Source organism: Sphingomonas sp. PAMC 26617, assembly GCF_000242835.1.
Taxonomy (GTDB): Bacteria; Pseudomonadota; Alphaproteobacteria; order Sphingomonadales; family Sphingomonadaceae; genus Sphingomonas.
Window position 1 is genome coordinate 3,766,794 of the sequence record NZ_JH594425.1, and the last position, 57,285, is coordinate 3,824,078.

Below are 57,285 nucleotides of genomic sequence, written 5' to 3' on the forward strand. Positions count from 1 at the left end.
AGCGCCCGGTACGGCCCCACCCCAACCCCTCCCCTGAAGGGGAGGGGCTGAGGGAAGTCCTACCCGTTCTAGTGCCCCTACTTCCCCAGCATATGCTCAACGAACCCGCCGAGAGTCCGGAACCCGGTCAGCGTCAGCCCGCTCTTGTCGTCGGTTACCGCGGACGGCAGCAACGCGCGCTCGAAGCCGAGCTTGCCCGCTTCCTTCAAGCGCAGCGGCGAATGCGCGACCGGGCGAAGCTCGCCCGACAGCGCGATTTCGCCGAACACCACCGCGTCGACCGGCACCGGCCGCTCGCTCAGCGCGGATATCAGTGCCGCGGCGACCGCCATGTCCGCCGCAGGATCCTGCACTTTGTACCCGCCCGCGATGTTGAGATAGACTTCGCACGCCGAGAAACTCAGTCCGCAGCGCGCTTCGAGCACCGCGAGCACCATCGCGAGGCGACCGCTGTCCCAGCCGACCACCGCGCGCCGCGGGGTTGCGCCGCTTGCAAGCCGCACGACCAGCGCCTGGATCTCGACCAGCACGGGCCGGGTTCCTTCCAACGCGGGAAACACCGTCGTCCCCGTCACGCCTTCCTCGCGCTGCGTCAGGAACAGGGCGGACGGGTTGGCGATCTCGGTCAGCCCTTCCGCGACCATCGCGAAGACGCCGATCTCGTCGGTCCCGCCGAAGCGGTTCTTGATCGCGCGGAGGATGCGATACTGGTGGCTGCGCTCGCCCTCGAAGCTGAGCACCGTATCGACCATATGTTCGAGCACGCGCGGGCCCGCGATGCTGCCGTCCTTGGTGACATGCCCGACGAGCACGACCGCGGTGCCGCGTTCCTTGGCGAAGCGGATCAGTTCCTGTGCGGACGCGCGAACCTGGCTGACCGTGCCGGGCGCGCCCTCGATCAGGTCGCTGTGCATCGTCTGGATCGAATCGATCACAAGCAGCGCGGGCGGGGTCGCCTGCGACAGCGTCGTGAGGATGTCGCGCACCGACGTCGCCGCCGCGAGCATCACCGGCGCGCTGCCGAGCCCGAGCCGCCGCGCGCGCAGCCGGACCTGGTCGGCGGCTTCCTCGCCCGAGACATAGGCGACCGGCAGCCCGGCCAGCGCCATCTTCGCCGCCGCCTGTAACAGCAACGTCGACTTGCCGATCCCGGGATCGCCGCCGATCAACGTCGCCGAGCCCTCGACGAACCCGCCGCCCAATGCGCGATCGAGTTCGGCGACGCCCGAGGTCAGGCGTTCGGGGAGTGTGATCTCGGCATCGAGCCCGACGAGCTGGATCGAACGCCCGCCGCCCATCAGGTTATGCTTGGCCTGGAACGGGGTGACGGTCGCCCCCGCCTCCTCGACCATCGTGTTCCATTCGGAACAGTCGCCGCATTGCCCGGCCCAACGGGGCGAGACCGATCCGCAGGATTGGCAGACGTAGCGTTTCTGGGGTTTCGCCATGCCGCAACGCCTAACCGATCTGGAACGAGAGGGGAACAGAAAATTCGGTGGGGGGTGCCGGGCCGGCCTCTGGCTGACCTCGACCCTTGCGATAAATCAATCGGATAGTTGCCCGTGCATTAACGGAAGATTTTCCAAACCGGGCGATTTTGGGAGCGTTCCCACGGAGTTCCTCATGCAGCGTATCCTCTGCATCAGCACCGCCCGCGAGAAGCTCGACGCGATCGAGCTCGACAGCATCCTCAAAGTGTCCCGGCGCAACAATGCCGCGGTCGGCGTGACCGGCCTGCTCGTCGTCGGCGGGCGGCGGTTCCTGCAGGTGCTCGAAGGGCCGGACGATCAGGTCGCTGCCGTTTTCGACCGGATCTCGCGCGACGACCGGCATTTCGCGGTGGTCAAGCTTTCGAAGAAGACGGTCGAGACGCGGTTGTTCGGGGAATGGGCGATGGGCTATCGCACCGTGGCGTCCGCGGCGATGCCCGACGAGGGCAACCTGTCCGCGATCGTCGAGCGCCTGATCGCGCCGATCGATGACATCGTGCTCCGCGCCGAATTCACCGCGTTCGCAGCGCTCCACGCGGCGGCCTGATCGGGTTCGCCCACCCCAACGCCGCCCACCTTACCTTGTCGTTCGAGCAGGAACGGGTATAGCGAGGTCTGGGGAAAAGTCAGATGCAGCAACTTGCCGGGAGTAGCGTCGCGTTGGCAGGGGAACCGCGGATCGCCGCGATCCTCCAGCGCGTCTGCGATCTGACCGGCATGGGGTTCGCCGCGGTCGCGCGGGTGACCGACGAGCGCTGGACCGCGTGCCAGGTGCTCGACCGGATCGACTTCGGGCTCGACCCGGGCGACGAACTCGAGCTCAAGACCACGATCTGCAACGAAATCCGCGACCATCGCAAGGCGGTGGTGTTCGACCGGGCGTCGGGTCACGCCTATTGGCGCAATCATCCGACCCCGGTGCTCTACGGCTTCGAAAGCTATATCGCGCTGCCGATCACGCTGTCCGACGGCCAGTTCTTCGGCACCCTGTGCGCGCTGGATCCCGAACCGCGCACGGTCGAGGTGCCGAGCCTGGTCGCGCTGCTGCGCGACCTCGCCGATCAACTCGCCACGATCCTCGAATCCCCGGTGACGCCCGCTCAGGGCCTGGACGGAATCGCCAGCCCGCGCTGAACCGCGGGCCGCGCCAGACCGCGCGCGAGCCAGGCCCCGACGTTCGGAAAATCGCCGAACCCGACCAGATCCCCCGCACCGTAGAAATCGATTAGCGCGCGCACCCAGCCGAGCATCGAAATGTCCGCGATCGAATAGGCATCGCCGACGAACCAGTCGCGCCCCGCCAGCGCGTGCTCCATCACACCGAGCAGCCGCTTCGCCTCCGCGACGTACCGGTCGCGCGGGCGCTTGTCCTCGAAGTCCTTGCCCGCGAACTTCACGAAGAAGCCGAGCTGCCCGAACATCGGCCCGACCCCGCCCATCTGGAACATCACCCACTGGATCGCCTGCAACCGCAGGACCGGATCGGCGGGCAGGAACTGGCCGGTCTTTTCCGCCAGATACAGCAGGATCGCGCCCGATTCGAACAAAGCGAGCGGTTTGTCGCCCGGGCCATGCGGATCGAGGATCGCGGGGATCTTGCCATTGGGGTTGAGCGCGACGAATTCCGGGCTCTTCTGGTCGTCGCTGGCGAAGTCGATCAGGTGCGGCTCATAGGCCAGCCCCGTCTCCTCGAGCATGATCGACACCTTGACGCCATTGGGGGTCGGCAGGGAATACAGCTGAAGCCATTCCGGGTGCTGCGCGGGCCAGCGCTGCGTGACGGGAAAAGCGGAAAGATCGGTCATGGCGGAGTCCCCTGCTGCACGGTGCGTCGTGGGAGATAGTCATCCCCCCCCGGCTTCGCTATGGCCCCTGCCGATGGAAGCTTCCGATCTCCGCGTGGCCCTGTTCAGCGGCAACTATAATTACACGCGTGATGGTGCGAACCAGACGCTCAATCTTCTGGTAGGGCATCTGCTCAGTCGCGGGGTGAAGGTCCGTATCTATGCGCCGACGAGCCGCACCCCCGCCTTTCCACCGACCGGCGATCTGGTCAGTGCACCGTCGATCAAGATCCCGCTGCGCGGCGAGTACAAGCTGACGCGCGGCATGGGCAACCGCGTCCGCCGCGATCTCGAGGCGTTCGCGCCGAACCTGATCCATCTGTCGGCACCGGACCGGCTCGGGCACAAGGCACTCGAATATGCCGAGAAGCACGATATCGCCTGCGTCGCATCCTACCATACGCGGTTCGAGACCTACATGCCCTATTACGGGCTCGGCTTTCTCGTCCCGATGATGATCCGGGCGCAGACGCGTTTCTACAGCCGCGTCGACGAAGTGCTCGCCCCGAGCCAGATGATGGGCGAGATCCTCCACGACTGGGGCGTGCCGACCCCCGTCACGCGCTGGTCGCGCGGCGTCAACCACGCCCGCTTCAACCCGTCGCGCCGCGATCTCGGCTGGCGCCACAGCCTCGGCATAGCGGACGACGAGATCGCGATCGGGTTCCTCGGGCGACTGGTCAAGGAAAAGGGCCTCGACGTCTTCGCACGCGCGATGCACGCGCTCGACGAGCGCGGCGTCAAGCATCGCACCGTGGTGATCGGCGAAGGACCGGCGCGCGACTGGTTCGCGCAGGAAATCCCCGACGCGGTCTTCGCGGGCTATATGACCGGCGACGATCTTGGCCGCGCGGTCGCGTCGATGGACGTGTTCTTCAACCCGAGCCTGACCGAGACGTTCGGCAACGTGACGCTCGAGGCGATGGCGGCAGGCGTGCCCGTGGTCGCGGCGCGCGCCTCGGGCGCGGTCGGGCTGATCGACGACGGGGTGACCGGACTGATCGTCCCGCCGACCGATATCCAGGGCTATGCCGACGCGCTCCAACGCTATTGCGAGGACGATGCGGTCCGCCACGCGGCCGGCGCGGCGGGGCATGCCAAGGCGGCGGGGTATAAGTGGGATACGATCAACCAGACCGTGCTGGATACCTATTTGCGCGTGATCGAACGCCGCTCGAAGCGGTAGGCGCGTGTTGCGTGCCTGAGGGCCTTGTCGCGCGACCAGTTCCTTTTTTCTGCCGTCATGCTGAACTTGTTTCAGCATCCTCCGTACAACGCAGGCTTGCCCCAGTGGCGCGGTGGACCCTGAAACAAGTTCAGGGTGACGCCGGGTGAGGTAAGCGATCCCTTCCTCTGCCGTCATGCTGAACTTGTTTCAGCATCCACCGTACAACGCAGGCCTGCCCCAGTGGCGCGGTGGACCCTGAAACGAGTTCAGGGTGACGGCGGGTAAGGGAGGCGATCCCTTCCTCCGCCGTCATGCTGAACGTGTTTCAGCATCCACCGTGCAACGCAGGCTTGCCCCAGTGGCGCGGTGGACCTTGAAACGAGTTCAGGGTGACGCCAGGTGTGGTGGAGACCTGCCCCCTTACCGCCAGTCGTACGCGAGCGGTGCCTCCCGGAACGCGAAGCGGTCGACGTGGCGCGCGACCGCCCCTTTCAGGCCGTCCAGCTGTTCCGGCGACGTTGCCGCGATCCGCACGACCAGAGCCTCGGGTTCGGCGTCGAAGGTGACGGTCGCGTCGCCTGGATGATCCGCCCCGCGCGCATCGCGCGGGAACACCACCGTCCCGTGCGTGGCCGTGTACGTCACGGCAAGATTGTGCTCCCAATGCTTGCACGTCTGCTGGAGATACTTGCTCGCCTGCGCGGTGGGCACCCGGGCGATCGCATCGTACGCCATCACAGCCGCTCGATCTTCTGCGCGGCGTCGTCGATCAGCGCGACCGCCTGGTGGATCGTCTCGATCGGAACCGCCTCGTCGCGCAGCTTGTGCATCAGCACCTCGCGCAGATTGCCCATCGCGCGGCGCACCGACGCGCTGTCTGTCCGCGCGCGTTCGGCCCCGACCTCGGCGATCCGCGCGAACAGCGCCGCGACCAGTTCGGCGTTCTCGGCGAGATGCTGCGTTCCCGCCTCGGTCACTTCGAACAGCTTCTTGGCGCCTTCGGCCTGACGCGCCGCGATCAGGTCCATGTCATCGAGCAGCGTCAGCGTCGGATAGACTACCCCCGGGCTCGGCGCATAGGCACCGCCGGTCAGTTCCTCGATCCGGCGGATCAGGTCGTAGCCGTGGCGTGGCTCGTCGGCGATCAGCTTGAGCAGCACCAGCCGCAATTCGCCGCCGTCGAACATCCGCCGACCACGCGAGCCGCGCCCCTCGCCATGCTCGTGTCCGCCGCGACCGCCGAAGCCGCCGCCGCCGCCGAAACCACGCCCGCCGCCTCGCATTGCCTCGTGCGCTGTGTTGTACCCGTGCCGACCGCGTTCGCGGCAACCTTGTTCAAATCCAAACATATCTAATCCCTTATCTCAGATAGCGCTAAGATATATCTTGATATAAACGATGCAAGGTTCGAGTGCAAATTTCCGCGCAGACCCTATCTTCCGGGGATGGCCGACCTTTTCGCTGCATTCGATCCCCCCGAACCCGCCGCCGAATCCCCCGGCGCGTCCGCGCCGCTCGCCGACCGGTTGCGCCCGACGACGCTCAGCGAGGTGGTCGGGCAGGACCACATCACCGGCCCCGAAGGCGCGATCGGGCGGATGGTCGCGGCGGGGCGGTTGTCGTCGATGATCCTGTGGGGCCCGCCCGGGACCGGCAAGACGACGATCGCGCGGTTGCTGGCGGATGCGGTGGGGCTGCGCTTCATGGCGATCTCGGCGGTGTTCTCGGGCGTGGCGGATCTCAAGAAGGCGTTCGCCGAGGCGCGCGAGCATGCGCGAATCGGCAAGCGCACCTTGCTGTTCGTCGACGAGATCCACCGTTTCAATCGCGCGCAGCAGGATGGATTCCTGCCCTATGTCGAGGACGGCACCGTAACGCTGGTTGGCGCGACCACCGAGAACCCGTCGTTCGAGCTCAACGCCGCGGTGCTCAGCCGCGCGCAGGTGCTGATCCTCCACCGGCTCGATCATGCCGCACTCGGTCACTTGCTCGACCGCGCGGAAGCGGTGGAAGGGCGTCCCCTCCCCCTCACCCGCGAAGCGCGCGATGCGATGATCGCGAGCGCGGATGGCGACGGGCGGTTCCTGCTCAACCAATCGGAGACGCTGTTCGCGGTCAATCTGCTCGAACCGCTCGATCCGGCGGGGCTGTCGGCGTTTCTCCAGCGTCGCGTCGCCGTGTACGACAAGGACCGCGAGGGGCATTACAATCTCATTTCCGCGCTCCACAAGGCGGTGCGCGGGTCCGATCCGCAGGCAGCACTCTATTATCTCGCGCGGATGCTCACCGCGGGCGAGGAACCGCTGTACCTCTTGCGGCGGATGATCCGGATGGCGGTCGAGGACATCGGCCTCGCCGATCCGGGCGCGCTGACGCAGTGCCTCGCCGCCAAGGACGCCTATGACTTCCTCGGCTCGCCCGAAGGGGAACTGGTGATCGCGCAGGCGTGTATCTATCTCGCGACCGCGCCCAAATCGAACGCCGCGTACAAGGCGCAGAAGGCAGCATGGAAATCGGCGCGCGAGACGGGCTCGCTGATGCCGCCCGAGAACATCCTCAACGCGCCGACCAAGCTGATGAAGGACATCGGCTATGGCAAGGGCTACGCCTATGACCACGATACCGCGGAGGGTTTCTCGGGGTCGAATTACTGGCCGAGCGAAATGGAGCCGCAGACCTTCTACGTCCCGACCGAGCGTGGGATGGAGAAGAGGATCGCCGAGCGGATGGCATGGTGGGCAAGCCTCAAGACGGGCGATGCCTGAGCGGTGTCTGGCCGGTCCGTGGCAGCCATGACCCCGACGCATTTCTCGCAATTCGCCGCGATCGACTGGTCGGGTGCGAAGGGCGCGCGGCATCCGGGAATCGCACTCGCGCTCTGTTCGGCGGGCGATGCCGCGCCGGTGCTGGTCGAACCGCCGCGCGGGGTGTGGTCGCGTGCCGACATCCTCCACTGGCTCCGCGACCGCGCGGGGGAGCCGTTGCTGGTCGGGTTCGACTTCTCCTTCGCTGCCCCGTTCATCGAACGCGGTGCCTATCTGCCGGGCGAGACCGACGCGACTGATCCGCGCGCACTGTGGGCGTATGTCGACCATCACAGCGCGGACATGGATCTCGGCGCGGCGTCGTTCCTCGAGGCGCGGCGCGGGCGGCACTTTTATCTTGGCGCGGCGGACGGGGTGAAGGCGGACTTCATGCACTATCGCCGCTGCGAAGCGCAGTACAATGCGAACGGCGGGGGCAAACCCTCGACCGTCTACGACGCGATCGGTGCGGCGCAGGTCGCCAAGGCGAGTTTCGCGGGGATGCGGCTGCTCCATCATCTCGCACGTGCTGTCCCGGTCTGGCCGTTCGATTCGCCGCCGCCGCAGGGAGCCTGCGTGGTCGAGATCTACACGACGATCGCGGCGCGGGCTGCGGGAATGCGCAAGGGGCTGAGCAAGCTGCGCGACGGTGCCGCGCTCGACACCGCGCTCGCCACGATGGGAAGCGCGCCGCATGTGCCGCTCGCGCGCTATACCGACCATGCGACCGACGCGATCCTCACCGCCGCCTGGCTCCGCCGCAGCGCCGCGCGCGAGGATCTGTGGCATCCGGATGCGCTTACCGCGCAGATCGCCCGTACCGAGGGCTGGACCTTCGGCGTGACTTGACGCATGGAGCGCAGACGAGGCCACGCGCCTCATGCGCCGGTTTAGCTCAGCTGGTAGAGCAGCGGTTTTGTAAACCGAAGGTCGCGGGTTCGATTCCTGCAACCGGCACCATATTTCCCGACATCTCCAAACGTCTGCCGTCGCGCGCGAAGATCGCCGGCGCGGGGCGTCACCCCGCGAATTCGCCGGGCTGCATCAGGCGCCAGCCCTGGTTCTCGCGGATCATCGGCTGACCACAGCCCTTGCACACGCTGCACCGCACACCATTCTGCCAGCGGACCCGGTAGCCGTTGCGATGATGGTAACCGAACAGACATTTCAAGCGTTGTCGCAGATGCATCGTAAGCCTCGTGAAAAGTGCGAAACATTGCTATACATCATATTAACCATCAGCGTCGACATCACTCTCGGGCTGCCTGAGACAGTCACTCGAGCGTTACGCGGTCGTAATGGGATAGTTTCGCAGCGTTACTCAAGACATCTATGAGATACTTGGGTTTTTTACTTTAGATCAGGGCGTTCGATCTGGGCCTGGTTCCTACCCGAATAATCCGCTGCCGCCATTCCGTCCGATCGCGGGCGGCGTGCTGCGGTGCAGCGCGCTCCGCGGGGGGACCGATCCACGCGCACGATTGCATGATTCGGCAAAGCGCCCGATAGGCGATCGGGTGATCAAGGTTGTCAGCTACAACATGCACAAGGGGATCGGGCTCGACCGGCGGCGCGACCCGCGGCGCATCCTCGACGTGCTGCAGGAAATCGATGGCGATGTCATCGCGTTGCAGGAAGCCGACCTGCGCTATGGCACCAAGGCGGCGATCATCCCGCACCGGCTGCTCGAGGACCATTCGCCGTGGCGTGCGGTCCCGTTGCCGCATGACCGCGCGAGCATGGGGTGGCACGGCAATGCCCTGTTGGCGCGAAAGGGAATCGACGTGCTCGCGGCGAGTACGCTGCATATCCCCACGCTCGAACCGCGTGGCGCGATCCGCGTCGACCTGTCGATCGAGTCGACCCCGATCCGTGTGGTCGGCATGCATCTCGATCTTTCGGGCCTGTGGCGGCGGCGACAGGCACGCGCGATCCTCGCGCATGCCGACGACGGAACGCCCGGCCTGCCCACCGTCATGATGGGCGACCTCAACGAATGGACCCCCAACGGCGGGTGCCTCCACGATTTCCGCCGCGCGTTCGAGATCGTGCCGACCGGCCCGAGCTTCCACGCGCGCCGCGCGATCGGGCGGCTCGACCGGATCATGACGCGCGGGTTCCGCGTGCGCGATTGCGGCGTCCACACCAGCGCGCTCGCGCGCAAGGCGTCCGACCATCTTCCGATCTGGGCGCTGATCGAACCGTTATGAGCCGCGAGAAGGAGCTTCGTCTCGCGCTCGTTTGCTACGGCGGGATCAGCCTCGCGGTCTACATGCACGGCATCACCAAGGAAATCTGGCGGCTCGCGCGCGCCAGCCAGGCGTTTCATGCCGGGGCCGATCCCGCGACCGGGAGCCAGGGCATCTATCACGCGCTGCTCGCCGAGATCGCGGACGAAACGGGCGTGCGGCTGCGCGTGCTGATCGACATCATCGCGGGCGCGAGCGCGGGCGGGATCAACGGGGTGTTCCTCGGCCAGGCGATCAGCACCGGGCAGAGTCTCGAGCCGCTCACCCAATTGTGGCTCGATTCGGCGGACGTCGAGGCGCTGGTCGACCAGAAGCAGGCGCCTGCGCACCGTTTTTCCAAGGCATGGGCGCTGCCGCTCGCATGGCTTGCGGCGCGTGGCACCGACGGGGTCGAGGCGACGGTGGAATCGGGCGCGCGCGACGAAGTCCGCGCCAAGCTGTCGCACTTCATCCGCTCGCGCTGGTTCGAGCCGCCGTTCGGCGGGGAGCGCTTCTCCGGGCTGATCCTCGATGCGCTCGAGGCGATGGCCGCCGCGCCGCGCGCACCGCGCCTGCTCCCGCCCGGGCAACCGCTCGATCTGTACGTCACCGTCACCGACTTCCGTGGGCATCCCGAGCGGCTGACGCTCCACTCCCCGCCCGAAGTCGTCGAGACCGAACACCGCGTCGTCGTCCCCTTCACCGATCACGGCAACCCGCTCGAAACGCTGGCCGACCCCGCCGAGCTGACGTTCGCGGCGCGCGCGACCTCGTGCTTTCCCGGCGCGTTCCCGCCGTTCATGGTCGGCGAGCTCGACCGCGTGCTCGAACAACGCGACACCGCGTGGCCGGGGCGCGCGGCGTTCCTCAAGCGGATCCTGCCGCGCCAATATGCCGCCAACGCCGCCGAGGCCGCGGTGCTGATCGACGGGTCGGTACTCAATAACGCGCCGTTCCGCCCGGCAATCGAGGCGCTGCGCGAGCGCCCGGCGCAGCGGCAGGTCGACCGGCGCTTCGTCTATATCGATCCGCACCCGCGCGGCAGCTTCGGCTTCAGCGCGACCGGCGCGGCCACCCCGGGCTTCTTCCAGACGATCATCGGCGCGATGTCCGAACTGCCGCGCCAGCAGCCGATCCGCGACAATCTCGACGAGATCGCGGAGCGCTCGCGCCGGATCGATCGGATGCGGACGATCGTAGCGGGGATCCGCCCCGAGGTCGAAAAGCAGGTCGAGGCGCTGTTCGGCTATACACTGTTCCTCGATTCGCCGACGCCCGCACGGCTCGCGGCGTGGCGGCAGCGCGCGCAGACCGCGGCAGCGCGCAGCTCGGGCTATGCCTATGCCGCCTACGGGCATCTGAAGGTGGCCGGCGTGGTCGAGGCAATCACCACGCTGCTCCACGCCGCGGGCGGGGATACCGAGCAAAGCCGCTGGGACCGGATCCATGACTGCGTTGCCGCGGCGGTCGCGGCGCTTGGCGTCGACGACATGAAACCGGGGTTTGCCGGCGGCGCGAACACGACGATGATCGGCTTCCTGCGCACCTTCGATCTCGGCTTTCGCCTGCGCCGGTTGCGACTGCTCGCGCGACGCGTGACCGAGCTCGAGGCCAATCATCCGGACAGTGAGCTCGGCGGGATTCGCGATGCGATCTATGCCAGCCTGTCCAACTATCGCGACTGCAAGCGGGCCGAACGGTACGAAGCGCTACGCGACGACGTGCGGCTGCTGCGCGGCGATGCGACCGCGCTGGTCGAGCGGCTCGGGACCTCGATGGGATTGCAAGACCTCGACAATAAGACCGAGGCACGGCTTGCGGCGGCGTTCACCGGGCTGACCCGCGACGTCAGGCGGCCGCTGCTGCTGACCTATCTCGGCTTTCCCTATTATGACGTCGCCACCTTGCCGCTGTTGCAGGGCGAGGGGCTCGACGAATTCGACCCGATAAAGGTCGACCGGATCGCGCCCGACGATTCGACCTCGATCCGCGCGGGTGGCGCAGAGGCGACGCTCAAAGGCATTCAGTTCAACAGCTTCGGCGCGTTCTTCAGCCGCGCCTATCGCGAGAACGACTATCTCTGGGGGCGTCTCCACGGGGCGGAACGGATGATCGACATCGTGCTGTCGACGCTGGAGGCCGACCAGCGGCTCAAGCCCGGGCGCACCGCCGCGATCAAGCGCGCCGCGTTCCTCGCGATTCTCGACGAGGAAGCCGACCGGCTGACCGCGATCCCCGGCCTGTTCGAGACGTTGCGCCGCGAAATCGGCTGACGCTGGTCAAGCCGCGCGGTTTTCGGTAGCCTTGCGCGCATGCAATTCCTCAAGATCCTGTTCTGGTGCCTGCTCGCGTTCGTCGCGGCGGTGTTCACCGTGGCCAATTGGACGAGCGTCTCGATCCGCCTGTGGGGCGGGATGGAGGCGCTGGTGAACCTGCCGCTGCTGCTGCTGGTGACTTTCCTGGCGGGGCTGATCCCGACGCTCGCCTGGCATTCGACGCTGCGCTGGCGGCTGCGCAGCCGGCTGGCGAATGCCGAGCGGACGCTCGCGGACTTGCGCGTCGCCATGGCGCCGCCGGTTGCGGCCCCGGTCATCCGCGCGACGCCCGACGGGGTGCCGATCGCGCCGGCAGTCGGCAGCCCCGTCGTGACGACCGCCCCTCCCGCCAGCGGAGCCATGCTGTGACCAACCGGCTGTATGTTGCCCTCGACACGCCCGATCTCGCCAAGGCGCGCGCCATGGCGACGCGGGTCCGGCATCACGTCGGCGGGATCAAGCTCGGGCTCGAATTCTTCCTCGCCAACGGCCAGCCCGGGGTGCGGCAGATGGCCGAGCTCGGCTTGCCGATCTTCCTCGATCTCAAGCTCCACGACATTCCCAATACGGTCGCCAAGGCGATCATGACGCTCCACGGGATCGAGCCTGCGATCCTGACGGTGCACGCAGCGGGCGGCCGCGCGATGCTCGAGGATGCCAAGGCCGCCGCGCCGACCGGGACCAAGGTAATCGCGGTGACGACGCTGACCAGCCTCGACGCGAACGACCTCGCCTCGATCGGTGTGCCCAGCAGCCCGCACGACCAGGTGCTGCGGCTGACCGAACTTGCGCGCGAATCGGGGATCGACGGCGTCGTCTGCTCGGGCGCGGAAGTCGGTGCCGCGCATGCGCTGTGGCCGAGGGGGTTCTTCGTGGTTCCCGGCGTGCGTCCGGTCGACGGTCCGGTCGGCGACCAGAAGCGCGTCGTCACCCCGCGCGCCGCGCTCGATGCAGGCGCGTCGATCCTCGTCGTCGGACGACCCATCACGCAGGCCGCCAACCCGGATACGGCCGCGCGCGAGATCGAAGCGACGCTCTGAGCCCAACGTCGCCGCCACGCGGTGCGGCGTTGGAGGATGGTTAATCCCTGCATGGTATCGCTTGCGTCTTCCTCGACGAGCCGCAAGGACGTTTCGCATGCCTGTCTCTGCCAAGATCTGCGGGCTTTCCACGCCCGAAACCATCGACACCGCGATTGCCGGAGGCGCGAGCCATGTCGGGCTGGTGTTCTTCCCCCCCTCCCCGCGCCACGTCAGCCGGGACCGTGCGGCGCAGCTCGCCGCGCGTGTGCCGGCGCGGGTCGCGCGGGTCGGCGTGTTCGTGAACCCGGACGACGCCACGCTCGAGTCCGCGATCGAGGCGGCGAAGCTGTCCGTCCTCCAGCTCCACCAGACCACGCCGGAACGCGCCGCCGCGATCAAGGCGCGCACCGGGCTCGAACTGTGGGCGGCGGTCGCGGTGCGGACGCGGGCGGACCTCGACGGCGCGCTGCCGTATCGCGGGGTGGCGGACCGGATCCTCTATGATGCCAAGACACCCCCCGGAGCGGCGCTGCCGGGCGGCATGGGGGTGCGGTTCGACTGGACGTTGCTCGAGGGCTTCCGCCACGCGCTGCCCTGGGCGCTGTCGGGCGGGCTCGACGCGGTCAACGTCGGCGAGGCGGTGGCGATGACGGGGGCGACGCTGGTCGACGTGTCCTCGGGGCTGGAAAGCGCGCCGGGAATCAAGGATCCGGCAAAGATCAGCGCGTTCCTCGCAGCCGTGGCCGCGTGCTGACGCATTCGTTTCAATTTCGGTGATTTCGAAGGTCGGTCCCCAGCGCTGCTGGGGTCCGAACTGTCCGGCAAAAATGGCTCCCTGAGTAGGATTCGAACCTACGGCCGCTCGATTAACAGTCGAGAGCTCTACCGCTGAGCTATCAGGGAACGTTGCGGAGGCGCGCCTATACCAATGGGTTGCGCGGGAATGCAAGCGCCGTGTCGCAGGTTTTTCACATTCTGCAGAAAACGGCGGATTTGCGTGGCTTTGGGGGGGGGGCTGACGCGACGTCGACGCGGGATCGTGACGCGGTGTGGGGAGAATCACTCATAACCGCAAAGCCGGCAGCCGGCGGTGTCGGCGCCACCTCCGCCGTCGAAGCCGTGCGCCGCGCCACCCCGAATTCCGTCATTCCCGCGCAGGCGGGGGTTATGAGGGCTGACCATGCCACGCGACGAGAGACGGTAGTAAAGGATCCCCGCCCCGGGGGGACGACGGTATGTGGAGAGGGTCGTACCCCAACCTGCCTGTGAAGGCCGGACCAGCCCCCCCGGCCCGTCGCTAGAATTTCATCCCGACGACGAGGTTGGCAATGGGGTTCAATCCCCCCCGGTGCTCGCTGAGGGCGCGATAAGAGCGGGGCAGGTCGGCATTGGCGGTGCCGACGAGCGTGCCCATCTCCACCCCGAACATCGCATTCTTGTAGGTGCCGCTGTAGCCGACCGTCGCGGCGGGTGTGCGCCGGTTGAAGCCGGTGCGCACCCCCGTCCCCGTACCCGGCAAGCGGGGCGCGTAGAGCAGCCCCCCGGTCGCCTTTTCGGCATCGCGCACGAAGTTGGCGACCGAGAAGAACTTCATCCCGCCGGACAGATGCAGCCCGCTGCCGTTGATCGGGTAATAGTCGATCATCGAACTGGCGAAGCGCCGCTGCATCGGGCCATCCGGGTCGAGCAACGGATTGAACGACGCGGATGTCGTCAATACCGCGAGCCTGACGCGGAAGTCGGTCGCGACCCGCGCCTCCACGGGCGCGATGCGCGAGAACAACGGCGTCGCAAGCGCCATCGGGTCATGCGTGGGATCCGCGATCGCGCTGCCACTCCAGACCCCTGCCGCCAGACCGATGGCGATCCCGACCGCGTTCCGCATATGCACCCCCGCAGACATTTCGATCCCCGCCGCCCGTTACCTTTGCAACATAGACGGTAACTGGGACGCTAATCCTGACATAATCGGAAACATCTTGCGACGGAGCGAACCATCCAAGCGACGAAATGAAGGCGCATCGTTTCGTCGCGCGTCAGTCTCCGTTCATCTGCAGGACGTTAGGACGATTCGACCAGTACGATTGACCGGAGCCTTGCGCGCGGTGGTTCGTTCTGCGCTTCATGGCCTCGACGGCACGGCTCGCCGCACAGACCAGTTCACTGGAGACCGAAATGCCCAAGTTCCCGCCGACCTTCCGCAAGTCCGCCCTGATCGCGGCGCTTGCGGCTTCTACCCTGCTGACGGCCTGCGCATCCGAATCGACCTATCGCCCCGCGGTCGGTCGCGGGTTCGAGCGGTCGGGCTACAGCGACCGCCAGATCGAGGACAACCGCTTCCAGGTCAGCTTCTCGGGCAACAGCTACACGTCGCGCGACACGGTCGAGAAATACCTGCTGTTCCGCGCCGCCGAGCTGACAGTGCAGCGCGGGTTCGATTACTTCGTGTTCGCCGACCGCAATGTCGACAAGAGCACCCGCACCTATACCACGCCGGGCCTGGGCGGCGGCTTCGGTGGCCTGGGGTATGGCGGCGGCTATGGCTATGGCGGGGGCTTCGGCGGCGGCTATTGGGGCCCGAGCTGGCGCTATCGCGGACGCGGCTTCGGCTGGCGTTCGTGGGACCCGTTCATCGGCGATCCGTTCTTCGACCGCGGGGTCGATATCAACACGATCGACAAATATGAGGCGAATGCCGAGATCGTCGTCGGTCGTGGGCCGAAGCCGAAGGACAACATCCGCGCCTTCGACGCGCGCGAAGTGTTGCGCAACCTCGGGCCGAGCATCGTCACGCCGAAGTAAGCGGGCGGTACAGATTTGAAAAAGCCCCCCTTCCGCAGGCCGGAAGGGGGGCTTTTTTCTGACGTTCGAGGACGTACCTTCCCCACAATCCGTCATTCCCGGGTAGACGAGACCTCCGCAAAAAATAGCCGTCATCCTGAACTCGTTTCAGGATCCAGCCCTCCACGAGTCCTGACGATGCTCGTTGCGCGGTGGATGCTGAAACGAGTTCAGCATGACGGCAGCTCTGAGGCGAGGGGTGACGTTAAAGCGTCCGATTGCCTTAATGCAGAGGTTTCACGGAGGCGGGGATCCCTCGAGACTGACGGGAACCGTCAGCCAGTATGGATCCCCGCCGCCGCGAGGATGACGGATAAGCGCCCCGTCACACCGCCCCGTGGCAATGCTTGTACTTGTTCCCCGACCCGCACGGGCACGGCGCGTTGCGGCTGACGTTGCCCGCCCATTCGGACGGATCCTGCCCGAGCTCCTGCCCCTCTGGCCGCGGGATCGATAGCGGCGGGAGGCGCGTGGTGATCAGCCCGCTGCCCGCGTCCTGATCGTAGGTGTCGTCGTCCCCGGTGAACGGGTCGAAGTGGTTGGTGATGAAGTCGGGCAGCGTCGGCAGCGCCGGCGCGGGCTCGAGGTTGAACTGCGCGAACGCGATCGTGCGGGTCACGTCCTCGCGGATGCTGCCGAGCATCCGCTCGAACAGCGAGAAGGCTTCCTGCTTATACTCGTTGATCGGCGTCTTCTGCGCATAGGCGCGCAAATGGACGACCTGCCGCAATGCGTCGAGCGTCGCGAGATGCTCCTTCCAGTGATGGTCGAGGTTCTGCAGCAGGATCGACTTCTCGACCCGGATCCACGTCTCGGGATCGAGCGACTCCGCCTTTTCGCGGACCAGATCGTCCGCCTGCGCGCGGACGCGTTCCTCGATGATCTCGGGGTCGATCGCTTCTTCCTCGAGCCACGCCTCGACCTGCGGTTCGAGGTTGAGCGTGGTCGCGAGCTGCTCCTTCATCCCGGCGATATCCCACTGCTCGGGATAGGTGCCCGGAGGGCATGCCGCGCCGACGATGCCGTTGACCGTCTCCGCGCGCATGTCCTCGACCACGTCGCCGACGGTCGCGGCATCCATGATGTCGCTGCGCTGCTCGTAGATGACCTTGCGCTGGTCGTTCATCACGTCATCATATTCGACGACCTGCTTGCGGATGTCGTAGTTGCGCGCCTCGACCTTCTTCTGCGCAGTCTCGATCGCCTTGGACAGCCACTTGCTGCCGATCGCCTCGCCGTCGCCGATGTTCGAGCGCATCATCTTGGCGAACAGCGTGTCCGGCCCGAAGATGCGGAGCAGATCGTCGTCGAGGCTGAGGTAGAAGCGCGAGAGACCCGGATCGCCCTGCCGACCCGAACGGCCGCGAAGCTGATTGTCGATCCGCCGGCTCTCGTGCCGCTCGGTGCCGAGCACGAACAGCCCGCCCGCCGCGAGCACTTCGGCCTTCTCGACCGCGATCTCCTGCTTGATCCGTGCGATCGCCGCCTCGCGCTCCGGCCCCTCGGGCATCGTCGACAGCTCGTCGTTGACGCGGAATTCCAGGTTGCCGCCGAGCTGAATGTCGGTGCCGCGGCCCGCCATGTTGGTCGCGATCGTCACGACGCTCTTGCGCCCCGCCTGCGCGACGATGTGCGCCTCGCGCTCATGCTGGCGCGCGTTGAGGACCTCGTGCTTGACGCCTTCCTGCACCAGGAACTCGCTCAGCAATTCGGACTTCTCGATCGACACGGTGCCGACCAGCACCGGCTGGCCGAGATCGGCATGATGCTTGATCTTCTTGGCGATCGCGCGGAATTTGTCGGCGGTGTCCTTGTAGAACTCGTCTTCCTCATCGACGCGCTGGACCGGCACGTGCGTCGGGATCGTCACCACGTTCATCTTGTAGATGTCGTAGAATTCCGCCGCCTCGGTCGCCGCGGTGCCGGTCATGCCCGCCAGCTTGGGGTACATGCGGAAATAGTTCTGGAAGGTGATCGACGCCATCGTCTGGTTCTCGGGCTCGATCTCGACGCCTTCCTTGGCCTCGATCGCCTGATGAAGCCCGTCCGACCAACGGCGGCCGTCCATCATGCGGCCGGTGAATTCATCGATGATGATGACCTTGCCGTCCTTGACGATGTAGTCGATGTCCGCCTTGAACATCATGTTCGCGCGGAGCGCCTGGTTGGTGTGGTGCACCACCTGCGTGTTCTCGAAATCATACAGGTTCGCGCCCTCGAGCAGCCCGGCGGTCTCAAGCAGCCGCTCGACCTTCTCGGTGCCGTCCTCGGTCAGGATGATCGACTTCTGCTTTTCGTCCTTCTCGTAATCCTCGGGCGCCAGTTCGCGGACGATCAGGTCGACCGAGCGGTACAGGTCGGACTTGTCGTCGGTCGGGCCGGAGATGATCAACGGCGTACGCGCCTCGTCGATCAGCACCGAATCGACCTCGTCGACGATCGCCATCGCGAACGGGCGCTGGACCATCGATTCGCGCTCATACTTCATGTTGTCGCGCAGGTAGTCGAACCCGAATTCGTTGTTCGTGCCGTAGGTGATGTCCGCGGCATAGGCGTCCGCACGCTGCTGGTCGGACAAATTGGGGACGATCACGCCGACCGTCATCCCCAGAAAATTGTACACCTGCGCCATCCAGCCCGCGTCGCGCGCCGCCAGATAATCGTTGGCCGTGATGACGTGGACGCCCTTGCCCGGCAGCGCGTTGAGATAGGTCGCGAGCGTCGCGACGAGCGTCTTGCCCTCGCCGGTGCGCATCTCGGCGATCTCGCCGCGGTGGAGCACGATCCCGCCGATCATCTGCACGTCGTAATGCCGCTGCCCGAGCGCGCGCTTGGCGGCTTCGCGGACCGTGGCGAACGCCTCGGGGAGCAGCGCGTCGAGATCCTCGCCGGCTTCCAGACGCTCGCGGAAGCGCGCGGTCTGGGCGGAGAGGTCTTCGTCCGACATGGCGGAGATGGTGGGTTCGAACCCGTTGATCTTCGCGACGACCGCGCCGAGCGACTTGACGTAGCGGTCGTTAGACGAGCCGAAGAGCGATTTGGCAATGCCGCCGAACATGGGGAATTCCTGTATTTCTAAAGGGATTGGCGGCGCGCTACACGCGGCCACCGAAAGATATGGTTAAGAAGGGCAGCGCGGCAGGCGCCACCGGATCAAGCCCGCGGGCGATCCAGGTAGAGACGTGCCGTTGCGATCACCGGCAGGGTGAGGTGGCTGAGCGCAAAGACCGGCGTTTCCCCGAAGCCACCGGCAAGGTGCCGATGCCCCGCGATCCGCAGCACCCGCGCCGGAAGCGCAACCTGCGCGCGTGCCGCCGCGATCGACTGACATTCGACCTGCATGTCCGGCGCGCGGACGCCCGTCACCACGCCGGTCAGCGCGGAGAGGATCGCAGAAAAGAACAGCAGCCATTCCATGGGTATTCGGGCATGTAATGACTGCGGCGCGCTTCGTCTATCGGCAAACACCGCTCGTCGTGGGCGGCTCTCCGTGCGGAGAGGGCCCTTCGACTTCAACCAGGGCGAACGGAGAGGATGGTTTCGACGAGCCACCCGCGCTCGAGTCATTGAAAGAAGGAACTGCTCTGAATTCCGTTCGTGCTGAGCGAAGTCGAAGCACCGCCCCAAGCGAGACGCCCGAAACCGCGACCTGCGCTGGGGGGAAGAGCAGCAGGTGGCGCCGCTTGAGACGCGATAGCGATCTGCTAAAGCCCTCGCATGACCCGCTCCCCGCTCGCTCGCCCCTTCCCCGCCCTGCCCGCGATCGCCGGCGTCACGCCGCGTGTCGCGCGCGCCGGATACAAGGCGTGGGAGCGCACCGACCTCACCTTCGTCACGCTCGACCCCGGCACGACCGTCGCGGGCGTGCTGACGCAAAGCAAATGCCCCTCCCCCGAAGTCGAATGGTGCCGCTCGGCGCTGATCCTCGGCGAGGCGCGCGCGCTCGTCGTCAATGCAGGCAACGCCAACGCCTTCACCGGCGCACGCGGGCGCGCCGCGGTCGAGGCGATCGCCGCCAAGGTCGCAGGCGCGCTCGCCTGCCGCCCGTCCGACGTCTTCGTCTCCTCGACCGGGGTGATCGGCGTGCCGCTGCCGATCGACAAGGCCGAGGCCGGGCTCGACGCCGCCTTCGCCGCGCTGCCGTGCTCGTGGGAAGACGCGACCAACACGATCGGCACGACCGATACCTTCGCCAAGGGCGCAACCACCACCGCCGTGGTCGACGGGCGCACAGTGACGCTGGTCGGGATCATCAAGGGCTCGGGGATGATCGCGCCCGACATGGCGACGATGCTCGGCTATATCTTCACCGACGCCGCGGTCTCCGCCGAATTCCTCCAGGTGACGCTGAGCGAAGCCAATCGCGCGAGCTTCTCGTGCATCACGGTCGACAGCGACACCTCGACCAGCGACAGCGTGCTCGCCTTCGCGACCGGCACGGCGGGCAACGTGCCCCTGACCGGCCCGGACGATGCCGGCGCAGATTCGTTCCGCGCGGCGCTCGGCGACCTGTGCCGCCAGCTTGCGCATCTCGTCGTGCGCGACGGCGAGGGTGCGACCAAGTTCATCGAAGTCGCGGTGACGGGTGCCGAGAGCGACCGCAGCGCGCAGCGGATCGCGATGAGCATCGCCAATTCGCCGCTGGTGAAGACCGCGATCGCGGGCGAGGATGCCAATTGGGGGCGCGTCGTGATGGCTGTGGGCAAAGCCGGGGAGCCCGCCGAGCGCGACCTGCTCGCAATCCGTTTCGGCGACACGCAGGTGGCGCGCGAGGGGCTTGCGGTGACGGGGTATGACGAGACGCCGGTCGCAGCGCATCTCAAAGGGCAGGATATCGAGATCGGGGTCGATCTGGGACTCGGCGACGGGGCGGCGACGGTCTGGACGTGCGACCTGACGCACGGGTATATCTCGATCAACGCGGATTATCGGAGCTGAGCTAAGTTACCGCGAGCGCTTCTCAAAACTGGAGATTCCCAAGTTGCTTCTTCCCCGGCGAAGGCCGGGGTCCAATAGCGGAGGTTTCTCCAACTGGGCACAGCGCTCAACAACTCCAAGCTTCACTACTGGGCCCCGGCCTTCGCCGGGGAAGCGGATGCGTGGGGTATGATTGAAAAAGGCCCCCGGATCGCCAAATCCGGGGGCCCAGAACCTTACGCTAGCTCGCCCTCGAGCCACGCCTTCAACCGGCCCTTCGGCTCGGCGCCAACCTTGGTCGCCGCCGGCTGCCCGTTCTTGAACAAAATCATCGTCGGGATCCCACGGACGCCGAACTTGCCCGGCGCATCGGGATTCTCGTCGATGTTGAGCTTGGCGATCGTCACCTGCTCACCCAGTTCCTCCGAGATTTCCTCGAGGCTCGGCCCGATCATCTTGCACGGGCCGCACCATTCCGCCCAGAAGTCGACCAGCACCGCGCCCTGCGCATTGGTAACGTCCGAATCCCAGCTCGCGTCGGTGATCTTCTTGGTCGCCATCTTCAATCTCCTTGTGTTGCGCATGAACGTAGGTCCGCACGCATCGTTGCTCAAGCGCATGAAGCCTAGCTTTGCTCCGCATCCGCAAAGCCGGGCTTGTTTGCCGCCAATGCCTGCGGCGACAACAGATGCAACAGCGGCCCGCTGGTATAGAGCAACGCCGCCTCGATCGTCCGCCCCGGGAAGATCACCCCGAGCGCCGCGGCATAGGCCGCCATCTGCTTGATATGATAGGGCGGGATATCGCCTTCGGTCGCAGGCACGCTGCGCCCGGTCTTGAAGTCGACGATGCGGATCCGGTCGGGCTCGACCAGCAACCGGTCGACCGTCCCCGACACGACGAACCCGTCGGGCAAGACTGCTGCAATCGGCGCCTCCGCCAGCGACCGCTCCCCGAACGCGTCCGCCAGTCGCGGATCGTCGAGCACCGCGAGCACCGGCGCGGCAATCGCCACGCGTGCGGCAGGATCGGCGACCGCACCGCTCCGCTCCAACCAGCGATCCGCCGCCACCCCGCGGTCCTGCGGCGCGACCGGTGGCAACCGCTCGAACAGCGCGTGGATCAGCCGCCCGCGTTCTGCCGCATCGCGCATCGCCGGGGTCGGTGGCGCATCCGCCACCGCATCGTCGCCGAGCGACGACGGCGCGAGCGGGCGTGGCGGGCGCGATTCGACCGGCGCGACCCGCAGCGCCCAGTCGGGCACCGGATCGGGCGCACGCACGCCGCCCGCCCGCGCCCCCGCAAGCGGCACCGGCTTCTGCGGCGCGTGGCCGACAAAATCGCGTGGTGCAGTCTCGGCCGAGAAACCGAGCGCGGTCAGCGCACGGTCGGCGGCGGCATACCAACTAGCCTCGGGCGCAACGCCTTTCGCGCTCGGCCCGACCGACCCGGCGATCACCAGCCGTTCCTCCGCGCGCGTCGCCGCGACATAGAACAGCCGCCAATGCTCCTCCAGATCGCGCGCCGCCGCCTCGTCGACCAGCACCGCGAGCGGCCCGGTCGCCTCGCCCTTGCGCGGACGGATGATCGGCAGCGCCGCCGCCATCTCCCCCGCCTGCCACTTGAGCGTTGCGCGCGGCGAGCGGGTCGGATCGACCGCCGCATCCGCGAGGATCACCAAAGGCGCCTGCAATCCCTTCGCCCCATGCGCGGTCATCACCCGCACCGCATCCAGCGGCGCGGACGGATCGCGCTTGATCTCGACCTCGCCACGGTCGAACCAGTCGAGGAAACGTTGCAGCGACGGCGTGCCGAGGGATTCGAAGTCGAGCGCCGCGCTGAGCAGTTCCTCGATCGGATCGCGCGCTTCCTGCCCGAGCCGCCGCAACAGCTTGCGCCGCCCGCCGAGCGGCCCCGACAGCAGTTCCTCGAGGAACTGGTAGGGCGTTGCGATGTCGGCGCGGTCGAGCATCGCATACAGCGCCGCCAGATCGCCGCGCGGTTCGTTGCGCGCGATATGCCGCCACAGGCTGACCGCGCGCTTGGGGGCTGCGTGCATCAGCCGGTCCTGGCTCCACCCGATCAGCGGCGACACCAGCAACGACGCGAGCGACAGGTCGTCCTCCGGCTGGAGCACGAAGCGGATCGCGGCGAGCAGATCCTGCACCGACAGCGGCGCGTTGAGCCGCAACCGGTCGACGCCCGCGACCGGCACGCCCTCGGCATACAGCCGCGCAACGATCAGCGATGCGAGTTCGCCGCGCCGCTTGACGAGGATCATGATATCTTCGGGCCGCAGCGTCCGCCCCTTGCTCTCGAGCATCAGCGTACCGACCCAGCCCTTGAGCGTCCGCGCGATCTGGATCGCGAGCGCGCGGGTCGAATCGCTGACCCAGCTTTCCTCATCCTCGTCACTCCCGCCCGCGACGACGAGCGGCCACAGGCTGACCGTGCCGGGACCGGGGACTTCGCTCGCATGGCGTTCGGCCTCGACGAACAGGCCGAGACCGGGTTCGGGCAGCAGTTCGATTGCCGCGTCGACGAATTCGAGCACGGGCCGGGTCGAGCGGAACGATTGCGTCAGCGACAGCCGATGCCACGGCCGCGCGCGCATCGCGCCGGTGCGCTGGCGTTCCTCGCTGTCCGCCTCCCACGCGGCCTCCGCGCGTCGCCCGAAATCGAGCTCGGCCGCGCCGAAATATTTCGGGTCGGTGCCCTGGAAGCCGAAGATCGCCTGCTTGAAGTCGCCGACCGTGAACAGCGTGCGGACGCGCTCGCCGTGGCTGCCGTCGCCCGCGAAGAACTCCTCGGCGAGCGCGCGGATGATCGCCCATTGCTCGGGGTTGGTGTCCTGCGCCTCGTCGATCAGGACATGCTCGGTCGCCTGGTCGAGCTTGTAGCGGACCCATTCGCCCATCCCGGGCTGTTGCAGCAACAGGATCGTCGCGCGGATCAGATCGTCGAAATCGACCGCGCCGAGGCGGCGCTTCGCGCGATCATAGGTCGCGGCATAATCGCGCCCGACGACCAGCGCGTCGGCGAGCAGGTCGGCGTAGGCGGCGCGTTCGCGCAGGCCCAGCAAGGCGGCGCAGGCATCGCCGACCTCGATCGCGATCCCGGCATAATCCTCGTCCGCGGCGATCAGCTTGGGCGAATATTTGCGCGGTTCGCGCTTGGCGGTGAACGGCACGCCGATCAGGTCGCCGAGCATCCGCGCGCGCATCTCCGGCGTCGCCTCGACCCAGCATTCGGCGATGTCGGCATGGTTGCCACCGGTCGCGGTCCCCCACGCGCGGTTCGCCGCCGCAAGCCGCGCGACGCTGTCGACATCGAATTCGCTGTCGCTGCACGCATCGCAGATCGCGCCCTCGATATCGCCGGTCGGCAGATCGAGCGCGCGGCGAATGAACGGGCGGACGCCCTCCCCGCCGGGCAGCTCCGCCATCGCGGCAGGCGCGCGCGCGCAGGCGAGCAGGAAGCGTTCCGCCTCGCCCTCACCCAGCCGCAGGCTGAGCGCGCCGACGGTGGTGATGGTCTGTTCGCGCCCCTGGGTCTCCGCCGCGACGAGCATTTCCGCGAGCGCGTCGCGGGCCATCACCGCTTCCTCGCGCGCTTCGATCGGGCGGAAGCCGGGAACCAGCCCCGCCTCGACCGGGAAGCCCGACAACAGGCTCTGGCAGAAGCCGTGGATCGTCTGGATTCGGATCCCGCCGCCGGGCGCATCGAGCACCCGCGCGAACAACGTCCGCGCGCGTTGCTTGAGCGCGGGCGACGGGTCCTCGCCGAGCGCATGGAGGTCGCGCGCGAGATCGGGATCGGGCATCCGGACCCACGCCGCGAGCCGGTCACCGATCCGCCCCGCCATTTCGGCCGCGCCCGCCTTGGTGAAGGTCAGGCACAGGATCGCGGCGGGATCGACCCCGCGCAGCAACAGTCGGTAGACGCGCGCGGTGAGCACCTGCGTCTTGCCGGTGCCGGCCGAGGCGGACAGCCAGACATGACCCTCGGGATCGCTCGCGCGCGCCTGCGCGTCTTTGAGGATCGGGAGCGGGCGGTGGCCTTTGGGTTCACTCATTGCGGGGCGCTCCGCTCTGGGCCGGAGCATTCCAGAGCGAAAATCTTCTTCCCCGGCGAAGGCCGGGGCCCAGGAGCGAGCGAGAAGTTTGAGAGCGCAGCGTTGCCCAACATCGGCCATACCGACTGGGCCCCGGCCTTCGCCGGGGAAGCGATCAGGGGGGAAACGCTCCCCATCCAAACCGTTCCACCCCGAACCGTTCGTTTCGAGCGAAGTCGAGAAACCTGCGCCGTGACCGGTTTCTCGACTCCGCTTAATACGAACGGACAGGAGTAGGCGATCGGACGCGCCCCGCGACTATTCACGCCCATACCATTCGTCCCGCCGCATCAACTGGTCGTACTCCGCAAACGGCGCATAGTCCGGGTGCAGCTTCGCCTCGAACCCGCGCATGCCCGTCAGCCATTCCCCCGCCGCGTCGCTGAAATGCCGCGTCGCCAACGCGACGAAATCCTCGGGCAGCACCTTGTCGAGCTTCCCCGCCGGATCGACCGGCGACGACACCTTGCCGAACGCATCGCCATTCTTGGTCAGCGACCAATATTCGAACCCGCGCGCGATCCCCGCGATATCCTTGAACCCGCCGCGCTCCGCGATCAGCCCGAGCAGCCCGAGCTGCAGGCTGAACCCCTCGCGCACCGCCGCCGCCGACGGCGCCTTGCCGGTCTTGTAATCGATGATCGCAAGCGTCCCGTCGGGATTGCGGTCGATCCGGTCGAACTTGCCGGTCAGCGTCACGCCCGCGACCGGCACGGTGCCCGATTGCTCGACATCGAGCACGACGCGACCGGCATCCGCCTGCTTGCCCATCTCGGCGACGATCCAGCCGATCGCCTCCATCAACCGCGGTCGCCAGAGCGCACGCTGCATCGGATGCGCCCCGTCGAACATCGCGAGCGCGCGACCGTGAAGCGTGTCGAGCGCGCACTTGTCCTCGCGCGCCCATTGCTCGAGGATCGCATGCACCGCAGTCCCGCGCCACGCGGCGCTCGGATCGGCGTCGACCGGGTCGAGCTGGGTCAGCCCGAGGATGCGCTTGGCGTAGAAGGCGTAGGGATCGGCCTTGAGCCGGTCGACGTCGGTCACCGCAATCGTCGTCGGGCGGCGTTCCGCGGGCGGCACCGGGACCGGGCGCTCGGCGGGAAGATACTCGCCCGGATCGTCAAGCGCGCGCACCCAGCCTTCCAGTGCGGCCGCACGCTCGAACCGCTCGCCCGCGAGCGCCTGTAACCGCAGCCAGAAGCGTGACGCGATTGCGGGCTGCGTCCCGCCCCGGCGCGCACGCGTGATCAGCGCGCTGGGCGCGCCGAGCGCCTGCGCGAGATCGTGCGCCGCCATGCCGACGCCACGGTCGAGTCCCGGAAGCCCGAGCACGATCCGGATCCGCGGCGCAAGCCACGGGTCGGGCGCGGGCAGACCCGGCCACGTTCCCTCGTTGAGACCGCCGAGGATCATCACGTCCGCAGTCTGCAGCCGCGCCTCGATCAACCCGTAGATCGCGATCCGCGGATGCCCGCCCTGCTGCGCGCGCACCGCGACCTCGGCCATCAACGTCGTCAGCAACGGCGCGAGGCTCGCAGGGTCGACCAGCGCCGGACCCTCTGCAGCATGATCCTCGATGCTGCGCAGCAATTCCGCAGCAGCGCGCCCGTTCGGCCCCGCCCACAAGGCGTCGCCACACAGCGCCTGCGCGGTCTCGCGCAGCCCCGCGATCAGCGCGGCAAGCGGCGCATCGCGCGCGAACAACGGCTCGAGCGGCTCGAGCAATGCACGCGCCTCGGGCCACCAGGCGGTCGCATCGCCAGCATGCCGCGCAACGCGCAAATGCGCATCGATCCCCGCCAGCCCCGCCGCCGGACGCGGCCCGCGCAGCACCCGGTCGAGCGCGCGCACGCCATCCAGCCACACCGTCCGCTCGGGCCCCGAGCGCACCAGCGGATGCTTGAGCAGCGTCAGCAGCGCAAGCGGCGCAAACCGCTGCGTCGCGGCCTCGGCCAGCGCGGTGAGCAGCGTCCCCGGCGGCAGAATCGACAACGGTCGGCCCGCCGAATCGTCGACCGTAATGTCCCACCGCTTGCAATGCGCCGACACCCGCCGTGCCAGCCCCCGGTCGGGCGTGACCAGCGCCGCCGTCCGCCCCGGCGTCTCCGCAACTTCGCGCAACGCGAGCGCGATCGCCTGCGCCTCTTCCCCCGGCGTCGCGAGTTCGGCGGCGGTGATTCCGCCCAACCGCCGCTGTTCCGCGGGCAGGTCGCTCCACCGCGCGGTCGCATCCGCCGCCGCGAGCGCATTGGCGACCGCCTTGCCACGCGCGACCGTCGCGTCATGATCGCTCCCGTCGCGCCATTGGCGGACTTCGGTGCGGTTGACGCTCATCCGTTCGAGCAAAAGCTTGAGATGGAATTGCGGATGCGTCTCGATCGAGCGCCGCGTCATCCCGCTGTCGGGATCGAACCGGTGCGGCCCGAGCGCCTGCCACTCGTCCTCGTCCATCGCGATCGCGAGATCCGCCATCACGACCATCCCGCGCGGGCTATCCGCGACGCAACGTAGCAACCGCGCCACCGCGGGCGCGCTGTCGGTGATCCCCGCCGCGCAGACGAACCCCGGCGGGGGCGAAGCGTCCCAGCGTTCCGCCAGCCGCCGCAGCAACCGCGCGCGCCGGTCCGCGAGATCGATCCGCCCGATCCGCGCCAATTCACCCGGCCAGCGATCCAGCACGATCTCGAACAGCGCGAGCGCGCGTTCCCAATGCGCCGACATCGCCTCGTTGAGCTCGATCTGCCGCAACCGGATCGGCGCGACATCCTCGACCAGCAACTGGTCGAGCGTCCGCGCGAGATCGCCCGCGAGCCGCACCGCTTCCGCCGCATCGACCGGTTGCCCGCCCCGCGCGCGTTCCTCGGTGATCAACCGCGCCAGGATCATCCGCCGCTGGAGCGGCTCGACCGCGGGCGGGATCGGCTCGGCCGTATCCGCCGGGTCGAGCGCCGCGCCCACGCCCTCGTCGAGCGCAGGATCGCCGATCGCGACCATCCGCGGCAGCAGCAACCCGCCTTCGCTCGCGCGGACGAACGCATCGGTCAGCGCGCGCTTGGCGCGATTGTTGGGGAGCAACACCAGCCCGCGCGCGAGACCCAGATCGTCGCCGCCAAATTGGCGGATCAGCCCCGCCGCCAGCGCATCGGCAAACGCACGGTGGGCAGGTATCGTGAAGATCGTGGGCCGGACGGACTCAGCCATCCGCGAGCATCGCCTCGGTCTTGCCGACCGCGGCGGGGGTGCCGACATCGAACCACAGCCCCTGATGCACCATCCCGTAAGCGCGCCCCGCCGCGATCGCGCGTTCCCAGAACAGCATCGTGGAGAACGGCCCCTCGGGCCAGTCGGCGATCACGCGCGGTGACAGGATCTGGACCCCGGTATAGACGAACGGCGCGAGCTTGCCCGGCTGGCGTCTCCCGGTGATCCGCCCGTCCGCCGCAAGCCGGAAATCCCCCTCCCCGGCATGATGGTTCGCGCGCGCGAGCGGGACGAGCAGGAGAAGCGAGTCCATCTTCGCGTCATCCCATGCCGCCGCCAGCATCCGGATCGCATCGGACGGGCCATCGACCCACAGATTGTCGCTGTTGACGACGAGGAACGGCGCGTCCCCGATCAGGTCGCGCGCCTGGACGATCCCGCCACCCGTCTCCATCAACTGCTTGCGCTCGTCCGACACCACCACATCGATCCCGTCGACGCGGTTGCGCAGATGCGCCTCGAGCGTGTCGGCGAGGTAATGGACGTTGACCACCGCGCGCTCGATCCCGCTCGCGCGGAGCCGGTCGAACACATGGTCGATCAGCGCGCGGCCGTTCACCACGACCAGCGGCTTGGGGCGCGTCGCGGTCAGCGGACGCATGCGCTTGCCGAGCCCTGCGGCCATCACCATCGCGGTCTTTGGCACCGTGCCGCCGGGATCGGGCCGGATATGCAGCGTGCGCTTGGGGTCGATCACGCGGCGATCTCCATCGGGTTTCCGCGCAGATCGGGCGGGATCGTCGCGTCGAACCACGCCTTGACCGGGGCAAGCGCGGGATGCGCGAGGTCGCGCTCGAGATAGCGCCAGACGCGCGGGCACAAGGCGGCGTAACGCGGCTTGCCGTCGCGTTGCCACAGCCGCGTGAAGATGCCGACGATCTTGGCGTTCCGCTGCGCGCCGAGGACGTGGTAGGCGACGTCGAACGCGTCGTCCGCGTTGGTTGCTCCGCGGTAATGATCCAGCATCGCCGCCTCGACCGCGGGATCGACGTCGCGCCGCGCATCCTGCAGCAGGGAGACGAGATCATAGGCAGGATGCCCAGCCAGCGCGTCCTGGAAATCGAGCAGGCCGAGCGAGTCGCCCTCGTCCAGCAGCATCAGGTTCTCGGCATGAAAATCGCGCAGCACCGTGACCATCGTGCCGTGCAACGTCGTACCCAGCACCGCATCCCATGCCGCGTCATAAGCGGCCTGATCCGGCGTGACTCCGATCGCCGGGCAATACCATTCGGTCAGCAGATTGGCCTCGCGGTGGAGCACTTCGAGGTCATAGCGCGGCACCGGCGCTGCCTCTTCCTGCTGCAGTCGTACCAGCGTGTCGATCGCCGAGCGATACAGCGCGGCCTCGCGCTCGGGCGCGGCGTCGATCGTCTCGCGCATTCGCACGTCGCCAAAATCCTCGAGCAGGACGAGCCCGGTGTCGAGGTCGGTCGCATGGATCTCCGGCGCGGCGAAACCGCGCCCGGTCAACCAGCGCGCGATCTCGAGGAACGGGCGCGGATCCTCCTGCGGCGGCGGCGCATCCATCAGGATCGCGCTGCGCGATCCCGCGATCACACGGAAATACCGCCGGAACGAAGCGTCGCCCGCCACCGGTTCGATTCGGGCGTCGGGCCAGCCGTGCGCCGCGAGGAACGCCGCTGCGGCGACGGGGGGAGTCATATCTGCTGCCATCGCTCTCTCCAGCCCGGCGGGACGTCGGCTGTCAAGCGACGCCCGCCGTCTTCCGCCATCGCCAGCGTCAGTTGCAGCGCGTTCGGCCAATAGCCGGGGGCGCGTTCGGGCCATTCGATAAGCAACAGCGAATCGCCTTCCGCCTCGTCGAGCCCGAGTTCGTCGAGTTCGCCCGCATCGTCGATCCGGTACAGGTCGACGTGGAGCACCGGAAACCGCACCTCGGGCGGCGCATAGGGCTGGACGATCGCAAAGCTCGGCGACGGCGCCTCCCCCGCGAGCCCCAGCGCCGCGAGCAACCCACGCGCGATGCTCGTCTTCCCCGCGCCGAGCGGTCCCGCAAGTGTCACCACGTCGCCCGGGCGCGCCAGCGCAGCGAGCCGCGCGCCCAGCGCCTCGGTCGCGGCGGGATCGGCAAGGATCATCTCAATACCCCGTCAGCAGCATGTCGAGCGCATTCATGATCGCATCCTGTTGATCGGCGAGGGACGTCACATGCTCGCCGAGATGGCGTGTCTCGATCGCCGACGCATATTGCGTCAGCATGACGACGGCTTTCCCCTCGACCTGGAACACCGGATTGAGCCGTGCAGCATAGCGCGGGAAATTCTCTCGCAGGAACAGCGGCACCGTCAGCCGGGTGTTGAGGCCGGAGAGATAGTCCGTCTGGCAATCGAGCAGATAGCCCTGCCCCGCTGCGCCGCGATACACGTCGAACCGGGCCATCAGAACATCCGGTATTTGGCGAGCGGTAATCCATATTCAGCAACATAGGCATTGGCTGCCTCCAGCGCCGCGCGATTGTCCTCCTGCCACCGGCGGATGCGCTCGGCGCTGACCGCGTCGCTCAGGCCCTGTTCGCAGGCGCGCGACAGATTGATGCCGAGGTCCTTCGCCGCCGCAACGAGCTGCTCGTCGAGCGTCACGTTGGTGGGGCGGCGAAACGCAGTACGATCTTCCCGAACCCGCGCCATCCTGCCCTCCCGCTATGCGCAGAACCTATGCGCATAGCCCGCCTCGCACAAGTCAGCGGCGCGGCAACGTCACCGTGATCAACGTCCCCTCGCCGGGTTCCGACACCAGCGCGATCGTCCCGCCATGCCCTTCGGCGAACTGCCGCGCGAGCGGCAAACCGAGCCCCAGCGCGCGCTCGCCGTTGCGCGTGATGCCGGGCTGCCCGAACCGGTCGAATGCGCGCGCGACCATCTGCTGGCTCATCCCGATCCCGTCATCCGAGACAATCAGCCGTACCGCGCCCGCGGTCCCATCGACATGCAACAGGATCCGCCCGCCCTCGCGCGTCCCCGCGACCGCGTGGCGCAACAGATGCTCGATCATTTGCTGGAGCCGTCGCGCATCGCCGAACACATGCCCGATCGACGGCTGCAGCTCGACGGCGAAATCGAGCTTGCGCTTGGCGACGAGCGGCGCGACCGACGCGGCGGCGGCCTGCGCGGTGACGGTGAGGTCGACGTCGCGCTTGTCGAGCACCGCGGTCCCGCCTTCGGCCTGCGTCAGGTCGAGCACTTCGTCGACCAGCATCCCGAGCCGCTCGACCGATTCGAGGATCGCCTCGACATAGCCTTCCGCCGCCTTGCTGAGCTTGCCGGCATAGCCCTCGTTGAGCATTTCGGCGAACCCGCTGATCGACGTCAAAGGCGTGCGCAGTTCGTAGCTCATCGTCGCGACGAATGCGGTCTTGATCCGGTCCGCCGCCTCCAGCGCCTCGTTGCGGTCGCGCAGCGCGCGTTCGATCCGGCGGCTGTCCGAGATGTCGAGCATCGTGAACAGCCCGTTGCCGTCCGGGAGCGGAACCGCGGCGAATTCATAATGGCGGCCATCGGCGAAGGCGACGCGCCCCGCGCGCTGCTGCCGCTCGACCGTCGCGGCGCGGACGAGGTCGCCGATGAGGGTCGACCGCGACGGGTTGGCGAGCTGTTTCGCGGCGGCCTCCGCGAGCACGTCGACGCGCGGGTGCGTGGCGAGGAAGGCTTCCTCGAACCCCCACAGCGTACGGAACTTGTTGTTCCACAATTGCAGCCGTCCATCCGCCGCGAAGACGCCGAGCGCCTCGTACAAATTCTCGAACGTCGCGGTGCGGACGCGCAGCAGCGTGTCGCGCGCGCTGGCGAGCTGGACCTGCTCTGTACGATCCTCGAAGATCAACAGCAGGCCACCGTCGGGCAAGGGCTGCGCCACGACGCGCAGATGCACCCCGCCGGGGATATGCCACTCCTCCTCGATCGCGCCGCCCGCCGCGAGGAACCAGTCGCGCCGCTCCGCCTTCCAGCCGGGGAAGTCGCGCACTTCGGGGAGCCTGGACGCCTCGCGCATCCGCTCGAGCACGCGGTCGAACTCGGGGCGGTCCGCCAGCCATTCGGGCTTCATCGCGAAGATCCGGCGGAACGGCTGGTTGCAGAAGACGAGCGCCCGGTCCGCGCCGAACTGCACCACCGCCGCCGAGACGCGATCGAGCATCGCGCGCTGCGCGTCGTCGAAGCGCTTGAGCTGCGCGCGCGCCTGTTCGAGATCCTCGATGTCGATCGCGAAGCCGGCGACCCCGCCGGTCGATAGCGGCGCATCATATACCCGCAGCATCCGCCGCTCGCCGCGGATCGTCGCGGGGAGCGCCTGCGTCTGGATTGCCCGCGCATCGCGCGCGAGCACTGCGCTCGCCAGCGGCCCGCCGACGCCCGACCCTTCGACCAGTTCAAGCCCGCGCTGGACGACGTCCTCGGGCGAGACGCCCTCGACCGCATCGACATAATGCGAGTTGACCATCGCCAGCCGCAGGTCCGACCCGCGATACCACATCGGCATCGGCGCAGCCTGGATGATCCCGCTGAGTTCGTCATAATGCATCGTCGCGTCGTCGACGGCGCGGCGCAGTCCGGCGATTTCCGCTTCGCTCTCGGTTGCGTCGAAGACCCAGAGGATCACGCCCCCGGAGATGCGCACGTCCCGCGCCGCGCGGCTGCCGCGGATCATCAGCGCGCGCGACGAGCCCAGCGCGCGTATCGCGCGCGAGAAGGCGCGACCCGATTTCTGCGCCGCCGCGACATCGCCCGCGAGCAACGCGAAGTCGTCGGGCGCAATGCCGCCGCCATGCACCGACAGATCGTTGAGATAGCGTGGCGGGCTCGCCAGGCCGAACCAGTCGGCAAGCCGTTCGGGACAGTCGACCCGACCATCCGCGCGGACGATCATTGCGAGCGCGGGGGCGGACGCCAGCATCGCGGACAGCCGCGCATTGTCGGCAAAGGTCGCCGCCGCCTCGCGGCGCGCACGCAATCCACGGTACAGGATCAGCGACGCTCCCGTCAGGAGCACCGCCAGCCCTACCCCGCTGAGCAGCAGCGAACTGTGCACCAACCCGATCATTCCGCCCCTTCGCGACGGCGCATCGCCCGTTCCTTCGCTATCCCACGCGCTACCACCGGTCCCGCCGCCTGGACAGAGGGTGCGGCCGATGTGCCGCACAGATCAAGAAAAAAGGCCCGGCAAACCGCCGGGCCTTTCGTTCTTCCGCAAGGTGCGAAGGCAAGTGTCAGAGCTTAACCGAAGCGCCGACGTACATATAGCGCCCGACGTTGTCGTAGATCGCGCCACCGTCGCTGATGCCGAGCTGGCCGTACGGCGGCTTCTTGTCGGTCAGGTTGTCGACGCCGCCATACAGCCGGAACTGCTTGTTGACTTCGACCGTCGCGCGGATCGCGTGATAGACGACCGACGGGTAGAAGGTCCGGTCCGCATAATAGGGATCGAGCGGGGCCACGCCGTAGGTGGTGAACGACGATTCCCAGTCGGTGACCGTCTGCCGACCGATGTAGCGCAGCTGATAGCCGAGCGTGACGTTCTTGTGCGTGTAATCCGCCGATACGTTGAAGTTGTAGACCGGATCGCCGAGCTCGCCCTTGATCCGTTCCGGACGATCAGGCGTGTCGAGATACGGATAGTCGGTCCGCGTATCGACATAGGTTCCGACGAACCGCAGCGCGAGCTTGTTCGAACCGTCGAACGCGTGGTTGTAGGCAACGTCCAGATCGAGCCCGCGCGCGTCGCGGGCCGAATAGTTGACCGTGGCCTGCAGCAGCGCCGGGCGCGCGAACGTGCCGTTGGCCTGGCGCGGATTGATCAGGCGGCAGAACTGGTTGTCGAGCGAGGTGCCGTCATAGCAGGCATCCAGGATCGTCTGCGCCCCGACCGCGCTGATGATGTTGCTGATCTTGACGTCATACCAGTCCGCCGTGATCGACAGGCCGGGCAGGTACCGCGGCTGGAAGATCGCACCGAAGGTCCAGCTGCGCGACGTTTCCGCCGACAGGTTGGGGTTGCCGCCCGACAGGAACTCGGTGCTGCCTGCACGCGCGATATCGTTGACGAAGCCCGCCGGAACCCCCGCCGCCGCGCAATTCGCGACACGCGTCGAGCGACCCTTGTTGATGTAGTTCACGTCGCAGGGATCGTTGAGCAGGTCGAAGTTCTGCGAGTTGGACGCGTACAGATCGCTCAACGTCGGTGCGCGGACCGAGCGCGAATAGTTCACCCGGAACTTCACGTCTCGGATCGGCGCGTAGATGACGCCCGCGTTATAGGCGAATACCGTGCCCGTGGAGCCCTTGTAGTCGGCGACGCGACCTGCGCCGTTGACCGTCAATTCCTGCGCGAACGGCAGGTTCTTGAGCAGCGGCAGTTCGATTTCGCCGTACGCTTCCTTCACCTCGAACGACGGGGGCGCGAAATCGGGGATCGCGTTGAAGAACGTGTCACCGCCCTTGATCGTATCGTCATACGCCTGGAACGCGGTCTCGCGACGATACTCGCCGCCGATCGCGAACTTGACCGGTCCGCCCGGCAGCTCGAACAGCTGCGAGCTGTCGCCGACGAGGTTGGCGTTGATGTCGAGCTCGGTCGCCTTCGAACGGCTGGTCGAGGTGGTGTTGACGTAGTTCAGTGCGGCCTGGCTCGGCGCGCCGTCGCCAAACAGGTTGATCGGAACGCAGCTCGGATCGGTCACCGAGGCCTGGTTTACGCGGCAGACGATCTGCCCCGCGCCGTTGCGCACGGCATCCGCAGCCTTCTGGAAGCGCGATTCGATGCGGTTGTTGTAGAAGATCGAATTGCTGTGGAATTCGCCGTAGTTGACCGAGACGTCGTACTTCCAGTCGTCGTTGAACGTCCCTTCGACCCCGCCGACGAACCGGTACGTATCACGCCGATCGAACTCGTCGCGCGTTCCAAGGTCGTTGTTGTTGCGGTTGAGGCGGAAGAAGGTCGCGCCCGCCGGCAGCTGCGACCGGATCGTCGCCGCGGCGCCGGGCTGGAGATAGGCGTTATCGAAGAAGATCGGCACACCCGATCCGAGATACGTCCCCGCATCCGCGCCGGCGCCCTGCTCGCCGCCCTGGCCGAACGTCGGCGTTCCCTGGCTGAAGGCATCGACGCGCACGAACTTCGCTTCGATGAACGGCTTGAACGCTTCGGACACGTCGAAGTGACCGATGACGTTGGCGACATACCGCTGAAGCGAGGGGTTCAGCGTACCACGGTCGTTTAGGATCCCCCCGGAGCCGCCCTGGTTGTTGTTGCTGCCCGCCGGACGGAAATCGCGCCCGTAGTTATACTCGGACAGGCTGCCGTCGCTGTTGAACCCGTAAATCCGCGGGAAACCGTTAGCGAGGCACGCCGCCGCGACGCCGCCCGAACAGTTGCGCAGGCTGGTCCCGTTATAGGCGACGAAGTTGCCGCCATTGTCATAGCCGTAGCTGCGAACGCCGCTCAGGAACGTGCGGTCGGGGACGGTGTTGTCGAGCGACGGATTGTCGACCTGCTGGAACTGGTTACGGCCGGTGAACGCGCCGGTCAGGTCGCCGCGGTCCGCAAAGGTGACCAGCTCGGTGTTGTTGTATTCGAGGTTGAGCGCGATGTTGCCGCGCCCGTCCGCGAAGTTCTGGCCGAACGTCCCCGAGATGCGCTGCGTCCCCTTGCCGCCGCGGTCGGTAAGACCCGCCTGCGCGTTGAGGGACGCACCGCTGAAGTTCCGCTTGAGCACGAAGTTGACGACGCCCGCCATCGCGTCCGACCCGTAAACCGCCGAGCTGCCGCCGGTGACGACGTCGACGCGGTCGAGCAGATCGGTCGGGATCGTGTTGGTGTCGACCAGGAAGTCGCCGGCCGAAGACGTGATGTGACGGCGGCCGTTGACCAGCACCAGCGTACGAGTGACGCCAAGGCCGCGCAGATCGAGGTAGTTGACCCCGGTCGTGCCGATGAACTGCGTCGAGTTCGCCTGGCTGTAGGTCGAGCGGATCGACGGCAGGTCGTTGAGCACGTCGCCGACCGAGATCGACCCGGTGCGCGTCAGTTCGGCGGCGGTCAGCGTCGTGACCGGGATGGTCGAATCGAGCGTCGGGCGTGCGATGCGCGAGCCGGTGACGACGATGTCGGCGGGCGCTGCTGCCGGGGCCGCATCGGCGGGCGCTGCATCGGCCGCGACGGGCGCGCCCTGCGGCGTCGTCGGCTGCCCGGGGGTCGCCGGGTTGGTCTGGTACGGTGCCTGCTCGGTCGGCAGCGCGGGCGTTGCCGACCCCTGCTGCGTCTGCGGCGCGCTGACGGGCGCGGCGGTCTGTGCGAAGGCTGGCGCTGCCCCGGCGGCGCACAGGGCGAGCACGGACGTCTGCAGCAAGACGGAAGAAGTACGGAGACGCATCACAAGCCCTTTGGAAATACTCGCCCCCCGGCGGGGCCTGTCTGCGGGCAAGACGACAGGATGGAAACGGTGGATTTACGAATGTAACGCGTTTGTTAGAATATGTTGCAGTGGTGCAACAATCTGTTTCTTGACCGTAACAAAAAGGCGGCAAGCTCTCGCTTGCCGCCTGAATGATCATTCGAAAGAATGAAAAAAGTTACATCAGTAACGATAGTGGTCGGGCTTGAACGGACCCTCGACCGGCACGCCAATATAGTCGGCCTGCTTCTTCGTCAGCTGGGTCATCTTCACGCCGAGCTTTTCGAGGTGAAGCGCCGCAACCTTCTCGTCGAGGTGCTTGGGCAGGACGTAGACGTCGTTCTTATACTGCTCGGGGTTGGTGAACAGCTCGATCTGCGCCAGCGTCTGGTTGGTGAAGCTGGCCGACATCACGAACGACGGATGCCCCGTAGCATTACCCAGGTTAACAAGACGGCCCTTCGACAGGATGATGATCTGCTTGCCGTCGTCGAACTCGACGAGATCGACCTGCGGCTTCACTTCGGTCCACTTGTAGTTCGACAGCGCCGAGATCTGGATCTCGGAGTCGAAGTGGCCGATGTTGCAGACGATCGCCATGTTCTTCATGCCGCGCATGTGGTCGGCGGTGATGACGTCGGCGTTGCCGGTCGCGGTCACGAAGATGTCGGCGCGGGTGACCGCCTCTTCCATCGTCACGACCTCGAAGCCCTCCATCGCCGCCTGCAGCGCGCAGATCGGATCGACTTCGGTCACGAGCACGCGTGCGCCGCCGTTGCGGAGCGACTGCGCCGACCCCTTGCCGACGTCACCGAAGCCAGCGACGGTCGCGACCTTGCCGGCGAGCATCACGTCGGTGCCGCGACGGATCGCGTCGACCAGCGATTCCTTGCAGCCGTACAGGTTGTCGAATTTCGACTTGGTCACGCTGTCGTTGACGTTGATCGCGGGGAACGGCAGCTCGCCCTTCTTGGCGATCGCGTACAGGCGGTGAACGCCGGTCGTGGTCTCTTCCGACACGCCCTTGATGTTCTTGACGGTGTCGGTGAGGTAGCCGGGCTTCTTCGCGATGAACGCCTTGACGGCGCGCTGCATCTCGACTTCTTCCTCATTCTCGGGCTCACCGAACGAATGGCCGGCCTCGAGCTTGGCGCCCCAGAGCGCGAACGCGGTGGCATCGCCGCCGTCGTCGAGGATCATGTTGCAGGTCTGGCCGTCGCCATTGTCCCAGTCGAAGATCTTGCCGACATAGTCCCAATAATCCGCGAGGCTCTCGCCCTTGATCGCGAACACCGGCACGCCCGACGCGGCGATCGCGGCGGCGGCATGGTCCTGCGTCGAGAAGATGTTGCACGTCGCCCAGCGGACGTCCGCACCGAGCGCGGTCAGCGTCTCGATGAGCACAGCGGTCTGGATCGTCATGTGGAGCGAACCGGTGATGCGCGCGCCCTTGAGCGGCTGCGACGCGCCGAATTCCTCGCGGAGCGCCATCAGGCCGGGCATCTCGGTCTCGGCGATGTTGATTTCTGCGCGACCGAAATCGGCTAGGCTGATGTCTGCGACGACATAGTCGGTCGGCTTGTCGAGAACGGTGGCCACGGGGCATCTCCGGTTTGGTTGATGCTCGCGCCTTTAATCCCGAATGATGCCCGGATCAAATATAAAGATGTCTTTATATGTGCTCCATCCTTTGCGGGTCGGATCGCAGGGATCGCCGCGGGTCGCGGCGTCAGGCGGTCCCGGCCCCGCTCGCGAGCAGGCGAGGATCGATCCCCGCCCCGCCGAACGCGCGCTCCCACCGGCGGGCGGCATCCGCGTCGTACAGGATCGAGAGATCGCCAGGCGTGCTGAACCAGCCGTGCCGCGTCATTTCCGAATCGACCTGCCCGGGCCCCCAGCCGGCATAGCCGAGCGCGACGATCCAGCGCGACGGTCCGGTCCCCGCCGCAATTGCGCGGAGGACGTCCGTCGTCCCCGACAGGGCCCACAGGTTCGCAACCCCGACCGTATCCTGCCCGCCCCAGTCCTGGCTATGGACGACAAAGCCCCGCCGTGGCTCGACCGGACCGCCGATGTGCACGGCGGCGTTGGGCGCGACGCCGGGATCGATCTCGAGCTGCTCGAGCACCGCGTGCAGCCCGACCCCGGGCAAGGTCGCGCCGATCCCGATCCCGAGTGCCCCTTCCTCGTCATGCGCGCACATCGCGATGATCGCGCGCTCGAAACGGGTATCCCCGATCCCGGGCATCGCCAGCAGGAACTGGCCGGTCAGATATGTCGTCGACTCCATCATCCGGTATCATAGGCGTGCTCCCGCATGGTCGCCACGCTTGAAATTTGCCGGCGTTCGGACGACGTACCGGCCTGCCGTTCCCCAATCCCGTGTCGGAGCGGCGGCATCAGGAGATTCCCCATGACGATCACCGTCGGCGACCGCGTCCCTACCACCATGCTCACCAAGGTCACGCCCGATGGCCCCGATCAGGTCAGCTCGGACGATTTCTTCAAGGGCCGCAAGGTCGCGCTCGTCGCGGTTCCGGGGGCCTTCACGCCGACCTGCTCGGCGCGCCACCTCCCCGGTTTCGTCGACAAGGCTGCCGACCTGAAGGCCAAGGGCATCGACGAGATCGCCTTCACCTCGGTCAACGACGCGTTCGTCATGGGTGCCTGGGGCAAGGCGAGCGACGCCGGCGCCATCACGATGCTCGCGGACGGCAATGCCGATTTCGCCAAGGCGGTCGGCCTGACCTTCGACGGCTCGAAGTTCGGCATGGGCGAGCGCAGCCAGCGCTATTCGATGCTGGTCAACGACGGTGTCGTCGAGCAGCTCAACGTCGAGGCCCCCGGTGAATTCAAGGTTTCGTCGGCCGAACATCTGCTGAGTGAAATCTAAGGCACGACGAACCGAGTGCGGCGGCGGAACACAGGTCGCCGCACTTCGTTTCTTTCGCGTAACACGTTTCACGCGAAGGGAGATTATCATGACCGATGCTATCAAGCAGGCCACCGATACCGTGCAGGATCTTGGCGACAAGGCCGCGTCCGAAGCGAAGAAGGTGGTCGATCCGTCGATCCTGACGCAGGCGCAGGAAGCGGTCACCGACGCGTTCAAAGCGACGGTCAGCGCCGTGAAGGAACATCCGGTTGCAGCAGCCGCGATCGCGACGGGTGCAGCCGCAGCGGTGGCCGGTACGGTGATCGGCGTGAAGAAACTGCGCGAAGGCGAATAAGCCTTTCCCGTCACCCCGGCCATGGTCGGGGTGGCGGCTATTCCCCTTCTGCGCCCCCCGGTCTTGCCCCACCCGGTCTTGCCAGTGTAACGATCCGCCTTTAACCGCTGATCATGACGCAAGCATCCGACATCGTCGCCGAGCTCGATCGCCTGTATCGCGCCTCGGTCGAGCGGCTCCAGGCCGCACTGACCACCTACATCACGACCGGCCAGCCACCCGCGCCGGAAAGCCGCAAGGATGGCAGCTTCGCCTATCCCGAGATCCGGCTCCACTATCGCGGCGGCGAGGATCGCCCGGTCCCCGCGCGGTCGTTCGGCCGGCTCGTCAGCGAGGGCGCCTATGCGATCAGCGTCACCAAGCCCGCGATCTTCGCCGACTATCTGACCGAACAGCTCACCCTGCTGATCGAGGATTACGACGTCACCGTCGAGGCGGTCCCCGGCCGGCAGGAAATCCCCTTTCCCTATGTGATCGATCCCGGCCATGCGCTCAGCCTCGACGCGGTATCCGCGGTCGAACTGTCGCGGCATTTCCCCGCGACCGAACTCGCGCATATCGGCGACGAGATAGCCGACGGGCGCTACGCCGTGCTCAACGGTGGCCCCCGCCCGCTCGCGCTGTTCGATGGCCTGCGCACCGATTTCTCGCTCGCGCGGCTGCGGCACTACACCGGCACCCCGCCCGAGCACGTCCAGCGCTATGTGCTGTTCACCAATTACCATCGCTATGTCGACGAATTCGTCCGCTGGGCGTGCGCGCAGCTCGAGCCGCACGCAGACGGCACGCCGAGCCGCTATACCGGTGTCTCGGGCGCAGGCGGCGTGTTGATGCGCGCGGGCGACGACGTCGAGGCGATGCTCGCCGACACAAGCGCGTGGCGGCGGCACCAGATGCCCGCCTATCACCTGATGGCCGAGGACGGCACCGGGATCACGCTCGTCAACATCGGCGTCGGTCCGTCGAACGCCAAGACGATCTGCGACCATCTCGCGGTGCTCCGCCCCGAAGCATGGCTGATGATCGGCCATTGCGGCGGCCTCCGCCCGAGCCAGCGGATCGGCGACTATGTCCTCGCGCACGCCTATCTGCGCGACGATCATATCCTCGACGACGTGCTTCCGCCCGAGATCCCGGTCCCCGCGATCGCCGAGGTCCAGCTCGCGCTCGCGCGCGCGGCCGAAACGGTCTCGGGCCAGACCGGCGACGAGCTCAAGCGCCGCCTGCGCACCGGCACGATCGTGACGACCGACGACCGCAACTGGGAGCTGCAATATTCGCGCTCGGCCTTGCGCTTCTCGCTGTCGCGCGCGGTCGGAATCGACATGGAGTCGGCGACCATCGCGGCGCAGGGCTATCGCTTCCGGGTGCCCTACGGCACCTTGCTGTGCGTGTCGGACAAGCCGCTCCACGGCGAGCTGAAGCTGCCGGGCCAGGCCAACCGCTTCTACGAACGCGCGATCAGCGAGCATATGCGGATCGGGATCGAGGCATGCGAGGAGCTGCGGCGCGAGGGGAACAAGCTCCACTCGCGCAAGCTGCGCGCGTTCAACGAGCCGCCCTTCCGCTAAGCCACGGAAACCCCGCCACGCTGGCGCGTTCGACCGCTGTAACGATTCAAGGAACACACGATGGCGCAGCCACCGAAGAAGCCGACCGACGACGAAACCGACACGACGACGCCGGTCAAGCCCCCCAAACCCGCCAAGCCGGCAAAGCCTTCGGGCGCGAAGGCCAGCGGGCCGAAGCCCCCCGCCCCGCGCAAGCCGGCCAAGCCGCGCACCGCGGCGAGCCGCCCGGTGACCGGTGGCAAGGGTGCGCCCAAGCCAAAGCCCAAGCCAATGGTGAACGATGTAGCCACTAAGGTGGAAGCACCCGTTGCCAAGCCGCGTTGGACCGCCGCGAAGATCGTCGGCGGCGTCGCAGCGGTCGGCGCGGCAGCCGCCGCATTGTTCGCGCTCCGCGGCAGCACGCCCGTAGGGTCAAAGCCGAAGCCGAAGCCGAAGCCGGGCAGTGGCGCGCATCAGGCGGACGGCAGCGATTCGAGCAAGTCGTTCGAGGCCGGCATCGCCGACGAGGGCACGATCCCGAACTGAGGGCGTCCCCCTCCCCTTTAAGTACTCCCCCGGCGAAGGCCGGGGCCCAGTAGCGAGACCTGAGATGGCGGGCGCTTGCTCTCGAATACCTCGGACATTTCGACTGGGCCCCGGCCTCCGCCGGGGAAGCGCACGTTAACAGCCGAGCGGCCCCTCACCAGCCCGACGGCTTCCCCTTGTTCTGCCTGTCCAGCCACGCCTTGAGCGGCGCGAAATAGGCGACCATCGCCTGCCCCGACATCTCGCGGCTCCCGGTGAACGTCTCGAGCGCATCCGGCCACGGCTTGGACTGGCCCATCGCCAGCATCGCGTTCAGCTTATCGCCGACGGCTTTGTTGTCGTAGAACGAGCAGCGATGCAGCGGCCCCTTCCAGCCCGACTGCTTGCACGCCGCCTGGTAGAACTGGAACTGCAGCAATCGCGCGAGGAAATAGCGCGTGTACGGCACGCTGGCGGGCACGTGATACTTCGCCCCCGGATCGAACCGCGTCTCGTCGCGCGCGACCGGCGGCACGACGCCCTGATACTTCAGCCGCAGGTCGTTCCAGCCCTTCTCATACTGGGTCTCGGGAATCGCGCCGGAGAACACGCCCCAGCGATATTTGTCGATCAGCAACCCGAACGGCAGGAACGCGACCTTGTCCATCGCTTGTTTGAGCAGCAGCCCGATGTCCTTGTCCGCGCTCGGCACCTTCGACTGGTCGAGCAGGCCGATCCGCACGAGATAATCGGGCGTGATCGACAGCGCGACGAAATCGCCGATCGCCTCGTGGAAGCCGTCATTCGCGCCGTTCTTGTAGAGGAACGGCTGCGTATTATAGGCGCGCTGGTAGTAATTATGCCCCATCTCGTGATGGATCGTGACGATATCGTCGCTATTCACTTTGGTGCACATCTTGATGCGCAGGTCGTTCATGCTGTCGACGTCCCACGCCGAGGCGTGGCAGATCACCTCGCGGTCGGCGGGCTTGACGATCTGCGAGCGCGCCCAGAACGTATCGGGCAGCGGCTTGAAACCAAGCGAGGAATAGAAACCCTCGCCGGTTTTGAACATCTTGACCGGGTCATAGGCCTTGGCCTTGAGCAGATCGCCCGTGTCATAGCCGACATCGCCCGCGCCCGCCGGGGCGACGACGTCATAGATGTTGCCCCATTCCTGCGCCCACATGTTGCCCAGCAGATCGGCGCGGATCGGGCCGGTCTTGGCCTGTACCGCATCGCCGTATTTCGCGTTGAGCTTCCAGCGGACATAGGTGTGGAGCGCGACGTAGAGCGGCTCGACCTGCTTCCACAATTTGTCGGTCAGCGCGGCGAACTGGTCGGGCTCCATGTCATAGCCCGAGCGCCACAAGGCACCGACGTCGGCATAGCCAAGCTCCTTCGCGCCCTGGTTGGCGATGACGACCTGGCGCGCATAGTCCTTGCGCATCTGCGCGCCGACATTGTCATGCCAGCTGACCCACATTTCCTTGGACTTGGCGGGATCGCGGACCGACCCCATCGCCGCCTCGATATCGCTGCCGTTCAAGGGCTTGCCGTCGAGTGTTCCCTTGCCCTTGCCATAGCCCGAGGACATCCGCGTCACGATCGTCGACAGCTCGGTCGCGGCACCCGGCGTGGTCGGCGCGGGCAGCGTGAGGCCGCTGCGGAGCAGGTCGATCTTGCGCTTGGTGTCGAACGACAGGCCCGGAATCCGCGCGTATTTCGCGGCTTCCAGCGCATATTTGACCGCCATTTCGGTGCCCTCAGCGCCGAACTGCGCGGCGATCGCATCGGTATCGTCCGTGATGTACGTCGCGTTGATCCAGGCCACCTGCTGCGCCGGGGTGGAGAAGTCCTCCAGCGCCTTTTCCGCGCGCGCGACGAAAGCGTCGGCGGCTGCGGGGTTGGCGGCTGCGGGGGCGGCAGCTGCAGGGGCGGCGGGGGCGGCCTGCTGCGCCAAGGCTGGCGTGGCGAACGTAAGCGCGATGGCAAGTGTAGCGATACTGGTGCGCAAGATGCGACTCCCCCGGGAATGCGTTGAGGGCGGCAACCTGTGCCGCCCGGAATGGATGGTCAAGCCGCGAGAAAGTCCGCGATCGTGCTGCCGAGTTCGGGCTTCATCACCGCACTCATGTGATTCCCCGGGATGCTCGCATAGCGCCCGTCGGGCAGCGCGGCAGCGAGCGCCTCGCCCGAGCCATTGTCGTGATCATCGACGCCGTTGACGACCAGCACCGGCGGCCGGATCGTCGCCAGCGCCTCGGCCGGCGTGTCGACGAACGTGTCGAGCACGCGCAGCAATGCGAGCGGATCGCCCTTGGTCGTCTTGAGGAACGCCTCGGTCAGCCATTCGCTCGTGCCCTGCTTGAAGCTGCCGAGGTTGGTCAGGACGTTATGGAAATACGCGCCGCGCCCTTGCGTGTGGACGATCCCGTCCAGACCCATGCCCGAAACCGCCACCCGCCGCGGCGTCGCGCCGTTGACGAGCATCCGCATCACCGTCCGCCCGCCAAGCGAATAGCCCGCGAGATCGTAATCGCTAAGCCCGAGATGCGCGACCAGCGCGTTGCCGTCCTGCATCAGCACGTCGGGCGGGTAGGAGGCCGCATCGTGCGGCTTCGCGCTCGATCCGTGCCCGCGCAGGTCGGGCATGATCACCCGGAAGCCAGCGGCGGCGATCTTTGCCGCGTGGCCGTACTTGATCCAGTTGGTCGCCGCGTCGGAGAAATAGCCGTGGATCAGGACGACGGCGCGCCCCTCCCCCAGCTCGCGCCACGCGAGCCGCGCACCGTCGATGCCTTCGAAAAACTGCGGTTCAATCGGGGAGTTTGCCAAGTGCCTTGATCCATCGATCTGCGGTCGACGGATTATCCGCGACCCGCGTTGTCGGGAGATCCTTAGTGTCCAGCCATGCCGCGTGCCAAGTCTCGGGCGAGAAATGATGCTTGGGAACGAACCGCCCTGGCTCGTCGAAGCTGCCGACCGTCAGGTCCATGGTTTCGCCCGGTTCGAGAAATTCGAACGTCAGCGGCGTGCCGCACGCGCTGCAGAAGCCGCGCTGCGCGATGGGGGAGCTCCGGTAGCGATCGGGTTCGCGGTTCCAGGTGACGTTGGCGATCTTGACGCCCTTGAGCGCGATCGACACCCCGCCGGTCGCGCGCTGGCACATCCGGCAATGGCAGAGATAGGCGTCGATGGTGTCGATCGCGACGCTGTAGCGGATGCGACCGCACTGGCAGCCGCCGGTCATGGTTTCTGTCATGGCTTGGCTCCCCACGAAGACGAGGGGATCATCGCGCGGGCTCGCGGCTGGCGCAAGAGTCGCCTCCCCCACTCCGTCATCCCCGCCTTCGCGGGGATGACGGAGTGGAGAGGGCGAAACCCGCCTCAGTCCCCCTTGTTCAGATACCGCCGCCCGAGCAGCTCCGCGATCTGCACCGCGTTCAGCGCCGCGCCCTTGCGGAGATTGTCCGAGACGCACCACAGCGACAGCCCGTTCTCGACGGTCGAATCCTCGCGCACGCGGCTGATGAAGGTCGCATATTCGCCGACGCATTCGACCGGAGTGACGTATCCGCCGTCCTCGCGCTTGTCGACGAGCATCACGCCGGGTGCTTCGCGCAGGATCTTCTGCGCCTGCGCGGCCGAAATTTCGTTCTCGAACTCGATGTTGATCGCTTCCGAATGACCGACGAACACCGGCACGCGGACGCAGGTCGCGGTGACCTTGATCTTGGGATCGAGGATCTTCTTGGTCTCGACCACCATCTTCCATTCTTCCTTGGTCGATCCGTCGTCGAGGAAGCTGTCGATGTGCGGGATCACGTTGAACGCGATCTGCTTGGTGAACTTCTTGGCCTCGGCGGAATCGCCGACGAAGATGTTGCGCGACTGCTCGAACAGCTCGTCCATCCCCGCCTTGCCCGCGCCCGAAACCGACTGATAGGTCGCGACGACGACGCGCTTGATCTTGGCGAAATCATGCAGCGGCTTGAGCGCGACGACCATCTGCGCGGTCGAGCAATTCGGGTTCGCGATGATATTGCGCTTGGTATAGCCCGCGATCGCATCGGGGTTCACTTCGGGCACGATCAGCGGCACGTCCGGGTCCATGCGGTACAGCGACGAATTGTCGATCACCGTGCAGCCCGCCGCCGCAAAGCGCGGCGCGTGGAGCCTGGTGCCTTCCGACCCGATCGCGAACAGCGCCATGTCCCAGCCGGTCGGATCGAAATGCTCGATGTTCTGGACCTTGAGCTTCCGGCCCGTCTCGCCGAAATCGACTTCGTCGCCCTGGCTGCGCGACGATGCGACGACCGCGATATCGTCGAGCGGGAATTCGCGCTCCGCCAGAATGTTGAGCATCTCGCGCCCGACGTTGCCCGTCGCGCCCGCGACCACGATCCTGTAACCCATGTAATCCTCCAGTTCGGAACGCGCCCGTAGCGTTGTTACGCCGGCACGTCCAATCGCTTTGCTAATCGTGCGTACGCGCCTGCCATGTCGCGTGGGTAATGCCATGCACCTTGGCGAGATGATCGGTCAGCGCGTCGAGTTCGCTGACCGTTATATTGGTGCTCACGAGCTTGGCCACAATCTCCACCCGGTCCTCGGCGCGGTTGATGATGTCGAGTTCCGCGACCGGGAGTTGCGCGGCCTCGAGATGCTCGGTCAGCAGGTCCCCCATTGGCCCGGCGTCGGCGGCGTCGGTCGTGATCGTGACGGTATAGGTCGCCTCGACGTTGCGGCCTTCCAGCGGGATGCGGTTGATCGCGTCGACCAGCGGGCGGAGCATCGTGTTGGCGAGGATGACGAAGCCGGTGAGCAGCACCGCCTCGGCAATCATGTCGCTCCCCGCGATCGCGCCGACCGCGGCCGAGCACCAGAGCGTCGCGGCGGTGTTGAGGCCGCGGACGTTCATCCCCTCCTTCATGATCACGCCCGCGCCGAGGAAACCGATCCCCGACACGACATAAGCGATGATCCGGATCGACTCGACGTCGCCGCCCAGCCGCTGGCCGAGGTCCACGAACGCGGACGAGCCAAGCGCGACCAGCGCGTTGGTGCGCAGGCCCGCGGTGCGCTGCCGATACTGCCGCTCTGCGCCGATCAGCGTGCCGAGCACGAACGCGACGAGATAGCTCACGACCGTGTCGAGGAACGGCAACAGGTGGAAGGTGGTGAGGAACCGCATGGGGCTGCGCTTTATGGGAGCGGCGCGTCCGGGGCTAGAGGGGGCGGAGGGTCGATGGGCTTAGGACGCCTGCCCTCCCCTAGTCCGTCATTCCCGCGCAGGCGGGAATCCATACTGGCTGGCCTCGCAGCACGGAGAGCATCAGTATCAATGGATCCCCGCCTCCGCGGGGATGACGAACGGGGGGGGGGGCGATGTACCCGGCGCAGCACGACGCCCCCTTACTTCTTGTCCTTCACGTTCCGATCCAGGAACGTCAGGATCGTCCCCCACAGATGCTCGCTGATCCCCGGCCCGGCGACACGGTGCGTATAGCCGGGGTAGAACATCATCTCGAACGGCGTCGCGGTCGCTTGCATTCGCGCCGCGAAGGCGGTCGAGTTGGTGAACACGACATTGTCGTCCGCCATCCCGTGGATCAGCAACAACGGATCCTTGATCGCGGGGGCCTTCCCCAATGCATCCGAAGAGACATACGCCTGCTTGTCCGCGACCGGCGAACCCATGTAGCGCTCGGTGTAATGGGTGTCATATTGCTCCCATTGCGTCACCGGCGCGCCCGACACGCCCGCCGCATAGACCCCCGGGTTCGCCTCGAGCATCTTGAGCGTCATGTAACCGCCGTACGACCAGCCATAGATCGCCACCTTCGCGGGATCGACGAACGGCTGGCTCTTGATGAACTTCGCGCCCGCGAGCTGATCGGCGACCTCGACCGTCCCCATCGCGCGGTAGATGTGGTCCTCGAACGCCTTCCCGCGATTGTACGAGCCGCGATTGTCGATCTGGAAATAGATATAGCCGTGCTGGACGAGGTACTGCGGCAACGCCCCGCCCCAGCCGCGCGTAACCTGCTGCCCGGTGCCAGGGCCGCCGTAATGCTGGAAGAAGACGGGGTATTTCTTCCCCGGCTCGAGCGGCGGGGTGATCATCTCATAATAGAGATCGGTCCCGTCCTCCGCCTTGATCGTCCCGAACTTGGTCTGCTGATGCGCGGCGAGATAGGGGTAATAGGGATGCCCCGGCACCACCGCATTCTCGTTGATCCACGACAGCCGCTTGCCGGTCGCATCCGCCAGATAGACCTGGGTCGGCTGGGTCGGGCTCGAGCGCGAGACGATCATCCGCGTCGCGGCCTCGTCCATCGTGCCATTGTTCCACCAGCCCGCTTCGGTCAGCCGCGTCACGACGTTCGGATGCGCGATATCGACCGAATAGAGATGCTGCTCGAGCACGCCGTCCTTGTTGCCGGTGAAGAACAGCCGCCCCTTGGCTTCGTCCACGCCGAGCAATGATTGGACGACCCAGTCGCCCTTGGTCAGTGCGGTCCACTTGCCCGCGGCGAAGCGATAAAGGTGCCCGAAGCCGGTCCGCTCCGAACGCCAGATGAGACTCCCGTCCTTCATCGGACGATAGGCGTCGGACAGGTTGAGCCAGCTGCGCGTGCCCGATGTCTCGGTGAACAGCACGGTGGCTTTGCCCGTCGCGGGATCGACGCGGAGCATGTCGAGCGTCTTCTGATCGCGGCTCTCGCGCTGGACGAGCAGCGCGCTGCCATCCGGCGTCCAGTCGACGCGCGCGAGATAGATATCGGGATTGCTGCCGAGATCGACCTTGACCTTCCCCGACCCGTCCGCCTTCATCACGTACAAAGCGACCGCGACGTTGGGCGTGCCAGCGGCAGGATAGCGCTGGTCATAGACCTTGGTCCCGTTCGCGCCGATCGCGGCACGCGTGACCACGCCGACCGGGGCCTCGTCGAACCGCTCGACTGCGATGTGGCTGTCCTGCGGGGACCACCAATAGCCGGTGCGGCGGTCCATTTCCTCCTGCGCGACGAACTCCGCCTCGCCCCAATGCACCGTCCCGCCGCCATCGCTGCTGACGGCGCGCGCATCGTCGCCGCCGAGCGGCTGGACGAAGAGGTTCTGCCCGCGCACGAAGCTGACGAAGCCGCCCCTGGGGCTGATGATCGGGTTGAGCGCGCCATCGCCCGGCGCATTGGTCAGCCGCCGCGTGGTGCCGTCGAGCGTCGCCAGATACAGGTCGCCGTCGATCGGCACGAGGATCGTCTTGCCATCGGGAGCCCAATCGTACGCGACGATGCCCTTGGAGCCCGCGATGCGCGCGCGCTCGCGCTGCATCTTCTCGGCTTCGGACAGTTCCGCGCCCGAGCCGACCTTCTTGGAATCGACCAGCATCCGCTCCTGCCCGGTGCGTGTGTCACGCGCCCACAGGTCGAACCGCTCCTTCTCGTCGGCGCGCGGACGCAGCGAGGTCAGCAACGTCCCGTCGGGCGACAGCTTGACGCCGCGCGGCTGGACGCCCGACAGGTCGGGGCTGCCGAACACCTTGGCGAGCGTCAGCTTTTCGGGTGCGGCCTCAGCAGCCATCGCAGGCACCGCCACACACGCGAGCATCACGCCCGCAAACGCCCAACATGCCCGCATCCCGCATCTCCGCTCTCTCGATTGCCCGGCCCGACGACCGCGGGCGTTGCGGGCTTATCGCGACGCCGGCGGCCTGCGTAAAGGCCCTTGGCATCAGGCGATTGCGCCGCCCCCGCCATGCCGCCACCGCAACGCGCGCCGTTCGATCAGCGAGCGCCACGCCCATTCGACCGGTGCGATGCGGAACCAGCGCACCCACAGGTTCGCGCCGATCAACAGCGCCGCGTTGACGAGCACCGCGGTCACCATCAGCCCTGCCCAACTCATCCGGCCGTACAGCGCGAGCAGGAACGGCGGGTACAGTAGCCACAGGCAGATCAACGTCTGCGCGACGTAGATCGACAGCGCGGTCCGCCCCGCCGCGATGAACGGTCGCAGCAACGTCGTACCCAGCGCGGTGGTGACGAGCAGGTTGACCAGCCCGACATGCCCCAGCGTCATCGCCAAACGCGCGACTTCGGTGGTTGCCATGCTGATCTGCGGCGCAGCGGTGAAGCGCGTGCCCTCATAGGCCTCGAGCAATCGCAACGGCACGCCGATCGCATAGCAGATTCCGGTCATCACCCCATAGAACCGCGCCGATTGCAGCCCTTGCAAGACGCCGAGCCGGAACAGCCCCGCACCGATCAGCATCGTCGCGGCGGCCTCCCAGACGAACAGCACTTCGAACCCCTGCGCCTCCATAAAGCTGAAGGTGCGCCATTGCTCTGCCGCCCAGGTCGCGAACGTCCCGGTCCGCGCCTTGTCCTCGGCATCGATCAGCGCCCTCGTCTCGGCGGCAACCGTTGCACGCTGTTTCTGCCGCTCCGTGGCTTGCGCAAGCACCGCTTTGTCCGCCTGCGTGAGCGGACGGTGCATGTGCTGGCGTTGCTCGACGCGTCGAACCGCCTGCGCATTGGACTGGTCGGCACCGTAGCTCATCCCGCCGCCGATCAGGAAGAACACCGCCATGCTCGAGCCGAGGAACAGGAGCGCGCGCGGGCGCAGCTCGCGGAACAGGAACGCGACGAGCGCGGCGAGGGCATAGGTGTGGAGGATGTCGCCCGGCCACAGCAGCACGAACACGTGTACCAGCCCGAACAGCAACAGGATGCCGTTGCGCATGAAGTAACGCCGTAGCACGACCGCTTCGTCGGCCTGCGCCGCAAACCGCTCGGTCAGGATCACCATCCCCGCGCCGAACAGCATCTCGAGCACCCCGCGCGCGGTGCCCATTGCGAGCACCTCGCGCACCCACCACACGATCCGGTCCGCCGCCGACCAGCCGAGATGGCGGATATCGTCGAACGACGCGGTCATCGACTGGCCCATGTCGTTGATGTTCATGAACAGGATCCCGAGGATCGCGATCCCGCGCAGGATATCAAGCACCGCGATCCGCGGCGCACCGTCGGGCTCGGTAGCAGTGGCGACAACGGGACTGGAAGATTGCGGCATCGGACGATCCCCACGGGGTGAACGCTCGCCCTTACCGTCAGTTCGTCACGGTTGCACGGTCAAGCCCCACGGCACGGTGCAACGCCAGCCGTTCCCCGCTCGCCAGCGACCGCCACAGCCATTCGAGCGGACCGATCCGATATCGGGACAACCACCGGTTGGCCGCCGCCAGCAACAAGACGTCGATCATCACCGCGGTCCCGATCAGCCCGATCCAGTCCATCCTGCCGTACAGCCGCAGGCCGAACGGGGGGAACAGGAGCCACAGGCAGATCAAGGTCTGCGCGACGTACAACGACAGCGCTGTTCGACCTGCCGCTGCAAAGGGCATCAGCAGCCGGCGACCACGGACGTTCCGCAACGCAAGCGACACCAGCGCGACATGCCCCAGCGTGAGGCTCAGCCGCCCGATCTCGCGCAGCGCGGCGTCGATCTGGGTCGGGTCGCTCGGGACATGCCCGGCCCACACCGGCGGGATGCGGATCGCCAAGCCGACGCCGTAAGCCACGGCGGCAAGGCGCGCATAGAAGGCGGTGCTGCGCTGTCCCTGCACGACGCCGAGCTTGAACAGCCCCGCCCCGATCATCATCGTCGCCGCCGCTTCCCCGAGGCCGTAGATCACCCACCCCCAGTTGAACAAGGCGACGTAATCGTCGAGCATCGCCTCATGCCAGCGCGCGAAGGTCGTCGTGCGTTCGCGATCCTCCCGCTGGGCTGAAGCGAGATCGGGCGCCGTGGTGACCGCGTTCGCGCGCCACGGCGCCGTGGTCTGGCGTGGGGAAAGCTTCACCGCATGTCCGGCGTTGCCCGACACCTCGTAAAAGGTGCCCGTGACACGGCCGTCCGACCCGATCAGCGCCGACGCCGCAAGCGCGATCGCGTAGGTCGAACCGATCAGGACAAGCTGCGCCCCGCGCAGGCGCCGGAACGGAAAGGCAATCAGGGCCGCGATTGCGTAAATGTGCAGGAAGTCGCCGTACCATGACAACGCGAAGACGTGAAAAAGCCCGATCAGGAACAGCAGCAGATACCGCACCCAGAAGCGCCTCGCCACCGCCATCGCATCGCCGTTGCGGGCAAGCGTGGTCGTCAGGAGGATCATTCCCGCGCCGAACACCAGTTCGAGCAGGCATCGCGCCGTTCCGGAAATGAGGATTTGCCGGACACTCCAGACGATCTGGTCCGCAACGGTCCAGCCAAGCGTTTCCGGTAACCGGCCGGTGTGCGAACTTCCGCCCATACCGTTGATGTTGATGATTAGGACCGCAAGGACGGCCAATCCGCGCAACACGTCCAGTTGATGAAAGCGCGCACCGGTGGCGCTCAGTGTGCGGGTGGTGACCCGCGACACTGCGACAACATTGATCGTAATGGCCCCTGTCCCGATTCGTTACGGTACAGTACCAATACCAAATATTGTCGATGGTAATACACCATTAGTATTAGATAGTGTGCCTGGGTATCACCGATCGGGCGGCGGTGATTATTTAATGCGAGGCTGATTCAGGCTTGGGGAATTGCGCTGACCGGAAGACATTATTGTCTTCAATCAATCGCTAGCGCGGCACTCCGCTGAGTCCGCCGCCTTCAACGCATGCGAAAAAGGGCGCGGAGGCCATCGCCTCCGCGCCCTTGTCTCGTCTCGCGACTGGCCGAGCTTACTCGGCTGCGGCAGTGCCCTTTGCAGGACGCGTGTCGCGACGCTCTGCGATACGCGCCGACTTGCCGGTGCGGCCACGCAGATAGTACAGCTTCGCACGACGCACCGCGCCCTTGCGGACGACGACGATGCTGTCGATGTTCGGCGAATACAGCGGGAAGACGCGCTCCACGCCCTCACCGAACGAAATCTTCCGTACGGTGAAGTTGCTGCCCATGCCCTTGTTCGAACGCGCGATGCACACGCCTTCGTAGTTCTGGACGCGGGTGCGCTCGCCTTCGACAACCTTCACGCCGACCTTGAGCGTATCGCCAGGGCGGAATTCGGGGATCTGCTTGGTTTCGAGAAACTTGGCAATGTTCTCGGCTTCGATCGTCTGGATGAGATTCATCTCATGCGTCCTTCGTCTGTCGTCGCGCGCCAGAGGGCGGTTGGACCCGAGCACCCTCATGGCGCTCCCACAGATCCGGCCGCCGTAGCCGTGTATCGGTCTCGGCCATGTGCTTGCGCCATGCCGAAATCCTCGCATGATCCCCCGATCGCAACACTTCGGGGATCGTGCGCCCTTCCCATTCAAATGGTCGGGTGTACTGCGGATATTCGAGAAGGCCGCTTTCGAAGCTCTCGTCATCACCACTAGAAGCCGCGCCCATTACGCCGGGAAGCAGCCGAATGCAAGCATCGAGCAGCACCAGCGCGCCCATCTCGCCCCCCGAGAGGACATAGTCGCCGATCGACACGTCCTCGATTGCACGCGCCTCGAAGATGCGTTCGTCGAACCCCTCGAACCGGCCGCACAGGATCGTGACACCCGCCCCTTGCGCAAGGTCGCGGACGCGCGCCTGCGTGAGCGGGCGGCCGCGCGGCGTCATCGCCAGAATTGGCGCGCCGGTCGCGACACTGTCGATCGCCGCGGCGAGGACGTCGGCCTTGAGCACCATGCCCGCGCCGCCGCCTGCCGGCGTCTCGTCGACGGTACGATGCTTGTCGGTGGCGAAGTCGCGGATGTTGCGCGCGTCGAGGGACCATTTCCCCTCCCCCAGCGCACGGCCGGCAAGCGAGATGCCGAGCGGGCCTGGGAACATCTCTGGGTAGAGCGTGAGGACAGTGGCGGCGAAAGTCATAGCGTCCAATTCTCTACGCGCAGGTCGGGGATGTCGGCAAAGTCGCGTTCGTTGTTGGTTACGAGGGTCAAATCGAGCGCGAGCGCGTGGGCAGCGATCAGGCGATCGAAACTGCCGCGCCGGAACGGTAGCTCGGCATATTGACGCGCCGCCGTCGTGTCGAACGGAACCGGCGGAACGTCGCGTATGAAGGCTTCCAGGACTTTGAGCGGCGGCATCTTTCCGTTCCGGCTACCAAAAGCAATCTCGGCGAAGGTAACGGAAGAAACTGCCAGATCGCCTTCGACACACGTACGCACGCGAGCGCGAAGACGCTCCGCCTGCGTTGCCAGCAACAGAATGCAAATATTCGTATCGAGAAGATAGATCACGCCGCCGATGGCCAGTCAGGGTCGTCCCACGGTCGAGGGCTGTGGTCGAATTCGCGATCTTCCGGCGTAACGGGCGACAACCAGGGCAACGCCCCCATCCAGCCATCCCCGGAGATCTTGCGCTGCGTGTTCGCAGGCTCGAAGGTGAACGTGCCGCGATCTTCTCTGACGATCATTTCTGTTCCTTCGATGGCACCGAGCCCCTTTGGCAGTCGCACCGCCAACGAATTCCCTGATTTGAATACCTTGGCGCGAAATTCCTGTGCCATGCCGATCTCCGTATATACAATATGTATATACATCTCGGCAGATCGTCAAGGAACGATGCGACCGTGCAGACGTATCGCTGCCATGGACGACTGCATCATCATCGGCGCCGGCCCGGCCGGACTTACCGCTGCGATCTATCTCGCGCGGTTTCACCTGAAGATCCGGCTGTTCGATTGCGGCAGCAGCCGTGCGGCGCTGATCCCGCGGACGCACAATCACGCGGGTTATCCCGGCGGGATCAAGGGGACCGACCTGCTTCGGCTGATGCTCGACCAGGCCGAGGAATTCGGCGCGGTGCGCGAGGCGGCGGAAGTCAGCGAGATCCGCCCGACCGGCGACGACTTCGAGGTCCGCGTAGGCGACCGCGTTTTCCCGACACGGTCGGTGCTGCTCGCGACCGGGGTCGTCAACATCCGCCCGGAGATGGACCGTGCGGTCCATGACGATGCGCTTGCACAAGGGTTGATCCGCTATTGCCCGATCTGCGACGGGTATGAAGTCACCGACAAGCGCGTCGGCGTGATCGGCACCGGCGACCACGGGATGAAGGAAGCGCTGTTCCTGCGCGGCTACACGCGCGACGTCACGCTGATCGCGCCGGGCGCGCGGCACGAGCTGGACGATGTGTGCCGTGCCAAGCTGGAGGAGGCGGGGATCGTGCATGTCGATGGCCCTTGCTCGCCGATGCGGATCGAGGGGGCGCAGATGGTGGTGACGACGCCCGGTGGCGATCTGGCGTTCGACAGCGTCTATCCCGCGCTTGGCTCGACCATCCGCTCGAAGCTCGCTGTTGCTGCGGGCGCGCGCGCGACGGGCGAGGGATGCCTCGAGGTCGACGACCACCAGCGCACGTCGATCCCGGGGCTGTTCGCGGCGGGGGATGTGGTGAAGGGGCTGGACCAGATCAGCCACGCGATGGGCGAAGCGGGCGTTGCCGCGACAACGATCCGCAATCTACTTGATGAACGGCGGCCATTGCGGCGGTGATGGTGGTGACGTGGGGAGGTGGCGGGGTGCTGAGGTGGCACCCTCCCCATCCGTCATTCCCGCGAAGGCGGGAATCCATTAGCACCGTCCCTCGCAAGTCATCACGGTCAGCCAGTATGGATCCCCGCCTCCGCGGGGATGACGGCTACTTAGGGAATGGCGGCGATTGGACGGACTACCCGCTTAGACGATAAACGCCCCGTCCACGACCACGTGCTCCGCGTTCCACTCGGGAACAGCTTCCGCGTTCATCGGGATCATGAAGCGCTTCTTGTCGGGTCGCTCGATCTCGAGCACGTCGCCCGCGCCGAAATCGTCGATCGCGACGACATGGCCGAGCGCCTCACCCTCCAGCGAGACCGCCGGCAGGCCGAGCAGATCGGCATGATAATATTCGCCCTCTTCCAAAGGCGGTAGTGCTGAGCGCGGCACGGTCAGTTCGGTCCCGCGCATCGCCTCGGCGGCGTTGCGGTCGGTGACTTCGGCGATCCGTGCGATCGCGCCGTTGCTGCCGGGGCGCACCGACTTTAGGGTCAGCGCGCCGCCGTTGAACAGTTTGTACTGCCCAAGGTCCTCGGTGAAGACCTTGAGACGCACCTCCCCCGTGACCCCATGCGCGCCGATCACGACGGCAAGCGTAACGGGGGAGTCGGCCGACATCAGCCTTCGACCGGTGCCGAGGCGCTCTCGCCCTCGTTGGTCGCATCTTCGGTCGCTTCGGCAGGCGCAGGCGCTGCTGCTGCCTCAGCGGCGGCTGCCGCTGCTGCTGCTGCCGCTGCGACCTTTGCCTCTTCGGCGTCGGCGATCTTCTTCTCACGCTCTTCAGCGCGCTCGACGGCCTTCTCGCCGGGCTTGCCCTTGTTCGGGTTGGTGCGCGCGGCGCGCTCACGGATGCCCGCGACGTCGAGGAAGCGTGCAACGCGATCGGTCGGCTGCGCGCCGACGCTCAGCCAATGCTTCGCGCGGTCGGCGTCGAGAATGATGCGCTTCTCGTCGTCCTTGGCGAGGAGTGGGTTGTACGTGCCCAGCTTCTCGATGAACTTGCCGTCACGCGGGCTGCGCGCGTCGGCGACGACGATGCGGTAATACGGACGCTTCTTGGAGCCGCCACGCGACAGACGAATGCTGATTGCCATAGTAAACTACTTCCTTCTTGGTCGTTCTTGGGTTTTGCCAGCGGCTCAAGGCCGCATGGCGATCACTTCTTCTTGAGCAAATTCTCGAAGCCCGGAGGGAGCTTCGTCTGGCCGCCGCCGAGGCCGGGAAGGCCCCCGCCACCGCCGCTGAACATCTTGGACGGGTCGATACCGCCGAGGCCACCGGCGCCGTCCGGACCGCCACCGCCGCCCAGACCGCCCATGCCACCGCCGCCACCACCAAACAGCTTGGCCATGCCCTTGAGGCCGCCCATCTTTTTGATCTTCTTCATGGCGTTCGCCATTTCCTGATGCATCTTCAGGAGCTTGTTGACCTCCTGCACGGTCGTGCCGGAGCCCTTGGCGACGCGGATCTTGCGCTTGGCGTTGAGCAGTTCGGGCTTGCGACGCTCCTTGGGCGTCATCGACGTGATCATCGCGTCGAACCGGACGAGGATCTTCTCGTCGATCGCGCCCGACGCCATCGCCTGCTTGGCCTTGGCCATGCCGGGGATCATCCCCGCCAGCGCGCCGAGGCCACCCATGCGGCGCATCTGCCCGAGCTGCGCACGCAGATCGTCAAGGTCGAACTCGCCCTTGGCGAGCTTGGCCGCCATCTTCTCGGCGTCCTCGACCTGGATCGCTTCCGCCGCGCGCTCAACAAGGCCGACGACGTCGCCCATGCCGAGGATGCGGCCAGCGACGCGCTTGGGATCGAACGCCTCGAGCGCCTCGAGCTTCTCGCCCATCCCCGCGAACTTGATTGGCTTGCCGGTGACGGCCCGCATCGACAGCGCCGCACCACCGCGCGCATCGCCGTCCATGCGGGTCAGCACGACACCGGTCAGCGGCACCTGATCCGAGAAGTTCTGCGCGACGTTGACCGCATCCTGACCGGTCAGCGAGTCGACGACGAGCAGGATCTCGGTCGGCTTGG

The 57,285-nt window shown here is 66.7% G+C and carries 52 protein-coding genes and 2 tRNA genes (1 of these 54 cut by a window edge); 18 read left to right on the forward strand and 36 right to left on the reverse strand.

Annotation, left to right across the window (positions count from 1 at the left end):
• Positions 1-77 precede the first annotated feature (77 nt).
• On the reverse strand, positions 78-1,448 hold the full coding sequence (radA, locus tag RH91_RS16585) for a DNA repair protein RadA (protein WP_010164121.1): 1,371 nt from the start codon (positions 1,446-1,448) through the stop codon (positions 78-80).
• A 175-nt stretch (positions 1,449-1,623) separates the two neighbouring features.
• Between radA and RH91_RS16590 the strand changes: the two genes are divergently transcribed.
• Entirely contained in the window at positions 1,624-2,037 is a 414-nt protein-coding gene (locus tag RH91_RS16590) for a BLUF domain-containing protein (protein WP_010164122.1), read from the forward strand.
• An 83-nt stretch (positions 2,038-2,120) separates the two neighbouring features.
• Positions 2,121-2,624: a GAF domain-containing protein gene (locus tag RH91_RS16595; RefSeq protein ID WP_010164124.1), complete on the forward strand. Its 504-nt coding sequence runs from the start codon at positions 2,121-2,123 to the stop codon at positions 2,622-2,624.
• On the opposite strand, the gene RH91_RS16600 is transcribed toward RH91_RS16595, so the two are convergent.
• A complete protein-coding gene (locus tag RH91_RS16600; protein ID WP_010164125.1) occupies positions 2,591-3,295 on the reverse strand; it encodes a glutathione S-transferase N-terminal domain-containing protein in 705 nt (234 codons plus the stop codon). The genes RH91_RS16595 and RH91_RS16600 overlap by 34 nt on opposite strands.
• A 73-nt stretch (positions 3,296-3,368) precedes the next feature.
• Here RH91_RS16600 and RH91_RS16605 point away from each other — a divergent pair, with 73 nt between their 5' ends.
• The gene (locus RH91_RS16605) at positions 3,369-4,520 is read left to right on the forward strand and encodes a glycosyltransferase family 4 protein (protein WP_010164127.1); all 1,152 of its coding nucleotides are present in this window, start codon (positions 3,369-3,371) and stop codon (positions 4,518-4,520) included.
• Positions 4,521-4,922: 402 nt separating this feature from the next.
• Here the strand turns inward: RH91_RS16605 and RH91_RS16610 are convergent, their stop codons facing one another.
• Positions 4,923-5,237 carry a DUF2218 domain-containing protein gene (locus RH91_RS16610; RefSeq protein ID WP_010164128.1) on the reverse strand — a complete coding sequence of 105 codons (315 nt, stop codon included), beginning with the start codon at positions 5,235-5,237 and terminating at the stop codon, positions 4,923-4,925.
• Positions 5,237-5,785: a PadR family transcriptional regulator gene (locus RH91_RS16615; protein WP_010164129.1), complete on the reverse strand. Its 549-nt coding sequence runs from the start codon at positions 5,783-5,785 to the stop codon at positions 5,237-5,239. Before RH91_RS16615 ends, RH91_RS16610 begins: the two co-directional genes overlap by 1 nt.
• Positions 5,786-5,947: 162 nt before the next feature.
• On the opposite strand from RH91_RS16615, the gene RH91_RS16620 reads away from it, so the two are divergent.
• The 3 genes from RH91_RS16620 to RH91_RS16630 all read left to right on the forward strand — a co-directional run bounded on the left by RH91_RS16620 (position 5,948) and on the right by RH91_RS16630 (position 8,266).
• Positions 5,948-7,267, forward strand: a complete 1,320-nt coding sequence (locus tag RH91_RS16620) for a replication-associated recombination protein A (RefSeq protein WP_010164130.1) — start codon at positions 5,948-5,950, stop codon at positions 7,265-7,267.
• Between the two features lie 27 nt (positions 7,268-7,294).
• On the forward strand, positions 7,295-8,155 hold the full coding sequence (locus RH91_RS16625; protein ID WP_010164131.1) for a hypothetical protein: 861 nt from the start codon (positions 7,295-7,297) through the stop codon (positions 8,153-8,155).
• Positions 8,156-8,190: 35 nt separating this feature from the next.
• A tRNA-Thr gene (locus RH91_RS16630) sits at positions 8,191-8,266 on the forward strand.
• A 58-nt stretch (positions 8,267-8,324) separates the two neighbouring features.
• Here RH91_RS16630 and RH91_RS23215 read toward each other — a convergent pair.
• Positions 8,325-8,495 carry a hypothetical protein gene (locus tag RH91_RS23215; RefSeq protein WP_157136960.1) on the reverse strand — a complete coding sequence of 57 codons (171 nt, stop codon included), beginning with the start codon at positions 8,493-8,495 and terminating at the stop codon, positions 8,325-8,327.
• A 328-nt stretch (positions 8,496-8,823) separates the two neighbouring features.
• Here RH91_RS23215 and RH91_RS16635 point away from each other — a divergent pair, with 328 nt between their 5' ends.
• The 5 genes from RH91_RS16635 (at position 8,824) to RH91_RS16655 (ending at position 13,625) form a co-directional block, all read left to right on the forward strand.
• The gene (locus tag RH91_RS16635; RefSeq protein WP_026046653.1) at positions 8,824-9,516 is read left to right on the forward strand and encodes an endonuclease/exonuclease/phosphatase family protein; all 693 of its coding nucleotides are present in this window, start codon (positions 8,824-8,826) and stop codon (positions 9,514-9,516) included.
• Positions 9,513-11,807 carry a patatin-like protein gene (locus tag RH91_RS16640; RefSeq protein WP_010164133.1) on the forward strand — a complete coding sequence of 765 codons (2,295 nt, stop codon included), beginning with the start codon at positions 9,513-9,515 and terminating at the stop codon, positions 11,805-11,807. Before RH91_RS16635 ends, RH91_RS16640 begins: the two co-directional genes overlap by 4 nt.
• A 39-nt stretch (positions 11,808-11,846) precedes the next feature.
• The gene (locus RH91_RS16645) at positions 11,847-12,218 is read left to right on the forward strand and encodes a DUF1049 domain-containing protein (protein WP_010164135.1); all 372 of its coding nucleotides are present in this window, start codon (positions 11,847-11,849) and stop codon (positions 12,216-12,218) included.
• Positions 12,215-12,889, forward strand: coding sequence for an orotidine-5'-phosphate decarboxylase (pyrF, locus tag RH91_RS16650; RefSeq protein WP_010164136.1), 675 nt, complete (start codon positions 12,215-12,217; stop codon positions 12,887-12,889). The genes RH91_RS16645 and pyrF overlap by 4 nt, the downstream gene beginning before the upstream one ends.
• A gap of 97 nt (positions 12,890-12,986) precedes the next feature.
• On the forward strand, positions 12,987-13,625 hold the full coding sequence (locus RH91_RS16655; protein ID WP_010164137.1) for a phosphoribosylanthranilate isomerase: 639 nt from the start codon (positions 12,987-12,989) through the stop codon (positions 13,623-13,625).
• 74 nt (positions 13,626-13,699) lie between these two features.
• On the opposite strand, the gene RH91_RS16660 is transcribed toward RH91_RS16655, so the two are convergent.
• Together RH91_RS16660 and RH91_RS16665 are read right to left on the reverse strand one after the other, a co-directional pair.
• Positions 13,700-13,774: transfer RNA gene (locus tag RH91_RS16660), tRNA-Asn, on the reverse strand.
• Between the two features lie 394 nt (positions 13,775-14,168).
• Entirely contained in the window at positions 14,169-14,756 is a 588-nt protein-coding gene (locus RH91_RS16665) for a hypothetical protein (RefSeq protein ID WP_010164138.1), read from the reverse strand.
• Between the two features lie 239 nt (positions 14,757-14,995).
• Here RH91_RS16665 and RH91_RS16670 point away from each other — a divergent pair, with 239 nt between their 5' ends.
• A complete protein-coding gene (locus RH91_RS16670) occupies positions 14,996-15,673 on the forward strand; it encodes a CC0125/CC1285 family lipoprotein (RefSeq protein WP_010164139.1) in 678 nt (225 codons plus the stop codon).
• A 364-nt stretch (positions 15,674-16,037) separates the two neighbouring features.
• Here RH91_RS16670 and secA read toward each other — a convergent pair whose 3' ends face one another.
• Together secA and RH91_RS16680 are read right to left on the reverse strand one after the other, a co-directional pair.
• A complete protein-coding gene (gene secA / locus RH91_RS16675; protein WP_010164140.1) occupies positions 16,038-18,770 on the reverse strand; it encodes a preprotein translocase subunit SecA in 2,733 nt (910 codons plus the stop codon).
• Positions 18,771-18,865: 95 nt separating this feature from the next.
• Positions 18,866-19,129, reverse strand: a complete 264-nt coding sequence (locus RH91_RS16680; RefSeq protein ID WP_010164141.1) for a hypothetical protein — start codon at positions 19,127-19,129, stop codon at positions 18,866-18,868.
• A gap of 300 nt (positions 19,130-19,429) precedes the next feature.
• Here RH91_RS16680 and argJ point away from each other — a divergent pair, with 300 nt between their 5' ends.
• A complete protein-coding gene (gene argJ / locus RH91_RS16685; RefSeq protein ID WP_010164142.1) occupies positions 19,430-20,650 on the forward strand; it encodes a bifunctional glutamate N-acetyltransferase/amino-acid acetyltransferase ArgJ in 1,221 nt (406 codons plus the stop codon).
• 215 nt (positions 20,651-20,865) lie between these two features.
• Here argJ and trxA read toward each other — a convergent pair whose 3' ends face one another.
• The 12 genes from trxA to RH91_RS16745 all read right to left on the reverse strand — a co-directional run bounded on the left by trxA (position 20,866) and on the right by RH91_RS16745 (position 38,701).
• Complete coding sequence (gene trxA / locus RH91_RS16690) at positions 20,866-21,189, reverse strand: thioredoxin TrxA (RefSeq protein WP_010164143.1); 324 nt, start codon at positions 21,187-21,189, stop codon at positions 20,866-20,868.
• Between the two features lie 65 nt (positions 21,190-21,254).
• Positions 21,255-24,704 (reverse strand): double-strand break repair helicase AddA, encoded by a 3,450-nt coding sequence (gene addA / locus RH91_RS16695; protein WP_010164145.1) that lies wholly within the window; start codon positions 24,702-24,704, stop codon positions 21,255-21,257.
• Positions 24,705-25,001: 297 nt separating this feature from the next.
• Positions 25,002-27,947 carry a double-strand break repair protein AddB gene (gene addB, locus RH91_RS16700; protein WP_010164146.1) on the reverse strand — a complete coding sequence of 982 codons (2,946 nt, stop codon included), beginning with the start codon at positions 27,945-27,947 and terminating at the stop codon, positions 25,002-25,004.
• The gene (locus tag RH91_RS16705; RefSeq protein ID WP_010164147.1) at positions 27,940-28,704 is read right to left on the reverse strand and encodes a nucleotidyltransferase family protein; all 765 of its coding nucleotides are present in this window, start codon (positions 28,702-28,704) and stop codon (positions 27,940-27,942) included. Before RH91_RS16705 ends, addB begins: the two co-directional genes overlap by 8 nt.
• Positions 28,701-29,669 carry an aminoglycoside phosphotransferase family protein gene (locus RH91_RS16710; protein WP_010164148.1) on the reverse strand — a complete coding sequence of 323 codons (969 nt, stop codon included), beginning with the start codon at positions 29,667-29,669 and terminating at the stop codon, positions 28,701-28,703. The genes RH91_RS16705 and RH91_RS16710 overlap by 4 nt, the downstream gene beginning before the upstream one ends.
• On the reverse strand, positions 29,666-30,106 hold the full coding sequence (tsaE, locus tag RH91_RS16715) for a tRNA (adenosine(37)-N6)-threonylcarbamoyltransferase complex ATPase subunit type 1 TsaE (RefSeq protein WP_010164149.1): 441 nt from the start codon (positions 30,104-30,106) through the stop codon (positions 29,666-29,668). The genes RH91_RS16710 and tsaE overlap by 4 nt, the downstream gene beginning before the upstream one ends.
• A gap of 1 nt (position 30,107) precedes the next feature.
• Positions 30,108-30,407, reverse strand: coding sequence for a CcdB family protein (locus tag RH91_RS16720; protein ID WP_010164150.1), 300 nt, complete (start codon positions 30,405-30,407; stop codon positions 30,108-30,110).
• Positions 30,407-30,655: a type II toxin-antitoxin system CcdA family antitoxin gene (locus RH91_RS16725; RefSeq protein ID WP_037478903.1), complete on the reverse strand. Its 249-nt coding sequence runs from the start codon at positions 30,653-30,655 to the stop codon at positions 30,407-30,409. The genes RH91_RS16720 and RH91_RS16725 overlap by 1 nt, the downstream gene beginning before the upstream one ends.
• A 52-nt stretch (positions 30,656-30,707) precedes the next feature.
• The gene (locus RH91_RS16730) at positions 30,708-33,062 is read right to left on the reverse strand and encodes a sensor histidine kinase (RefSeq protein ID WP_010164152.1); all 2,355 of its coding nucleotides are present in this window, start codon (positions 33,060-33,062) and stop codon (positions 30,708-30,710) included.
• A 166-nt stretch (positions 33,063-33,228) separates the two neighbouring features.
• Entirely contained in the window at positions 33,229-36,366 is a 3,138-nt protein-coding gene (locus tag RH91_RS16735) for a TonB-dependent receptor domain-containing protein (protein ID WP_010164154.1), read from the reverse strand.
• A 228-nt stretch (positions 36,367-36,594) separates the two neighbouring features.
• Positions 36,595-38,010, reverse strand: a complete 1,416-nt coding sequence (ahcY, locus tag RH91_RS16740; protein WP_010164156.1) for an adenosylhomocysteinase — start codon at positions 38,008-38,010, stop codon at positions 36,595-36,597.
• Between the two features lie 130 nt (positions 38,011-38,140).
• Positions 38,141-38,701, reverse strand: coding sequence for a YqgE/AlgH family protein (locus RH91_RS16745; RefSeq protein ID WP_010164158.1), 561 nt, complete (start codon positions 38,699-38,701; stop codon positions 38,141-38,143).
• Between the two features lie 123 nt (positions 38,702-38,824).
• On the opposite strand from RH91_RS16745, the gene RH91_RS16750 reads away from it, so the two are divergent.
• The 4 genes from RH91_RS16750 (at position 38,825) to RH91_RS16765 (ending at position 41,737) form a co-directional block, all read left to right on the forward strand.
• Positions 38,825-39,304 carry a peroxiredoxin gene (locus tag RH91_RS16750; RefSeq protein ID WP_010164159.1) on the forward strand — a complete coding sequence of 160 codons (480 nt, stop codon included), beginning with the start codon at positions 38,825-38,827 and terminating at the stop codon, positions 39,302-39,304.
• A gap of 88 nt (positions 39,305-39,392) precedes the next feature.
• A complete protein-coding gene (locus RH91_RS16755; protein ID WP_010164160.1) occupies positions 39,393-39,641 on the forward strand; it encodes a hypothetical protein in 249 nt (82 codons plus the stop codon).
• A 113-nt stretch (positions 39,642-39,754) separates the two neighbouring features.
• Complete coding sequence (locus RH91_RS16760; RefSeq protein WP_010164161.1) at positions 39,755-41,212, forward strand: AMP nucleosidase; 1,458 nt, start codon at positions 39,755-39,757, stop codon at positions 41,210-41,212.
• 60 nt (positions 41,213-41,272) lie between these two features.
• Complete coding sequence (locus RH91_RS16765; RefSeq protein WP_010164162.1) at positions 41,273-41,737, forward strand: hypothetical protein; 465 nt, start codon at positions 41,273-41,275, stop codon at positions 41,735-41,737.
• Between the two features lie 154 nt (positions 41,738-41,891).
• On the opposite strand, the gene RH91_RS16770 is transcribed toward RH91_RS16765, so the two are convergent.
• The 12 genes from RH91_RS16770 to RH91_RS16825 all read right to left on the reverse strand — a co-directional run bounded on the left by RH91_RS16770 (position 41,892) and on the right by RH91_RS16825 (position 54,257).
• Positions 41,892-43,736, reverse strand: a complete 1,845-nt coding sequence (locus RH91_RS16770; RefSeq protein WP_029624014.1) for a M2 family metallopeptidase — start codon at positions 43,734-43,736, stop codon at positions 41,892-41,894.
• A gap of 56 nt (positions 43,737-43,792) precedes the next feature.
• The gene (locus RH91_RS16775; protein ID WP_010164164.1) at positions 43,793-44,554 is read right to left on the reverse strand and encodes an alpha/beta fold hydrolase; all 762 of its coding nucleotides are present in this window, start codon (positions 44,552-44,554) and stop codon (positions 43,793-43,795) included.
• A complete protein-coding gene (locus RH91_RS16780; protein ID WP_029624016.1) occupies positions 44,535-44,981 on the reverse strand; it encodes a GFA family protein in 447 nt (148 codons plus the stop codon). Before RH91_RS16780 ends, RH91_RS16775 begins: the two co-directional genes overlap by 20 nt.
• Before the next feature lie 125 nt (positions 44,982-45,106).
• Positions 45,107-46,135, reverse strand: coding sequence for an aspartate-semialdehyde dehydrogenase (locus RH91_RS16785; RefSeq protein ID WP_010164167.1), 1,029 nt, complete (start codon positions 46,133-46,135; stop codon positions 45,107-45,109).
• 61 nt (positions 46,136-46,196) lie between these two features.
• Positions 46,197-46,913, reverse strand: a complete 717-nt coding sequence (locus RH91_RS16790) for an MgtC/SapB family protein (RefSeq protein WP_010164168.1) — start codon at positions 46,911-46,913, stop codon at positions 46,197-46,199.
• A 221-nt stretch (positions 46,914-47,134) separates the two neighbouring features.
• Entirely contained in the window at positions 47,135-49,363 is a 2,229-nt protein-coding gene (locus RH91_RS16795; protein WP_010164169.1) for a S9 family peptidase, read from the reverse strand.
• Between the two features lie 93 nt (positions 49,364-49,456).
• Positions 49,457-50,800 (reverse strand): DUF418 domain-containing protein, encoded by a 1,344-nt coding sequence (locus RH91_RS16800; RefSeq protein WP_010164170.1) that lies wholly within the window; start codon positions 50,798-50,800, stop codon positions 49,457-49,459.
• Positions 50,801-50,837: 37 nt separating this feature from the next.
• On the reverse strand, positions 50,838-52,040 hold the full coding sequence (locus tag RH91_RS16805) for a DUF418 domain-containing protein (RefSeq protein ID WP_232283543.1): 1,203 nt from the start codon (positions 52,038-52,040) through the stop codon (positions 50,838-50,840).
• 418 nt (positions 52,041-52,458) lie between these two features.
• Positions 52,459-52,851 (reverse strand): 50S ribosomal protein L19, encoded by a 393-nt coding sequence (gene rplS, locus RH91_RS16810; protein WP_010164172.1) that lies wholly within the window; start codon positions 52,849-52,851, stop codon positions 52,459-52,461.
• Position 52,852: 1 nt separating this feature from the next.
• Positions 52,853-53,584, reverse strand: a complete 732-nt coding sequence (gene trmD, locus RH91_RS16815; protein ID WP_010164173.1) for a tRNA (guanosine(37)-N1)-methyltransferase TrmD — start codon at positions 53,582-53,584, stop codon at positions 52,853-52,855.
• Entirely contained in the window at positions 53,581-53,955 is a 375-nt protein-coding gene (locus RH91_RS16820; RefSeq protein ID WP_029624018.1) for a type II toxin-antitoxin system VapC family toxin, read from the reverse strand. The genes trmD and RH91_RS16820 overlap by 4 nt, the downstream gene beginning before the upstream one ends.
• On the reverse strand, positions 53,952-54,257 hold the full coding sequence (locus tag RH91_RS16825) for a hypothetical protein (protein ID WP_010164176.1): 306 nt from the start codon (positions 54,255-54,257) through the stop codon (positions 53,952-53,954). Before RH91_RS16825 ends, RH91_RS16820 begins: the two co-directional genes overlap by 4 nt.
• Before the next feature lie 49 nt (positions 54,258-54,306).
• On the opposite strand from RH91_RS16825, the gene RH91_RS16830 reads away from it, so the two are divergent.
• Positions 54,307-55,212: an NAD(P)/FAD-dependent oxidoreductase gene (locus RH91_RS16830; protein ID WP_010164177.1), complete on the forward strand. Its 906-nt coding sequence runs from the start codon at positions 54,307-54,309 to the stop codon at positions 55,210-55,212.
• A gap of 183 nt (positions 55,213-55,395) precedes the next feature.
• On the opposite strand, the gene rimM is transcribed toward RH91_RS16830, so the two are convergent.
• The 3 genes from rimM to ffh all read right to left on the reverse strand — a co-directional run.
• Positions 55,396-55,872, reverse strand: coding sequence for a ribosome maturation factor RimM (rimM, locus tag RH91_RS16835; RefSeq protein ID WP_010164178.1), 477 nt, complete (start codon positions 55,870-55,872; stop codon positions 55,396-55,398).
• On the reverse strand, positions 55,872-56,348 hold the full coding sequence (gene rpsP / locus RH91_RS16840) for a 30S ribosomal protein S16 (RefSeq protein ID WP_010164179.1): 477 nt from the start codon (positions 56,346-56,348) through the stop codon (positions 55,872-55,874). The genes rimM and rpsP overlap by 1 nt, the downstream gene beginning before the upstream one ends.
• A 62-nt stretch (positions 56,349-56,410) precedes the next feature.
• Positions 56,411-57,285, reverse strand: the 3' portion of a protein-coding gene (gene ffh, locus RH91_RS16845) for a signal recognition particle protein (protein ID WP_010164180.1). 634 nt of this gene lie beyond the right edge of the window; only the last 875 of its 1,509 coding nucleotides appear in the window; its start codon lies beyond the right edge, outside the window; it ends in the stop codon at positions 56,411-56,413.

Coding starts and splice junctions, on each gene's coding strand:
- radA (WP_010164121.1), bottom strand. CDS start 1,448: ATGGCGAAACCCCAGAAACGCTACGTCTGCCAATCCTGCGGATCGGTC.
- RH91_RS16640 (WP_010164133.1), top strand. CDS start 9,513: ATGAGCCGCGAGAAGGAGCTTCGTCTCGCGCTCGTTTGCTACGGCGGG.
- RH91_RS16745 (WP_010164158.1), bottom strand. CDS start 38,701: ATGGAGTCGACGACATATCTGACCGGCCAGTTCCTGCTGGCGATGCCC.
- RH91_RS16760 (WP_010164161.1), top strand. CDS start 39,755: ATGACGCAAGCATCCGACATCGTCGCCGAGCTCGATCGCCTGTATCGC.
- RH91_RS16825 (WP_010164176.1), bottom strand. CDS start 54,257: ATGTATATACATATTGTATATACGGAGATCGGCATGGCACAGGAATTT.
- RH91_RS16615 (WP_010164129.1), bottom strand. CDS start 5,785: ATGCGAGGCGGCGGGCGTGGTTTCGGCGGCGGCGGCGGCTTCGGCGGT.
- trxA (WP_010164143.1), bottom strand. CDS start 21,189: ATGGCGACCAAGAAGATCACCGACGCGAGCTGGGATTCGGACGTTACC.
- RH91_RS16665 (WP_010164138.1), bottom strand. CDS start 14,756: ATGCGGAACGCGGTCGGGATCGCCATCGGTCTGGCGGCAGGGGTCTGG.
- rimM (WP_010164178.1), bottom strand. CDS start 55,872: ATGTCGGCCGACTCCCCCGTTACGCTTGCCGTCGTGATCGGCGCGCAT.
- RH91_RS16590 (WP_010164122.1), top strand. CDS start 1,624: ATGCAGCGTATCCTCTGCATCAGCACCGCCCGCGAGAAGCTCGACGCG.
- RH91_RS16795 (WP_010164169.1), bottom strand. CDS start 49,363: ATGCGGGCATGTTGGGCGTTTGCGGGCGTGATGCTCGCGTGTGTGGCG.
- rplS (WP_010164172.1), bottom strand. CDS start 52,851: ATGAATCTCATCCAGACGATCGAAGCCGAGAACATTGCCAAGTTTCTC.
- RH91_RS16830 (WP_010164177.1), top strand. CDS start 54,307: ATGGACGACTGCATCATCATCGGCGCCGGCCCGGCCGGACTTACCGCT.
- RH91_RS16730 (WP_010164152.1), bottom strand. CDS start 33,062: ATGATCGGGTTGGTGCACAGTTCGCTGCTGCTCAGCGGGGTAGGGCTG.
- RH91_RS16785 (WP_010164167.1), bottom strand. CDS start 46,135: ATGGGTTACAGGATCGTGGTCGCGGGCGCGACGGGCAACGTCGGGCGC.
- secA (WP_010164140.1), bottom strand. CDS start 18,770: ATGTTCGGCGGCATTGCCAAATCGCTCTTCGGCTCGTCTAACGACCGC.
- RH91_RS16710 (WP_010164148.1), bottom strand. CDS start 29,669: ATGACTCCCCCCGTCGCCGCAGCGGCGTTCCTCGCGGCGCACGGCTGG.
- RH91_RS16655 (WP_010164137.1), top strand. CDS start 12,987: ATGCCTGTCTCTGCCAAGATCTGCGGGCTTTCCACGCCCGAAACCATC.
- RH91_RS16765 (WP_010164162.1), top strand. CDS start 41,273: ATGGCGCAGCCACCGAAGAAGCCGACCGACGACGAAACCGACACGACG.
- RH91_RS16805 (WP_232283543.1), bottom strand. CDS start 52,040: ATGGGCGGAAGTTCGCACACCGGCCGGTTACCGGAAACGCTTGGCTGG.
- RH91_RS16755 (WP_010164160.1), top strand. CDS start 39,393: ATGACCGATGCTATCAAGCAGGCCACCGATACCGTGCAGGATCTTGGC.
- RH91_RS16670 (WP_010164139.1), top strand. CDS start 14,996: ATGGCCTCGACGGCACGGCTCGCCGCACAGACCAGTTCACTGGAGACC.
- RH91_RS16680 (WP_010164141.1), bottom strand. CDS start 19,129: ATGGAATGGCTGCTGTTCTTTTCTGCGATCCTCTCCGCGCTGACCGGC.
- addA (WP_010164145.1), bottom strand. CDS start 24,704: ATGAGTGAACCCAAAGGCCACCGCCCGCTCCCGATCCTCAAAGACGCG.
- RH91_RS16625 (WP_010164131.1), top strand. CDS start 7,295: ATGACCCCGACGCATTTCTCGCAATTCGCCGCGATCGACTGGTCGGGT.
- RH91_RS16600 (WP_010164125.1), bottom strand. CDS start 3,295: ATGACCGATCTTTCCGCTTTTCCCGTCACGCAGCGCTGGCCCGCGCAG.
- RH91_RS23215 (WP_157136960.1), bottom strand. CDS start 8,495: ATGCATCTGCGACAACGCTTGAAATGTCTGTTCGGTTACCATCATCGC.
- RH91_RS16605 (WP_010164127.1), top strand. CDS start 3,369: ATGGAAGCTTCCGATCTCCGCGTGGCCCTGTTCAGCGGCAACTATAAT.
- addB (WP_010164146.1), bottom strand. CDS start 27,947: ATGGCTGAGTCCGTCCGGCCCACGATCTTCACGATACCTGCCCACCGT.
- tsaE (WP_010164149.1), bottom strand. CDS start 30,106: ATGATCCTTGCCGATCCCGCCGCGACCGAGGCGCTGGGCGCGCGGCTC.
- rpsP (WP_010164179.1), bottom strand. CDS start 56,348: ATGGCAATCAGCATTCGTCTGTCGCGTGGCGGCTCCAAGAAGCGTCCG.
- RH91_RS16620 (WP_010164130.1), top strand. CDS start 5,948: ATGGCCGACCTTTTCGCTGCATTCGATCCCCCCGAACCCGCCGCCGAA.
- RH91_RS16720 (WP_010164150.1), bottom strand. CDS start 30,407: ATGGCCCGGTTCGACGTGTATCGCGGCGCAGCGGGGCAGGGCTATCTG.
- trmD (WP_010164173.1), bottom strand. CDS start 53,584: ATGACTTTCGCCGCCACTGTCCTCACGCTCTACCCAGAGATGTTCCCA.
- RH91_RS16595 (WP_010164124.1), top strand. CDS start 2,121: ATGCAGCAACTTGCCGGGAGTAGCGTCGCGTTGGCAGGGGAACCGCGG.
- RH91_RS16790 (WP_010164168.1), bottom strand. CDS start 46,913: ATGCGGTTCCTCACCACCTTCCACCTGTTGCCGTTCCTCGACACGGTC.
- RH91_RS16800 (WP_010164170.1), bottom strand. CDS start 50,800: ATGCCGCAATCTTCCAGTCCCGTTGTCGCCACTGCTACCGAGCCCGAC.
- RH91_RS16780 (WP_029624016.1), bottom strand. CDS start 44,981: ATGACAGAAACCATGACCGGCGGCTGCCAGTGCGGTCGCATCCGCTAC.
- RH91_RS16750 (WP_010164159.1), top strand. CDS start 38,825: ATGACGATCACCGTCGGCGACCGCGTCCCTACCACCATGCTCACCAAG.
- RH91_RS16645 (WP_010164135.1), top strand. CDS start 11,847: ATGCAATTCCTCAAGATCCTGTTCTGGTGCCTGCTCGCGTTCGTCGCG.
- RH91_RS16610 (WP_010164128.1), bottom strand. CDS start 5,237: ATGGCGTACGATGCGATCGCCCGGGTGCCCACCGCGCAGGCGAGCAAG.
- argJ (WP_010164142.1), top strand. CDS start 19,430: ATGACCCGCTCCCCGCTCGCTCGCCCCTTCCCCGCCCTGCCCGCGATC.
- RH91_RS16725 (WP_037478903.1), bottom strand. CDS start 30,655: ATGGCGCGGGTTCGGGAAGATCGTACTGCGTTTCGCCGCCCCACCAAC.